The 56,406-nt window shown below is 59.0% G+C and carries 53 protein-coding genes and 1 pseudogene (1 of these 54 only partly in view); 28 read left to right on the forward strand and 26 right to left on the reverse strand.

The window, feature by feature from the left end:
* The first annotated feature begins 149 nt into the window (after window positions 1-149).
* The 7 genes from AC1RQB_RS14060 (at window position 150) to AC1RQB_RS14090 (ending at window position 8,409) form a co-directional block, all read left to right on the forward strand.
* Entirely contained in the window at window positions 150-1,640 is a 1,491-nt protein-coding gene (locus tag AC1RQB_RS14060) for an aldehyde dehydrogenase (protein WP_008068182.1), read from the forward strand.
* A 52-nt stretch (window positions 1,641-1,692) separates the two neighbouring features.
* Complete coding sequence (locus tag AC1RQB_RS14065) at window positions 1,693-2,991, forward strand: NAD(P)/FAD-dependent oxidoreductase (protein WP_063343318.1); 1,299 nt, start codon at window positions 1,693-1,695, stop codon at window positions 2,989-2,991.
* A 421-nt stretch (window positions 2,992-3,412) separates the two neighbouring features.
* On the forward strand, window positions 3,413-3,961 hold the full coding sequence (locus tag AC1RQB_RS14070; RefSeq protein ID WP_008011722.1) for a cupin domain-containing protein: 549 nt from the start codon (window positions 3,413-3,415) through the stop codon (window positions 3,959-3,961).
* Window positions 3,962-4,261: 300 nt separating this feature from the next.
* The gene (locus AC1RQB_RS14075) at window positions 4,262-4,729 is read left to right on the forward strand and encodes a GNAT family N-acetyltransferase (RefSeq protein ID WP_063343319.1); all 468 of its coding nucleotides are present in this window, start codon (window positions 4,262-4,264) and stop codon (window positions 4,727-4,729) included.
* Window positions 4,730-4,909: 180 nt separating this feature from the next.
* Window positions 4,910-5,905, forward strand: a complete 996-nt coding sequence (locus AC1RQB_RS14080; protein WP_063343320.1) for an isocyanide synthase family protein — start codon at window positions 4,910-4,912, stop codon at window positions 5,903-5,905.
* Window positions 5,905-6,621 carry an HAD family hydrolase gene (locus AC1RQB_RS14085; RefSeq protein ID WP_063343321.1) on the forward strand — a complete coding sequence of 239 codons (717 nt, stop codon included), beginning with the start codon at window positions 5,905-5,907 and terminating at the stop codon, window positions 6,619-6,621. Before AC1RQB_RS14080 ends, AC1RQB_RS14085 begins: the two co-directional genes overlap by 1 nt.
* A 27-nt stretch (window positions 6,622-6,648) precedes the next feature.
* Complete coding sequence (locus AC1RQB_RS14090) at window positions 6,649-8,409, forward strand: isocyanide synthase family protein (RefSeq protein ID WP_063343322.1); 1,761 nt, start codon at window positions 6,649-6,651, stop codon at window positions 8,407-8,409.
* Window positions 8,410-9,038: 629 nt separating this feature from the next.
* On the opposite strand, the gene AC1RQB_RS14095 is transcribed toward AC1RQB_RS14090, so the two are convergent.
* The 3 genes and pseudogenes from AC1RQB_RS14095 to AC1RQB_RS14105 form a co-directional block, all read right to left on the reverse strand.
* Window positions 9,039-9,740 (reverse strand): hypothetical protein, encoded by a 702-nt coding sequence (locus tag AC1RQB_RS14095; RefSeq protein WP_063343323.1) that lies wholly within the window; start codon window positions 9,738-9,740, stop codon window positions 9,039-9,041.
* Window positions 9,741-9,817: 77 nt separating this feature from the next.
* Window positions 9,818-10,123 (reverse strand): annotated as a pseudogene (locus tag AC1RQB_RS14100) (suppressor of fused domain protein); the annotation flags it as partial.
* A 34-nt stretch (window positions 10,124-10,157) separates the two neighbouring features.
* The gene (locus AC1RQB_RS14105; protein ID WP_063343324.1) at window positions 10,158-11,630 is read right to left on the reverse strand and encodes a hypothetical protein; all 1,473 of its coding nucleotides are present in this window, start codon (window positions 11,628-11,630) and stop codon (window positions 10,158-10,160) included.
* Window positions 11,631-11,788: 158 nt separating this feature from the next.
* Between AC1RQB_RS14105 and AC1RQB_RS14110 the strand changes: the two genes are divergently transcribed.
* Entirely contained in the window at window positions 11,789-12,211 is a 423-nt protein-coding gene (locus tag AC1RQB_RS14110) for a hypothetical protein (RefSeq protein ID WP_063343325.1), read from the forward strand.
* A gap of 53 nt (window positions 12,212-12,264) precedes the next feature.
* Here the strand turns inward: AC1RQB_RS14110 and AC1RQB_RS14115 are convergent, their stop codons facing one another.
* Window positions 12,265-12,558, reverse strand: a complete 294-nt coding sequence (locus AC1RQB_RS14115) for a hypothetical protein (RefSeq protein WP_063343326.1) — start codon at window positions 12,556-12,558, stop codon at window positions 12,265-12,267.
* Window positions 12,559-13,154: 596 nt separating this feature from the next.
* Here AC1RQB_RS14115 and AC1RQB_RS14120 point away from each other — a divergent pair.
* The 3 genes from AC1RQB_RS14120 (at window position 13,155) to AC1RQB_RS14130 (ending at window position 15,427) form a co-directional block, all read left to right on the forward strand.
* Window positions 13,155-13,505, forward strand: a complete 351-nt coding sequence (locus AC1RQB_RS14120; protein ID WP_063343948.1) for a hypothetical protein — start codon at window positions 13,155-13,157, stop codon at window positions 13,503-13,505.
* Between the two features lie 15 nt (window positions 13,506-13,520).
* The gene (locus tag AC1RQB_RS14125) at window positions 13,521-13,943 is read left to right on the forward strand and encodes an HD domain-containing protein (RefSeq protein WP_063343328.1); all 423 of its coding nucleotides are present in this window, start codon (window positions 13,521-13,523) and stop codon (window positions 13,941-13,943) included.
* Between the two features lie 155 nt (window positions 13,944-14,098).
* The gene (locus AC1RQB_RS14130; protein WP_063343329.1) at window positions 14,099-15,427 is read left to right on the forward strand and encodes an alkaline phosphatase D family protein; all 1,329 of its coding nucleotides are present in this window, start codon (window positions 14,099-14,101) and stop codon (window positions 15,425-15,427) included.
* A gap of 402 nt (window positions 15,428-15,829) precedes the next feature.
* Here the strand turns inward: AC1RQB_RS14130 and AC1RQB_RS14135 are convergent, their stop codons facing one another.
* Window positions 15,830-16,663 (reverse strand): NAD(P)H-dependent oxidoreductase, encoded by an 834-nt coding sequence (locus AC1RQB_RS14135; RefSeq protein WP_063343330.1) that lies wholly within the window; start codon window positions 16,661-16,663, stop codon window positions 15,830-15,832.
* A gap of 85 nt (window positions 16,664-16,748) precedes the next feature.
* On the opposite strand from AC1RQB_RS14135, the gene AC1RQB_RS14140 reads away from it, so the two are divergent.
* The 5 genes from AC1RQB_RS14140 (at window position 16,749) to AC1RQB_RS14160 (ending at window position 19,754) form a co-directional block, all read left to right on the forward strand.
* Window positions 16,749-17,642 carry a LysR family transcriptional regulator gene (locus tag AC1RQB_RS14140; RefSeq protein WP_063343949.1) on the forward strand — a complete coding sequence of 298 codons (894 nt, stop codon included), beginning with the start codon at window positions 16,749-16,751 and terminating at the stop codon, window positions 17,640-17,642.
* Window positions 17,643-17,834: 192 nt separating this feature from the next.
* Window positions 17,835-18,623, forward strand: coding sequence for a DeoR/GlpR family DNA-binding transcription regulator (locus AC1RQB_RS14145; RefSeq protein WP_063343331.1), 789 nt, complete (start codon window positions 17,835-17,837; stop codon window positions 18,621-18,623).
* A gap of 61 nt (window positions 18,624-18,684) precedes the next feature.
* Entirely contained in the window at window positions 18,685-18,921 is a 237-nt protein-coding gene (locus AC1RQB_RS14150) for a hypothetical protein (RefSeq protein WP_063343332.1), read from the forward strand.
* A 128-nt stretch (window positions 18,922-19,049) separates the two neighbouring features.
* A complete protein-coding gene (locus AC1RQB_RS14155) occupies window positions 19,050-19,286 on the forward strand; it encodes a hypothetical protein (RefSeq protein ID WP_081235314.1) in 237 nt (78 codons plus the stop codon).
* Window positions 19,287-19,355: 69 nt separating this feature from the next.
* Window positions 19,356-19,754 carry a YfeK family protein gene (locus AC1RQB_RS14160; RefSeq protein WP_063343334.1) on the forward strand — a complete coding sequence of 133 codons (399 nt, stop codon included), beginning with the start codon at window positions 19,356-19,358 and terminating at the stop codon, window positions 19,752-19,754.
* A 14-nt stretch (window positions 19,755-19,768) separates the two neighbouring features.
* Here AC1RQB_RS14160 and chrA read toward each other — a convergent pair whose 3' ends face one another.
* On the reverse strand, window positions 19,769-21,127 hold the full coding sequence (gene chrA / locus AC1RQB_RS14165; protein WP_063343335.1) for a chromate efflux transporter: 1,359 nt from the start codon (window positions 21,125-21,127) through the stop codon (window positions 19,769-19,771).
* Window positions 21,128-21,163: 36 nt separating this feature from the next.
* Complete coding sequence (locus AC1RQB_RS14170) at window positions 21,164-22,015, reverse strand: CAP domain-containing protein (RefSeq protein WP_008068205.1); 852 nt, start codon at window positions 22,013-22,015, stop codon at window positions 21,164-21,166.
* A 189-nt stretch (window positions 22,016-22,204) separates the two neighbouring features.
* Here AC1RQB_RS14170 and AC1RQB_RS14175 point away from each other — a divergent pair, with 189 nt between their 5' ends.
* Window positions 22,205-22,825 carry a cell wall hydrolase gene (locus AC1RQB_RS14175; protein ID WP_063343336.1) on the forward strand — a complete coding sequence of 207 codons (621 nt, stop codon included), beginning with the start codon at window positions 22,205-22,207 and terminating at the stop codon, window positions 22,823-22,825.
* Between the two features lie 321 nt (window positions 22,826-23,146).
* Window positions 23,147-25,048: a potassium transporter Kup gene (locus AC1RQB_RS14180; protein ID WP_063343337.1), complete on the forward strand. Its 1,902-nt coding sequence runs from the start codon at window positions 23,147-23,149 to the stop codon at window positions 25,046-25,048.
* A 175-nt stretch (window positions 25,049-25,223) separates the two neighbouring features.
* Here AC1RQB_RS14180 and AC1RQB_RS14185 read toward each other — a convergent pair whose 3' ends face one another.
* Together AC1RQB_RS14185 and AC1RQB_RS14190 are read right to left on the reverse strand one after the other, a co-directional pair.
* Entirely contained in the window at window positions 25,224-25,808 is a 585-nt protein-coding gene (locus AC1RQB_RS14185) for an isochorismatase family protein (RefSeq protein ID WP_008068209.1), read from the reverse strand.
* A 51-nt stretch (window positions 25,809-25,859) separates the two neighbouring features.
* Window positions 25,860-26,930 carry an alkene reductase gene (locus AC1RQB_RS14190; protein ID WP_063343338.1) on the reverse strand — a complete coding sequence of 357 codons (1,071 nt, stop codon included), beginning with the start codon at window positions 26,928-26,930 and terminating at the stop codon, window positions 25,860-25,862.
* A gap of 102 nt (window positions 26,931-27,032) precedes the next feature.
* On the opposite strand from AC1RQB_RS14190, the gene AC1RQB_RS14195 reads away from it, so the two are divergent.
* A complete protein-coding gene (locus AC1RQB_RS14195) occupies window positions 27,033-27,914 on the forward strand; it encodes a LysR family transcriptional regulator (RefSeq protein ID WP_063343950.1) in 882 nt (293 codons plus the stop codon).
* Window positions 27,915-28,163: 249 nt separating this feature from the next.
* Window positions 28,164-29,879 carry an amidase gene (locus tag AC1RQB_RS14200; protein WP_063343339.1) on the forward strand — a complete coding sequence of 572 codons (1,716 nt, stop codon included), beginning with the start codon at window positions 28,164-28,166 and terminating at the stop codon, window positions 29,877-29,879.
* Window positions 29,880-30,194: 315 nt separating this feature from the next.
* Here AC1RQB_RS14200 and AC1RQB_RS14205 read toward each other — a convergent pair whose 3' ends face one another.
* From AC1RQB_RS14205 to AC1RQB_RS14215, 3 genes are all read right to left on the reverse strand, one after another.
* Window positions 30,195-30,935, reverse strand: coding sequence for a Mut7-C RNAse domain-containing protein (locus tag AC1RQB_RS14205; RefSeq protein WP_063343340.1), 741 nt, complete (start codon window positions 30,933-30,935; stop codon window positions 30,195-30,197).
* A gap of 31 nt (window positions 30,936-30,966) precedes the next feature.
* A complete protein-coding gene (locus AC1RQB_RS14210; RefSeq protein WP_008068215.1) occupies window positions 30,967-31,446 on the reverse strand; it encodes a VOC family protein in 480 nt (159 codons plus the stop codon).
* Between the two features lie 108 nt (window positions 31,447-31,554).
* Complete coding sequence (locus AC1RQB_RS14215; RefSeq protein ID WP_081235315.1) at window positions 31,555-31,851, reverse strand: hypothetical protein; 297 nt, start codon at window positions 31,849-31,851, stop codon at window positions 31,555-31,557.
* Between the two features lie 133 nt (window positions 31,852-31,984).
* On the opposite strand from AC1RQB_RS14215, the gene AC1RQB_RS14220 reads away from it, so the two are divergent.
* Window positions 31,985-32,377, forward strand: coding sequence for a GFA family protein (locus tag AC1RQB_RS14220; RefSeq protein ID WP_063343341.1), 393 nt, complete (start codon window positions 31,985-31,987; stop codon window positions 32,375-32,377).
* 156 nt (window positions 32,378-32,533) lie between these two features.
* Here the strand turns inward: AC1RQB_RS14220 and AC1RQB_RS14225 are convergent, their stop codons facing one another.
* From AC1RQB_RS14225 to AC1RQB_RS14235, 3 genes are all read right to left on the reverse strand, one after another.
* Window positions 32,534-33,460, reverse strand: a complete 927-nt coding sequence (locus tag AC1RQB_RS14225) for a sugar ABC transporter substrate-binding protein (protein ID WP_063343342.1) — start codon at window positions 33,458-33,460, stop codon at window positions 32,534-32,536.
* A 162-nt stretch (window positions 33,461-33,622) separates the two neighbouring features.
* Window positions 33,623-34,411, reverse strand: coding sequence for a TIM barrel protein (locus AC1RQB_RS14230; protein ID WP_007904524.1), 789 nt, complete (start codon window positions 34,409-34,411; stop codon window positions 33,623-33,625).
* Window positions 34,408-35,430, reverse strand: a complete 1,023-nt coding sequence (locus AC1RQB_RS14235; RefSeq protein ID WP_063343343.1) for a Gfo/Idh/MocA family oxidoreductase — start codon at window positions 35,428-35,430, stop codon at window positions 34,408-34,410. Before AC1RQB_RS14235 ends, AC1RQB_RS14230 begins: the two co-directional genes overlap by 4 nt.
* A gap of 200 nt (window positions 35,431-35,630) precedes the next feature.
* On the opposite strand from AC1RQB_RS14235, the gene AC1RQB_RS14240 reads away from it, so the two are divergent.
* Entirely contained in the window at window positions 35,631-37,652 is a 2,022-nt protein-coding gene (locus AC1RQB_RS14240; protein ID WP_063343951.1) for a sigma-54 interaction domain-containing protein, read from the forward strand.
* A gap of 209 nt (window positions 37,653-37,861) precedes the next feature.
* Here AC1RQB_RS14240 and AC1RQB_RS14245 read toward each other — a convergent pair whose 3' ends face one another.
* A complete protein-coding gene (locus AC1RQB_RS14245; protein ID WP_063343344.1) occupies window positions 37,862-38,911 on the reverse strand; it encodes a LacI family DNA-binding transcriptional regulator in 1,050 nt (349 codons plus the stop codon).
* 180 nt (window positions 38,912-39,091) lie between these two features.
* Here AC1RQB_RS14245 and AC1RQB_RS14250 point away from each other — a divergent pair, with 180 nt between their 5' ends.
* From AC1RQB_RS14250 to AC1RQB_RS14265, 4 genes are all read left to right on the forward strand, one after another.
* Entirely contained in the window at window positions 39,092-40,204 is a 1,113-nt protein-coding gene (locus AC1RQB_RS14250; RefSeq protein ID WP_063343345.1) for a fatty acid desaturase family protein, read from the forward strand.
* Window positions 40,205-40,353: 149 nt separating this feature from the next.
* A complete protein-coding gene (locus tag AC1RQB_RS14255) occupies window positions 40,354-40,674 on the forward strand; it encodes a MocE family 2Fe-2S type ferredoxin (RefSeq protein WP_007904516.1) in 321 nt (106 codons plus the stop codon).
* 18 nt (window positions 40,675-40,692) lie between these two features.
* Window positions 40,693-41,934, forward strand: coding sequence for an NAD(P)/FAD-dependent oxidoreductase (locus tag AC1RQB_RS14260; RefSeq protein ID WP_063343346.1), 1,242 nt, complete (start codon window positions 40,693-40,695; stop codon window positions 41,932-41,934).
* Between the two features lies 1 nt (window position 41,935).
* Complete coding sequence (locus AC1RQB_RS14265) at window positions 41,936-42,784, forward strand: sugar phosphate isomerase/epimerase family protein (protein WP_063343347.1); 849 nt, start codon at window positions 41,936-41,938, stop codon at window positions 42,782-42,784.
* Window positions 42,785-42,905: 121 nt separating this feature from the next.
* Here the strand turns inward: AC1RQB_RS14265 and AC1RQB_RS14270 are convergent, their stop codons facing one another.
* From AC1RQB_RS14270 to AC1RQB_RS14315, 10 genes are all read right to left on the reverse strand, one after another.
* Window positions 42,906-43,814 (reverse strand): MurR/RpiR family transcriptional regulator, encoded by a 909-nt coding sequence (locus tag AC1RQB_RS14270; protein ID WP_063343348.1) that lies wholly within the window; start codon window positions 43,812-43,814, stop codon window positions 42,906-42,908.
* A 126-nt stretch (window positions 43,815-43,940) separates the two neighbouring features.
* Complete coding sequence (locus tag AC1RQB_RS14275; RefSeq protein WP_007904480.1) at window positions 43,941-44,705, reverse strand: ABC transporter ATP-binding protein; 765 nt, start codon at window positions 44,703-44,705, stop codon at window positions 43,941-43,943.
* A gap of 18 nt (window positions 44,706-44,723) precedes the next feature.
* Window positions 44,724-45,836 (reverse strand): succinylglutamate desuccinylase/aspartoacylase family protein, encoded by a 1,113-nt coding sequence (locus AC1RQB_RS14280; RefSeq protein WP_063343349.1) that lies wholly within the window; start codon window positions 45,834-45,836, stop codon window positions 44,724-44,726.
* Window positions 45,837-45,845: 9 nt separating this feature from the next.
* On the reverse strand, window positions 45,846-46,544 hold the full coding sequence (locus tag AC1RQB_RS14285) for an ABC transporter permease (protein ID WP_007904476.1): 699 nt from the start codon (window positions 46,542-46,544) through the stop codon (window positions 45,846-45,848).
* Between the two features lie 12 nt (window positions 46,545-46,556).
* Complete coding sequence (locus AC1RQB_RS14290) at window positions 46,557-47,246, reverse strand: ABC transporter permease (RefSeq protein WP_032830789.1); 690 nt, start codon at window positions 47,244-47,246, stop codon at window positions 46,557-46,559.
* Between the two features lie 104 nt (window positions 47,247-47,350).
* Window positions 47,351-48,127, reverse strand: coding sequence for an ABC transporter substrate-binding protein (locus tag AC1RQB_RS14295; RefSeq protein ID WP_063343350.1), 777 nt, complete (start codon window positions 48,125-48,127; stop codon window positions 47,351-47,353).
* Between the two features lie 381 nt (window positions 48,128-48,508).
* The gene (locus AC1RQB_RS14300; protein WP_008011081.1) at window positions 48,509-49,339 is read right to left on the reverse strand and encodes an alpha/beta fold hydrolase; all 831 of its coding nucleotides are present in this window, start codon (window positions 49,337-49,339) and stop codon (window positions 48,509-48,511) included.
* 248 nt (window positions 49,340-49,587) lie between these two features.
* The gene (locus AC1RQB_RS14305; protein WP_063343351.1) at window positions 49,588-50,556 is read right to left on the reverse strand and encodes an MBL fold metallo-hydrolase; all 969 of its coding nucleotides are present in this window, start codon (window positions 50,554-50,556) and stop codon (window positions 49,588-49,590) included.
* Between the two features lie 50 nt (window positions 50,557-50,606).
* Window positions 50,607-51,809, reverse strand: a complete 1,203-nt coding sequence (locus tag AC1RQB_RS14310) for an NAD(P)/FAD-dependent oxidoreductase (RefSeq protein WP_063343952.1) — start codon at window positions 51,807-51,809, stop codon at window positions 50,607-50,609.
* A 243-nt stretch (window positions 51,810-52,052) separates the two neighbouring features.
* On the reverse strand, window positions 52,053-52,445 hold the full coding sequence (locus tag AC1RQB_RS14315) for a response regulator transcription factor (protein ID WP_081235317.1): 393 nt from the start codon (window positions 52,443-52,445) through the stop codon (window positions 52,053-52,055).
* 295 nt (window positions 52,446-52,740) lie between these two features.
* Here AC1RQB_RS14315 and AC1RQB_RS14320 point away from each other — a divergent pair, with 295 nt between their 5' ends.
* Together AC1RQB_RS14320 and AC1RQB_RS14325 are read left to right on the forward strand one after the other, a co-directional pair.
* Window positions 52,741-53,676, forward strand: a complete 936-nt coding sequence (locus tag AC1RQB_RS14320) for a LysR family transcriptional regulator (RefSeq protein WP_063343353.1) — start codon at window positions 52,741-52,743, stop codon at window positions 53,674-53,676.
* A 227-nt stretch (window positions 53,677-53,903) separates the two neighbouring features.
* Window positions 53,904-56,406, forward strand: the 5' portion of a protein-coding gene (locus tag AC1RQB_RS14325; protein ID WP_207267341.1) for a trifunctional serine/threonine-protein kinase/ATP-binding protein/sensor histidine kinase. The gene runs 2,969 nt beyond the window's last position; only the first 2,503 of its 5,472 coding nucleotides appear in the window; its start codon is at window positions 53,904-53,906; its stop codon lies beyond the right edge, outside the window.

The raw sequence follows: 56,406 nt of genomic DNA on the forward strand, positions 1-56,406 counted from the left end.
CCCCCCCCCCCCCCCCCCCCCCCCCCCCCCCCCCCCCCCCCCCCCCCCCCCCCCCCCCCCCCGCTCCCACAGGGAATTGCGGTGTTTTGATCCTTTGCTGGTTGGCTTCAATCCAGCAACTACATATTCCTCTGCGTAGAGTCACAACCATGACAAACACTCGCAGCGACTGGGAACAACGCTTCCAGTCCCTCACACTAGAAGGCCGCGCATTCATCGACGGCCAATACTGCCCGGCGCTCAGCGGCGACACCTTCGAGTGCATCAGCCCGGTCGACGGCCGCTTCCTGGCGAACATCGCCAGCACCGACGAAGCCGACGCCAATGCGGCAGTGCAGGTTGCACGCCGCACATTCGAATCCGGCATCTGGGCCAAACTACCCCCGGCCGAGCGCAAGCGCGTCCTGATTCGTTTCGCTGATCTGATTCTGCAAAATCAGGAAGAACTGGCGCTGCTCGAAACCCTGGACATGGGCAAACCGATCAGCGACTCCATGAGCATCGACATCCCGGCGACCGCCAACGCGATCCGCTGGAGCGCAGAAGCCATCGACAAAATCTACGACGAAGTCGCCGCCACACCGCACGACCAACTCGGCCTCATCACCCGCGAACCAGCAGGCGTGGTCGCCGCCATCGTGCCGTGGAATTTCCCGTTGATCATGGCCAGCTGGAAGTTCGCCCCGGCCCTGGCGGCAGGCAATTCGTTCATCCTCAAGCCTTCGGAAAAGTCACCGCTGACGGCGATTCGCATCGCGCAGTTGGCCCTCGAGGCTGGCATCCCCAAAGGCGTGTTCAACGTCCTGCCAGGCTTCGGTCACACCGTCGGCAAGGCGCTGGCGTTGCACATGGATGTCGACGTGCTGGCCTTTACCGGCTCCACCGCGATTGCCAAGCAACTGCTGATCTACGCCGGGCAAAGCAACATGAAACGCGTCTGGCTGGAGGCGGGCGGCAAGAGCCCGAACGTGGTGTTTGCCGACGCGCCGGACTTGCGCGCCGCCGCTCGGGCAGCGGTCAGCGCGATTGCCTTCAACCAGGGCGAAGTCTGCACCGCCGGCTCACGTCTGCTGGTGGAACGCTCGATTCGCGAGCAATTCATTCCGCTGCTGGTGGAAGCGCTGCAAGCCTGGAAACCAGGCCACGCCCTCGATCCTGAAACCACTGTTGGCGCAGTCGTCGATCAGCGCCAACTGGACAACGTGCTGCGCTACATCCAGGTCGGCAAAGACCAGGGCGCGCAACTGATTGCCGGCGGCAATCGTACCCTCGCAGACACCGGTGGCCTGTACGTGGAACCGGCGATTTTTGACGGCGTGACCAACGCCATGACCATCGCCCGGGAAGAAATCTTCGGCCCGGTGCTGTCGCTGATCACCTTCGACACCGCTGAAGAAGCGCTGCAGATCGCCAACGACAGCATCTTCGGTCTGGCGGCCGGCGTATGGACCAGCAACCTCAGCAAGGCCCACACCTTCGCCCGTGGTTTGCGCGCCGGCAGCGTCTGGGTCAACCAGTACGACGGCGGCGACATGACCGCGCCGTTCGGTGGGTTCAAGCAGTCGGGTAACGGTCGGGACAAATCGCTGCACGCGTTCGACAAATACACCGAACTCAAAGCGACCTGGATCAAGCTCTAACACTTTTACAGCGACGGTCGCAGGCGAGAGTTTGCGGCCATCGGAGAAATGTATGAAACAAGACTCTGTTAAACAAAAGCATGTAAACAGCTACTACGCCGCCACCCGCAACTTCACCGGTGACTTCCCGGTGCTGGAACAAGCGGTGGACTGCGACGTCTGCGTGATCGGCGCCGGCTACACCGGTTTGTCCTCGGCGCTGTTCCTCAGCGAAGCGGGTTACAGCGTGACCGTACTGGAAGCCGCCAAAGTCGGCTTCGGCGCCAGCGGTCGCAACGGCGGCCAACTGGTCAATTCGTATAGCCGCGACGTCGATGTCATTGAAGAGCGCTACGGCGACAAAACCGCCGAAGTGCTCGGCAGCATGATCTTTGAAGGCGCCGATATCATCCGTTCGCGCATCAAAGAGTACGACATCCAATGCGACTACCGCCCCGGCGGCATCTTCGCGGCGCTGAACAAAAAGCAACTCAACGGCCTGGCCGAGCAAAAGAGCAGTTGGGAGCGCTATGGCAACAAGAACCTGAGAATGCTCGACGCCGCTGACATCAAGCGCGAAGTGGGTTGCGACAACTACGTCGGCGGCCTGCTCGACATGCAGGGCGGCCACATTCACCCGCTGAACCTGGCCCTCGGCGAAGCCGCCGCGATCATCCGCCTGGGCGGCAAAATCTACGAACAATCCGCCGCCGTGGAAATCACCTACGGCGAGCCGATCACCGTGCGCACCGCCAAAGGCGTGGTGCGGGCCAAGTACCTGCTGATCGCCGGCAACGCCTACCTGCCTCAAGACCTCGACAACCGCGTCACGCGCAAAAGCATGCCCTGCGGTTCGCAAATCGTCGTCACTGAGCCGCTGTCCGAAAAAGTCGCCCGCAGCCTGATCGCCAACAACTACTGCGTCGAAGACTGCAACTACCTGCTCGACTACTACCGCCTCACCGCCGACAACCGCCTGCTGTACGGTGGCGGAGTGGTCTACGGCGCTCGCGAGCCCGACGACATCGAACAACTGATCCGACCGAAAATCCTCAAGACCTTCCCGCAACTCAAGGACGTGAAAATCGACTACCGCTGGACCGGCAACTTCCTGCTGACCATGTCCCGCATGCCGCAATTCGGCCGCATCGAGAAAAATGCCTACTACATGCAAGGCTACAGCGGTCACGGCGTTACCTGCTCGCACCTGGCCGGCAAACTCATCTCGGAAATGATCCGCGGCGACGCCGAACGCTTCGACGCCTTCGCCTCCCTGCCGCACATGCCCATGCTCGGCGGCCGCACCTTCCAGGCCCCGCTCACCGCCATGGGCGCCGCGTATTACGCGCTGCGCGACCGGTTTGGTATCTAAGCTGAACCTGCCGGCGTCCCCCCAAAAGGTGCCGCCGGCCAATACCACACCACAATCCCTGTGGGAGCGGGCAAGCCCAGCTCCCACAGGGAATTGGCGACCTACAAAACTTTTGCGAACAACACCGACCACTGTGGGAGCGGGCTTGCCCGCGATGAGGCCATATCAGCCACCATCGATGCCGCCTGACCCACCGCCATCGCGGGCAAGCCCGTTCCCACAGGTTTCGTGCATGGACGGACGGCTATCATTCTCCTATTCGATTTATCAGCCGTTTATCGAACCTGCTGAGCAACACCAACAAACGTGATTTAATACCCGCCTTTCACGGTTCCGGGACGGGAAACGGCGTGATCCGCGGCCACCAGTCGCCCGCCACCCACCCCCATTACCCCTTAAGTATTCTTCGCATAAGGCTGTCATGGACACGGGCTCACGACTCAAATTAGTACGCGAAAGCTACAAACTGTCCCAGCGCGAGCTGGCCCGGCGTAGCGGCGTCACCAATGCCACCATCTCCCTGATCGAACAGAATCGCGTCAGTCCCTCCGTCAGCTCCCTGAAAAAACTGCTCGAAGGCATCCCCATGTCTTTGGCGGACTTCTTCACCTTCGACCAACCGCCCCGCGAGCACCAATACGTGTTCCGCGCCAATGAACAGCCGGATCTCGGGCGTCATGGGTTGCGGTTGTTGCTGATCGGCGCTTCGGTGCCGAGTCGGCAGATGCGGCTTTTGCGCGAGCAATACGCGCCGGGGGCGAGTTCGGGTGAAGAACCCATCGTGCATGCTGAGGGGGAGGAGTGTGGGCTTGTAACCCGTGGCACGGTTGAGCTGACCGTGGATGGGCAGATTAGTGTGTTGAATGCTGGAGATGGGTATTACTTTCCGACGACGTTGCCGCATCGGTTTCGCAATATTGGGGCGGATGAGGCGGAAATCATCAGCGCCAACACCCCCGCGAACTTCTGATACCGATAGCGAACATCAAACCTGTAGCAGCTGCCGAAGGCTGCGTTCGGCTGCGAAGCAGTCGTAAAACCGGGTACTGTTCCTAATCATTCCGCCCCACGATTGACAACCCGGATCATCCAAAACACTATCGACCCATGACCTGCATCCCCCGCATGAACATGATGTGCTCCTCCATGACCGCCTCCGGCGGGCCATGAGGTCATGCGTTCACCGGATTTGACGTAATCACCCAAGGCCCCGCCAGAAATGGACGGGGCTTTTTAGTTCTCCGTCTACCGATTGCCAATGGAGAATGAAATGTTTGAGATTAGACGCGCCACGCACAGCGATGCCCAAACGGCGTTCGACATTCGCCTTCAAGCGATACGGCATCAATGCGTCGGTGCCTATACCACGGAGCAAATGCTGGCCTGGACGGCAGGAGCGGCCAAGGACGGGTATAGCGACCTGATGAATAAACACTTTTATCTGGGCTGTATTCAGGGTGAGCCGGTGGCGACAGGAATGCTTGATCTGGAGAAGAGTGAAATCGGCGCAATCTTTGTGCTCCCGAGTTTTATGCAACGTGGCATTGGTTTGAGAGTCTTGGACTATCTTGAATGCCTGGCGCGGAATTTGGGGCTGAGTGAAGTCAATCTGGATGCCACTTTAAACGCCGCTGACTTTTACCGGCGCTGCGGTTTCGTTGGTCACGAACCAGCTATTTACCATTCGCCCTCCGGGCTTCAGCTGGCTTGTGTGCCGATGGTGAAAGCGCTTTTGTAGGTTTGGCATTGGTTGATAGCTTCACCGACGGCAGACCCGGAGGGGCTCGTGCAGCCCGCAATATTCCTGATTGCCACGATTGACACTCGTAACGACTTGTAGGAATTTAGCCGCCCGCAGGTAAGGAATATCTGCTGACGGCCAAAAAATGGCCGTTATTCACCACACAAGGGATTGTCTATGCAGGGTTCAAACACCGTTGCTCAACAGGTGTGCGGTCAGCTGGTGCACGAGCGTCAGAACAACGCGCACATGAACATTGCCCAGCAAATTCTCGAATGCCTGTTTCGACGTCGTAGCCTTGCCCCGGGGCAGGATCACGAGCTTTCGTTGCAGGTGCTGGAACCCCATCTGACCAGGGTCATGCAAGCAGTCGAAAGCGGTCGCAAGGTCGAAATGGTCTTGCCAGCCTTTCCCGGCAAGTCGCCCAGCCGCAAGAAAACCCTCAGTCATCTGCCCGATCTTGCCGAACATCATGCCATCGACGAGTTACATCGCCTGTGCAATGAGATCCAGCAGATCTACGCACCAGGGGCGCTGATTCATATCTGCTCCGATGGCTATGTGTTCTCTGACCTGGTGCATGTTCCCGATGCCGACGTCAAAGCCTACACCGATGCTATCCAGGACTACGCCGAACAGCACTATCCCGGCACGTTCGCTCATTTCGATCTGCGGGATGCCTATCCTCCGCTTGATTGTCTGGACGCCATGCGTGAGGAGATGATGATCGAGCACGGCCAGTCCTTGGTCTTGTTGCAGCAGCGTTTCAAGGATGAGCCGCACATGATGTTGATGTACTGCGGCATCCATCGCTTCCTGTCCGAGGATTACTCGGGGCTCAAGGTATTCGCCGGCATGAGCCTTAATGCGGTGAAGAAAATCGCCAAACCGGCGTCGCAGCGGGTGATCCAGCGCAGTGAGGCCTGGAGTGCGCTGTTACAGGCGCGCTACCCGCATTGCCTGCGCCTGTCGATTCACCCGCAACTGGCGGTGTCGGCCAAGATCGGTATTCGACTGGTGCCAACCAGTGACCTGTGGCGCACGCCCTGGCATTCGGTGGCTATCAAGCGACGGGGTGTGGTCACCCTCGAAAAACGCAGCAATGTCGATGAGCGTTACCACCGCTTGGTGTTCCGCAAGGGGCGTCCTTGTCACTACGCCAGTGCTCAATGATGGCGTCTCGGTTGCGGGTCGAAGCCGTACTCTTCGATTTGGATGGGACCCTGGTCGACACCTTGCCTGACATCACCTGGTGCCTGAACCAGGTGTTGCTCGAACACGGTTGCCCGGCGCAGTCAGCGGAAACGGTGCGGGGTTATATCGGCGGTGGGGTCACAGCGATGATCGAGCAGGTCGCCACGCGGTTTGGCATTGCCGATGCGGCCGCGCTGCACCAGCGTTATGTGGCGCTGTATCAAAACAACCTTGTTCAGTTTTCCCGACCCTTCAGCGGTGTGCTTGCCTTGCTCGAAGGCTGTCGCCAATTGCAAGTGCCGCTGGCTATCGTGACCAACAAGACCGAGGAAATGGCCCTGCAAGTAGCCGATGCGCTGCTTCCACAGAATACCTTCGGGGCGATTTTGGGGCACCGCGCGGGCAGGGCGCTCAAACCTCAACCGGAGGTGGCATGGGAAGCTGCCCGGCGATTATCGATTGATCCGCAACGCTGTTTGTTCGTCGGTGACACCGAGATCGATTTGAAGACCGCCCGTGCTGCAGGCATGTACTCGGCGGCGGTCACTTGGGGCTATGGCCTGACACCTGACTTGCAGGCGCTGGCCCCGAACATCTGCTGCGAACAGCCGGCCGGATTGCTGCGCATTCTGCGGCAAGTCTGCGGTACGGCGCATGCATTCACCGAGCATGGCGACACCGTTAAATCCTATTGATACACACACTCTCAAGGAAATTGTTCTATGGAACATAGAGACGCCTGGATCGCTGCCGTCAGCGATTTGCTCGCGGGTTATCTGCTCAAAGGCACGGATGATTGTTTCGACACACAAGGCAGAGCGCATCTCGCGCTACGCCTGGGGCATTGCTTCGATCAGCGCCTGCCGGTACGTCTGGTATTGCCAGGCTTTCCCTGCAAGTCGCCAAACGCCACTGACCAGACATTCGGCGTGTTGCCGGACTACGGCGAGGTCATCGCCATCGAGCGCCTCGACCAACTCGGCCAAGCCATCGCCGCGCTGCACGCACCGGGTTGTGTGGTCTCGATCCTCAGTGACGGAACGACCTTCAACGACATCGTCGGGGTGGCCGACGACGTTCGCGAGACCTACAACCGGGCTTTGCGTGAACTGTGCACCACCCACACGATTCAGTGGGTCAGCATGGAAGACCTGTTCCCTCAGGCCCAAAGTGCCGAGTCGGTTCGCGCCAGCCTGATCAAGCAGGCCCGTCTGCCCTGGAAAAATGTTGGGGAGCTGATCGAGCAGAGCCGGCACGATGAATCCCTCAGCCAGGCGCATGACCACCTCTGCAGTCACCTCTACAACGACCTGCGTCTGTGCCGTGAAGACGGGCAGAGCGAGGACGAGTACCTGCAGCAAATCAACTTCAAAGCCTACCAAATGATGTTTCGCGGGCAGGCATTGAATGCGGCAGTGGATCGTTTCTTCGGCGATGACATTCGCTTGTCGGTCCACCAATACAGCAATGCCGGGCCCAAATTCACCTTCGGCCTGGCCGAAGGGCTGACCCGTGTCGACAGCCCCTGGCACGCCGTACCGGTGTGCAACCTCGATGGCAGCCAAACCCTTCGCGCCCGCGCCCAGGTCGACCTCGACCACCATGTGCTGGTCACCTGGCAAGGTCGCCCGTGGCTCTACCACCAAACAGAAAACCCGCAGGCCAAAGGCTTCGAATACGAACTGCAAAAACTGCCGCTGTTTGGCCTGGTGGTGCGAGACCCGTTGGGGCTGGGTTTCGAACGACTGTCCACGGGCCTGCTGGAAGCACTGGTGGAAACCTTCGGTTTCGTCTGCCTCAAGGGCTGCCGCTTCGACGACCAGGACAGTTTTGCTCGCAGCTGCGAACGCTTTGGCACGCTGTACGAATGGGCCTTCGGCGCCGTGCACGTGGTCAAACCTGCGGACAAACCCCAAGGCGTGGTGCACTCGCTGGAGAAAACGCCGTTGCACTGGGACCTGAACATGCTGCCCGACAGCGACGCGCAGGTTCAGCGCAACCCGAAATTCTGCGCCAGCAAATTCATGCTGTATTGCAAGACCGCGCCGCAGCCGGGCGAAGGTCAGACCACCATCGTCGACAGCCGAAACGTACTGCGCAAAGTCGGCCAGCAAGTCGCCCGACAATGGCAGGACGTGAACATCACCTACTACACCAAGATGACCTACTTCGGTGGCTCCCCGCGCATGTACAGCCTGGTGGATCATCATCCCCGCAGCGGCGAACTCATCCTGCGTTACCAAGAGGGCACCGACTCGACACTGCAGACCCTGAGCCAGGCTGTGCAGGACCATGATGAAGAGGCTCAACAGGTGTTGCTCGAACAGGTCAACTCGCTGGTTTATGACCCGGAGTGCCTGATTGCCCATCAATGGAACGAGGGTGATCTGGTGTTGATCGACAACTATCGGACGCTGCATGGGCGGTTTCCGATGTCGGCGGGTTCTTCGTCGCGGGAGTTGTGGCGGGTGCAGGTTTACTGATCGTTGTTGTTTGGGAGGCCCTGGAGACAGGGCCTTGCAAGACATCCCCATCACCAGACCGAGGATACGAGGAACCCGGCAGACCCGAAGATCTCCCACACACAGCCACCATAAAACGGAGTACGGGCGCGTTTGTGCGGCCGTTGCTGGTTATGGGGTGCAAGGTTACTACACGTATCGTCAGGGCTGCGAAACCCTATCGCCAACTGCGGTCAGCGACAGACCCACTCTAGGCAGCGATTTCGGTAGCCGCAACCGGCCTGTAGGACCACACGCGCTCACTGTGGCGAGGGGGCTTGCCCCCGTTCGGTGGCGCAGCCGCCGCAAAACCGGGCATTGCGGTGTGTCTGAGGAAACGGGCTAGCAGGGTTTGGGGCTGCTTCGCGGCCCAACGGGGGCAAGCCCCTTCGCCACAAAGGGCAGATTCCTACATGTTTTTCAGACTTCAAAATCCTCGCCGTGCCTTCATCGAACGTTCAGGCGCGGGATTTCCCGTGGGGAGGCTCGGCAGGATTCATTAAATTTTTTTGGGGGGGGTGGGGGCATAAGCGGGATTGCTCGCGATAGTGAGGGGTCGGGGCACTTTGAGGAGTCTGTCACTCGACTGCGTCTGAAGTCACACCGTCGCGTTACTCCGCAAGGTAAGCAGCCTGTGTGTCATGAAGTGGCTGCGCGATGTTGAGTGCATGTTTGACTGCCCGCCGTTCCTCGCCTGTGAGGCTCTTTCTACCAAAATCATAGGAGTCACCACCCGGATTCATGTGCAGCGAAAAGAGCCCAATGATCTCGTCGTCAGCCACTTTGAGGATCAATTCCATGTAAGTCTCGCTTGAGGTGCTCGCCGTTAAATAGGTGAGGCCTTCAACCACTGCGCTGCCGCACCAATGCAACTCATCCCAGGCCAGGAAGTTCCCGTTCGCGGTTCCAATCTCTTGTAGATACCAAGACGTCGAATCTTCTTGGAGTGCTTGCAGTGCTGGCAGAAATCTCTCGCAGGAGAGGATGTCGAGTGGGTACTTGAGCTTGCCGTGGTGAATGTTATGCAGGCGTTCTGCTGACTGCTCTGGTGCTTGAGCCGCGCCGACAACTTTCGCCTTCAGCAGGTGGCTTTGGGCAATTTCTGAAGGTTGTTCACTCCAGCCATTCAAGTCGGAAGCTGGCGGGCACCAGATAAGCAGAAGGATCTCACCAACGTCTAAACGGTCATGGCTATCAAAGAACGCGAAGGTTCTTTTGCCAACGCTCGGCACGATGTCTTTGAGGTGGAGTATCGGCGCGCTGTAGTCGATGCCCTGATCCAGAGACCAGAACATCGGGCAGTAGGTTTTCATCTGTGAACGCTCCTGGGAGGACAGCGCACTGTACGGTGTCTTTCCTGATTGCTCACATGAAAGCGGCCGCTCGGTTTTCACACGCTAGCACGATTCAGATTGCTCATATGTCCGATGCCGGCGGCCTTCAAACGGCTGACCAGATCGTCGCGTGCTGCTCGCCCACCCGATCGGACATATTCAAGCTCCGATGCGGTGATCAATACCATCGAAACCAACCTGACTGGAGATAACGGCATGTCATCCAGTCGGGTCGGGAAATCCGGTTCCAGGGCTCCCAGCAGGACGCCGGTACAATCGTCCTCGGTCACGAAGCTTTTGGGGAGTTGATCGCTCATGTGGTGCGACAGGCTGAACCCGGGAATTTCGAGAGTTGTGCTTCCACTTCAAGGATTTTTTTGCTGATGGCCAGGCAACTCAAGATTCCACCACCTCAATCGTCCATTCGCCCTGCACGTTCCGTGTGACGTATTGGATCGGCACAAACATTCCATACGCTTCGAGGTAGACGTAAATGTCGGTGCTGTATTGGTAGGCATCTCTTGTGCAACTGAGTACCTTGGCAGTTCCGGTCAAACTCGGGTGATACGTGCTGGCGGGTTTCTGCGACTGCACCTCACAGCTGTATCTGTCGTCGACCGGCACCAAGGCTCTGGGACCTTTCCCGCCGTTGGTATAAAGAAGCTGCATATCCTGCGTCGTGTATCGCAGGAGTGCGCCGACCGGCATGTTCGCCCAATCGCCCTCGAAGCTGAGTTTCGTCAGCGCCTTATTCTCGATCGTTATCTCACCTGCATGATTGTTGAATTCACTTTCAGCAAGGTCAATCAGACCCCGGAAAGTGACTTTGGCCCACTGACTTCCTCTGCCTTTAAAACGCTCCGTCAGTTGTTTACTCGTCTCGTCAGAAAGGTATTTCGAGTCACGCCCGTTAAGCCGTACGCCTTCATCTGAATACTGCCTTGGCTCGGACTTATCCGTGAACACCCGACGTAAGTGCCGAATGCTTTTCTCCGGTTTGGGCATGTTCAATGCCTCGATGGCTCTCAACACGGGGACGGCAACGGCGGGGACCGGCAATTCGAAGGGAGACTGCTCGCGTCCTTCAAAAGGTTTGTATTGATCCAGCGATTGCGGCTTGCCACAGGCCACCTGAAAAAGCTGACGCTCATCGGCGCCGAGGCTTTGCAGGCCGACGGTTTTAAGATCTGGCTGCATGTTTCCAGCGAGCACATGACTGTGAGCATCAAGGTAGAAATGGCTTAATGCGGTCAGTTGTTTCAGGGCGCAGTTGGCCGTCCACCGCTGGCGTACCTGCCCATACAAGACGTTTTTGCCGGGCATCAACATCTCGCCGGGTAGTACCCGAGCCGTCCAGAAAGTCACCTCATCACCTTTTACTTTCAGGCTGGCGCGGTCGATCATCTGCCAATCCTGAAGCTCGGGTGCCGAGAACACGCGCCATTGAGGAGGTGTTGTCTGGGCACACACTTGCTTCAACTGCGCACTTTGCAGGTACTGGCTCTTTTGTTCCGCAGGCAATTGCCAGGATTCCTCCGAATACCCCCGCGGTTTAACGGCGAATAGAGACATCCCTGCTTTGCTGCGGTAAGCCATTTGCGCATCGGGTTGGCCGCAGTTGGCATCGAAGCGTGCCAGATAGTGGAGTTCCGGGCTGGGGGACGAAGTTACTAAATAGGTGATCCTGTCTCCCTCTCGCACAATCGAACTCGGCTCGGGGGTCTCCAACATCACACTGTTGAAAACCGCAAGGCCTGGCTGGGCCTCGGGTGTTGTGATTTGAGCGGGTTTTGTTGCTTGGCATCCAGAGAGGATCACGGCAACGGTAAGCAGTGAAAAAAAGCTGGAAGGGCGGGACGTGGCATCCATGCGGGTGTACTTCATTGAAAGAGTGGTGGCATATTAACATGAGCTGGTTGCCAAGTAGGACGGCGCTTATAGCGACGATATTGTGTTCGTGCAGCGCGCCCCGGACAAAACAGGCATCTGAGTTTCAGGGCTGCTACTCAAACTACGGAGAGGAAAAGATGACTGGACAGATTTTAAAGTCGAAGTGGGTCAATTTTCTGGTGGCCGATGCCGAGGTGAAATACGACAACGTTGACGATTTATATTCCATAGCCGGAGCTGGCAATGTGAATGCGTTGGGCTGGGTGCTGGGGGCCTTCAAGAAAGCATACGGAGGGCTGTGGGTCGGCGGGAAAATGGTGCTGACTCAAACCGCAGTTCGCTTGAGCGCAAATGCCATGAACCGCCTCGTTCAGGATGGGACGCTGGATATTGAACTCCCACTGGAGTTGGTCAGAAAGGTCAGCGTTGAGGGTTGGTTCGGGATGAAGATCGTCCGTCTTGATATCGACACTGGCAGCGTTAAATTTCGATGTTACGGCGCGAAGGAAGTCGCCGCGCTGATAGAGAAGACAATCCTCTCGACAACTCGACAGGCCTGAACAAAACAAAAAACCCGCAACTCAGTGCGGGTTTTTTTACGACTCAACTCTGATCACTGCCCCTTAGGCGCATCAAACCCACGCTGCTCAATCACCCGAAATACATCGCTCACATCCTGGACCATGATCCGGGCGATGTTGGTAACGGTGTTGATGTCGTGCTCGGCGTAGTCCGGCAGGCTGGTGCAGGCCATGAGGTTGAGGTATTTGAGGACGGCGTTGAGGCGTTCGCTGAGGCAGTTGTGGAGTTCACGCAGTGGGGCGTCGGCGTCGATGAGGAGGACGGGGTGGTCGGTGGCGAAATGGGACATGGGTGTGTAGTGGCGGAGCGGATTGTTCATTGTCATTAGGAAAGATTCTTTATGAAGGGAATGAACTGCCACCTTTTTGCTGCGAAACAAAATGGGTGGCAACTATGCGCGGGTTCGCAGACCAGGGAAGAATCAAACCCGGCAGACCCGAAGGTCTCCCACGCACAGTCGCCATAAAATGAGGCGCAGGCGTAGCACGCCTGGGTGTCTTATGACGGTGCAGGATGATTCTATTCCGTAGGGCTGCGAAACCCTATCGCTGAATGTGGTCAGCGACAGACCCACTCTAGGCAGCGACTTCGGTAGCCGCAACCGGGCTGTAGGACGCTCAAATGGTCATCTTGGCGAGGTGGCTCTTCCTCGTTCTATGTCGTAACGCAGTAAAACCGGGCATTGCGGTGTGTCTGAGGAAATGGGCTAGCAGGGTTTGGGGCAGCTTCGCAGCCCAGCGGGAGCAAGCTCCCCCCCACAATAGGTTATTTCCTACGAGATTTTCGGACTTCAAAATCCTGGCCGTGCGCTCATCGAACGAGCAGGCGCAGGATTTTCGGTGGTGAGTACGCTTGCTTCCGTTCAGCGCCGCCACCGTCGTAGACTGAACTCCAACGGGATTTCAAGGATCGAGCATGCCCATGATCGAAATCGGCAGCCGCAACAACGCCCCCACGCCACAGCACAAAACCCAGGACATTTATCTCTTTCACATCGACCTTTCCCGCCCGGATATGCCTTTTTGTTTCGAGCAGTCCATCGGTGGCGGTCATTGCGAGCAGGGTGGGGCGGCGTGGTTGGCGGTGTCGGCGCTTGAAGCCTGGCCGGGTGAGTGGCGTCTGCATTTGCAGAAGTCTGGTTGTGGCTGGGTCGCTGAAGTGGTGGATGGTCATCCGGTCGTCGATCAGGCGACGCTGGTGTCGATGATTCTCGAACGCCACGCTGAGGGTGCCAAGCGCAACATTCATGTCGCCGGCCGTTACGGCGTTTAACCCGAGGAGAATCCCATGAGTCAGACACTGGAACGCGCCATTGCCATCGCCGCGGCGGCGCATGAGGGGCAGGTGGACAAGGGCGGCGCGCCTTATATCTTGCATCCGCTGAAGGTCATGCTGCGGGTGAACACGCTGGAAGAGCGCATCGTCGCGGTGCTACATGACGTGGTCGAGGACTGCGGCATCAGCTTCGACGATCTGCGCAAGGAAGGCTTCAGCGAAACGGTGCTGATGGCTATTGCGTCGGTGACCAAGGTGCCGGGCGAATCCTACGAGGCGTTTATCGAGCGCGCGGCGCAGAGCCCGATCGGGCGGGTGGTGAAACTGGCGGATCTGGAAGAGAACAGCGACTTGTCGCGGATTGCCCAGCCGTCCTGGGAGGATCTGGAGCGCGTTGAGAAGTATCGGCGGGCGATCGGGGTGTTGCGGTCGTAGCGATTGTTGGCGAGATTTGCGGAGGGTGTTCCAGCCAGAAACGACAAAGCCCCCAAATCATCAGGGCTTTGTTCTTACGCGGCGGGTTTGATGTCTTAGTGGCGCGATGCTGATTTATCGACTGAACTGCTGCTCAGGTTTCAGGAGGACATCAGATGGCGCGGCTCATTCTCGGTCATACCACCGATACGTCGATTAAAGTCTGGGTACGCGCCAGCGAGCGTTGGCCGGTGGCCTTTGTTGATGTAGTGGATTGCGACAACAACGCGACAGGCCCCACCAAGGTGCTCGATGCCCAGCCAATGGAGTTTTACACGGGCGTTCTGGAGTGGAAAAAGCTCAATCCCGATACGCCTTATACCGTGAAGGTGGCCTTCGGTAAGACCCGCGGTGCGGCAGCCGATGAGCGAGTTCGTGATGCCTATACCGAGGGGCGTTTTCGCACCTTTCCCGCGGTAGAACTGACCGGATCATTCTCTTTCGTGCTCGGCTCCTGCAATTTGCATTCGCTCGGGATACTGGAGAGGCCCGACCGCGCCTGGGTCGAGATTTCTCGGGTGGCCAAAAACAACGACGCACGCTTCATGATTCATTGCGGCGACCAGATTTACTCGGACATCCCGCGCCAGCCCTCCATCGATGTGCAGTTCTTTCGTGACAAGTATCTGGATGCCTGGGAGGACTGTGTGCCCGCGCGCCGGACGCTGACAGAGTTATCGCATTACATGATTCTTGACGACCATGAACTGATCAACAACTTCGACACGGCCACCGGTTCGTCCACGCAAGCGCTGGCAAACGCCGCCATCAAGGCGTATTGGGAGTTTCAGCATTCGCACAATCCTTCGAGTCGTCATGCCGAGCATCATTACCACTACGAGTTCAACTACGGCGCGGTGAAGTTCTTTGTCATGGACACCCGTTATTACCGCAGCACGGCGCAAAAGTGTTTGCTTGATGATGTCCAGGAAGACGACCTGTTGCGCTGGCTGTCGCGTTACCGTGATGACCTGAAGTTCGTTGTCACCAGCGTGCCATTCGTGGGGGTGGTTAAAAACTCTGAAGGTGACAAATGGTCGGATCCTGCTTTCGAAGAACAGCGAAGCCGCATCCTTGAGCATGTCCTCGAAAAAAACGTGTCACGCCTGACCTTCCTGACGGGCGACATGCACACCTCTTATCACGCCACGCTTGCGGTTTCGCGCGGTGAGAAAAGCACGGTGATCAATGAGTTGATGTCCAGTCCGATAAACCAGTACACCCCAAACATAAGGCCCGAGCAGATCTACAACATGAACCACTCGCACACCCTGCCTAATGGAATTTCCACGCTGTCGTGTATCGATCCGGATTCCTTTTACGGTAATCACTCGAATGTCATGGTGATCGATGTCGATATGACGTCAGCCAGGCAGACGGTGGGCTATAAGATTTTTCGCACAACAAAAACGGGTGCGGGGCCGAGTGGGAAATTCCATCCCTAAAGGGAAAGGAGAGTTCCATTGTGGTGAGGGGATTCCATAGGTGCGCAGCGTTAGTATCTTTCCATTTACCTGTCATTCCCTTAGAAAAGAATCGGTCTAAAAAGCCCGACCCAGACCTCGAACGATTTGCTATTCTGAAGCTGTAGGTGAAGACGCAGACTGATGCGCAAAGGGATAGCGAGGAAGCGTGGGGCGCGCTCCCAAGGGTACACGGTTAGAAAGATCTCCGCGCTGAGATCCAGCCCTTATGCCGTGTGAGGCAGAACAGCCTAAAGTTAAAAATCCTGTTCTGTGAGAGGCCCGATAAACCTTGTAAGCCAGAGACCAGCGCTGGCCACCTACATCGATTTCCAAAGCCCGCCTTGTGCGGGCTTTTTCGTATTTGCGGGTAGCCAGTTTGTTCTACACGGCGCGCGCTTTTGCGGATGCGGCTCGCACGTCTTGTTCATCACGCTCTGCCTGTCTGACGTGAGCTGCAAACCCAGTCTGATCCGACGCAATCTCCGCACGCAACGTGAGTTGCGGGATGTCATACGCGCCTGCATTCTGCGGCCAGAAAGGAATCGGTGCGGTCCTCCCGAGGTCATCAAGCCGTTGACCGAGCGCGTCGCAGGTCGTCGAAAATTTCGCTTCGTCCATTCGGCTGGTGCGATAGATCACGAACGGTGGCAGCACGTCGAAACCAGGGTAAAACAGCACGCCATGCTGAATCGGGAATAACACATCATCGATGGGCCCATTGATGCCCCGAGGGCTGTAATGAGACTCCCATCCACCCGCGGTGACGATCAGCATCGCCCGTTTGCCCGTCAGCGTACCTTCTCCATAGCGGTTACCCCAGCGCGCATCGGAATGTTCTCCTACGCCATAGGCAAAACCATAGGCATAGACGCGTTCCACCCAGCCTTTGAGGATCGCCGGCATCGAAAACCACCACAGCGGAAACTGCAGAATGACGGTATCGGCCCAGAGCAGTTTTTCCTGTTCGAGGACGATGTCTTGGCTTTGCCGGCCTTCTTCGAAGGCAAGTTTGGAGTCCAGCGAAGGATTGAACCGCGATTCGGCTGGGCGGCCGGGACTGTCATCGGCATCCAGCGAGGCTTTCCAGTCCATCGCGTATAGATCAGAGACTTGCACCTGGTGGCCGTTAGCTTCCAGGCGTTTGACGGCAAAGTCTTTGAGCGAGCCGTTCAATGATTTTGGTTCGGGATGGGCATAAACGAGCAGAACTTTCATGGCTGAGTCTCCGGTGTCAGGAGGCTGCAGAGTCGGGCTTTGCCCGGTATATTGGAAATGAATAACCAATATGCCAGGTATTACCATGAATAATCTGCGACGCCTGGACATCAATCTGCTGCTGACCCTTGATGTCTTGCTCTCGGAACACAACGTGACCCGTGCGGCGCAACGCCTGAGTTTGTCTCAACCGTCGGTGAGTGTTCATCTTGCCAAATTGAGGGACATTTTCGGTGATCCACTGTTATTGCCAGGACCACGGGGCATGCGGCCCACGGCCAGGGCCGATGAGTTGCGCGAGCCGTTGCGCCAGGCCCTGGAAGCCCTGGAGCGCGCCGTGTCACCCGCCAGCCCTTTCAACCCGGTTGAGGCACGGCAGACGTGGAATGTCATGGCGTCCGACTACGGTGAGACGACTATCGTTTTGCCTGCGTTAGCCGGGCTGCGTTCGGCAGCACCGGGCACGCGTTTGGCGGTGTTTGACCTGGTTCCGTCGCAGATCGCCAGGCAAGCGGAGCAGGGGGCAATCGATCTGGCTTTCCACACCAGCGAGGACGCTCCCCTCGGCTTGCGGCGTCGAGCGTTGTTTACCGAGCGGTATGTTTTGGTAGGGCGTGCTGGCCATCCGCAGTTGAAAAAGCGGCCGACACTGGCGCAATTCTGTGAACTCGACCACGTGATTGTGTCACGGGATGGTGGGGCGTTTCAGGGTGTTACCGACCAGGCGCTTTCGGCGGTGGGCATGACACGCCGGGTGGTGCTTTCAGTCCCGCATTTCCTGTTTGTGCGGTCGGTGGTGGAGAGTACTGACATGGTGGCGATGCTGCCGTCACGGCTGGTTCGCGATGCGGGGGCGTTGGAGGTGGTCGAGCCACCGCTTGATGTCCCGGGTTACGAGATGTCGATGCTCTGGCCCGAGCGTGTTCATCGCGACCCTGCGCATCAATGGTTGAGGGAGTTCATTGTGAGTGCGTTGTGAGGGGCATCAGTTGACCACAATCCTGTGGGAGCGGGCTTGCCCGCGAAGGCGGCGTGTCAGGCGACATTAATGCTGTAAGTGCCGCCGCCATCGCGGGCAAGCCCGCTCCCACAGGTTCTGCGCTGCCATGCCGGTTGTGTTCACTCCAGTGTTTGACTAATCTCGCACAAACACGCAAAAACAGGCATAACCATGCAAGCCGAGCATTCCATCACCGAACTCCCGCAGCTGCGCCGTCAGAAAATCCTTTTGATCCTTGAACGCGACGGTAAGGTCATGGCCTCCGAGCTGAGCCAGCATTTTGCTGTGTCCGAAGACACCATCCGCCGGGATCTGTCGGAGCTGGCCAGCGCCGGGCTGGTGCAGCGGGTGCATGGCGGGGCGCTGCCGCGGCCCAAGGATACGGGCAAGGATTACTTCACTCGGGTTGGCGAAACCGATGAGGTGAAAACCCGCCTGGCGCAACTCGCCGCACGCCGCGTCAAAGATGGCCAGATCGTGATTTTCGATTCCGGCAGCACCACGCTGCAGATCGCGCGCTCGCTGCCCGCTGACATCTCCATCACGGCCATTACCGCGTCGCCGATGATCGCGATCACCCTGGCTGAATACAAAGGCATCACGGTGATTGTTGCCGGTGGTCAGCTCAATCCCGCGACGATGTCTTCCGGCGGCCATGAAACCCTGCGGTTGATCGAAGGCATCAAGGCCGATCTGCTGTTCACCGGGGTCTGCGCCATTCATCCGGAAGTCGGCATCAGCTCGCTGCATTTCGATGAGGTGCCGGTGAAGCAGGCAATGCTCGCCAGCGCTTCCCACGTGATTGCGGTTACCACCGCGGACAAACTGGGGGCGGTGGAGCCCTTCGTGGTTGCGCCTTGCAACCGCGTGCATACCCTGATCACCGAACGTCACGTGGCCTCGGGCAATGTCGAGGATTATCAAAAACTGGGGATCGAGGTGGTGCAGATAGACGTTTGAGCGTCATCGCGCTCAGTGCTGCATGGGTTACGCTGATAGCAACGACGGGAGGAATGCAGCCATGACTGAGCGCCATATGATCCACTCGGAAACGCTATCGAACGGATGCAGCATTGAGGTTAAAGCCGAGATATTGAGAGACGGCTCGCTGAAGATGTTCATGGGTGTCTATTGGCCGGACGGTTCGGCCATCGTTGAGGACAACCACCCATCGCCGCATCTGCTGGACATGGAAGCGGCGATGGACTGGGCCATCGAAAAAGCCAAAACCATCGGTAACAGCCAAAGAACGCTGTAAGGCCTGGCGATAACTGAATCATTGAGCATCTGGAAGGTCGTATCTGCGGTTTGCACGCTCTTCGATTGAATTCGTGGATAGCGTCAACTCAGCCCCGCAGCTCTGACCTTTGCTTTTAGGATGTTCAAATGAAGCGCACCGCGATAATGACCCTGGCCATTGCAGCTACTCTCTTGTTGGGAGGCTGCTTTCCTCACTGGGAAGATGATGACAGGTACGATCGGGATCACCGCCGTGAATACCGTCGCGACCATGACCGAGGTTATGACCAGCGTGATGATCGACGGTATGACCGGGATTACGACCGGCGTGATGATCGCCGTCGTTATCGTGACCGGGACAGCGACGACCGCGACGACGATTGATACTTGCTCGCCAGCCTTCAGAGCGGGCACCACCGCTCTGATCTGCCGTCAGTCATGCGAGGTGTCACCATGGGAGTTCTGCCTGGACGTTTCACTCGGCATCTCAGCCACTGGTTGATCGCGGCGGGTATCGGCCTGACCGCAGTGGTGCTCAATGCACAGGCGCAAACCCCACCTCAAGCCACTCAGGAAATAAACAGCTTGCTGGACTTTGTCGAGCACAGTGAGTGCCGGTTTGTGCGCAACGGGAGCGAATACCCGGGCGCTCAGGCCCGGGCGCATCTGGAAAAGAAGCTTGAGTACCTCGAAGAGAAGGACAAGATCAATAGCGCAGAAAACTTCATCGCCCTGGCGGCCACCCAAAGCAGTGTGAGTGGTCGCGCCTATGAAGTGCGCTGTCCGGCGGGTGTACAACCGGCAGATACGTGGTTGAAGACCGAACTGCAGAGGCAGCGACAACTTAATTGATCGCATTTGCTGCGCTAGCGCAGCAAATGCACCACCAACCCGATCAGGCCGCACCCCGTCAACACCTCGATCACACCCCGCTTGAAGCGGAACAAGGCGATGGCCGCCGCAATGGCGATCAGCGTCGAAGGCCAGTCGAGTTGGCCGCTGAAGCCGTTGGGCCAGAGCACGTGGTAGCCGAAAAAACACGCCAGATTAAGGATCACGCCGACCACCGCCGCGGTAATCGCGGTCAGCGGCGCGGTGAGCCGGAGTTCGTTGTGCGTCGACTCCACCAGCGGACCGCCGGCGAGGATGAACAGGAACGATGGCAGAAAGGTGAACCAGGTCACCAGCGTGGCGGCGAGGGCGCCGGCCAGGAACACATGGTCAGGGCCGAACACCTGCTGAACATAGGCGCCGACGAAACCGACGAAGGCCACCACCATGATCAGCGGCCCGGGGGTGGTTTCGCCGAGTGCCAGACCGTCGATCATCTGCGTGGGTGTCAGCCAGCCATAATGGCCGACCGCGCCCTGATACACATAAGGCAACACGGCGTACGCGCCGCCGAATGTCAGCAATGCCGCTTTGGTAAAGAACCAGGCCATCTGGGTCAGGGTGCCTTCCCAGCCGAACAGCGTGGTGAGAATGCCCATCGGCAATACCCACAACGCCGCACCCACCAGCAACAGACGCAGCAATTTAAAACGGTTGAAACGGGCGTGTTCGGGAGGCGGGGTATCGTCATCGATCAAGGCGGGGCCGAAGGATTTTTTCGCAGCACCGTGGCCCCCGGTCTGGAACCGTTCAGGTGCCAGACGTCCACCGACATAACCGATGATCGCGGCGCCCAGCACAATCAACGGGAAGGGCACATTGAACACGAAGATGGCCGTGAATGAAGCCGCGGCGATGCCCCACAGCCAATTGTTCTTCAATGCCCGCGAGCCGATCCGGTGGGCCGCCTGCACCACAATGGCGGTCACGGCAGGCTTGATCCCATAAAAAAGCCCGGCCACCACCGGCACTTCGCCAAAGGCGATGTACAGCCATGACAACGCGATCAGGATGAACAGCGAAGGCAGCACAAACAGCGCGCCGGCAATCAGGCCACCCCACGTCCGGTGCATCAGCCAGCCGATGTAGGTCGCCAATTGCTGAGCCTCAGGCCCAGGCAACAACATGCAGTAGTTGAGGGCATGCAGAAAGCGCCGTTCCGAGATCCAGCGTCGGCGCTCCACCAACTCCTGGTGCATGATCGAGATCTGTCCGGCCGGCCCGCCGAAACTGATAAAGCCGAGTTTCAGCCAGAACAGGAACGCTTCCCGCAGGCTGATGGCCTCAGGCTTCGACAGGTTTTGATCGACGGTCGAAGAGGGGGCTTTATTCAAATGATGAGTCCTTTTTTCAACGGTCGATTCAAGCCTTCACGGCGTCCCGAACATCGCCGTCCAGTAAATGCCTGCGTCACTCTTCGGGTCCACCGCGTAAGCCGCACCCAGCTCACGAAATTGCGGGTTCATCAGGTTGGCGCAATGGCCTGGGCTGGCTAGCCAGCCATCGACCACTTTGCGCACGGTGTCTTGCCCGGCGGCGATGTTCTCGCCGACCTGTTGACCGGCGTAACCGGCCAGTTCAGCCCGATCACCCGGTGTGCGGCCGTCGCGGTCCTTGTGATCGAAATAGTTATTGTTGGCCATGGCCCGGCTGTGGGTCTCGGCCGCGGAGCCCAGTGTGGCGTTCCAGGCCAGCGGCGTCGTGGCGGTAAAGGCTTGGGTGCCGCACTGGCGCGTCTGGGCGCGGGCGCTGTTCATCGCTTCAAGCAGTTTCTGTCCCTCCGCCTGCCAGTCACCCAATCGCCCGGTCAACAGCGGACGCGCCAGCACAATGCGCCATTCACGGCCATTGCGGCTGACGCCGATGTCGACGAATTGCGGGTCCAGCACCACTTGGCAGAAGCTCTCCTGAATCGCCTTCATGGCGGACGGCGCATCACGCGGGCCGGAGAGGCTGATCGCCTGGACATTGACCATCGGATACGCCGCGCGGGCCAGTGCCTGTTGCAAGTCACCGATGCTGTTGGCGGACAGGACCAGACGCGGATCGCTCGCCAGCGGCGGCAGTTCCGCAGACGCCTGGCCGCCGCAGCGCTGCACCTGGCTGCGGTAAACGTTGATCGACTCGACCAGCTGCGTTTCATCGACCGCCGAGGCGGCGACGCTGAACATCAGCCCGAATGACAACACGGCGAGATGCAAAACGGATGACAGGCTGCGCATGAAAATCTCCCTTGGACGGACTGCACTCATGATGCGCGATTTCCCCCCTGCGCACGCAATGCCTTTTTGCGCCGACATGCATTTATTGTCAGACGGCTGGAATAACGTGCGGCGACTACAATCACAGCAGGTCAGCGCTACAACATCGCCGTTTCATTGCTCAAGCCAGTGTCATCGGAAGGATCGATCATGCGATTTAAATGGGTACTCACCTGCTTCGCAATCATCCTTTTAGGCGGCCAGGTGTTGGCGACTGAGCAGGAGCAAAAACAGGAAGTGGCTGAAGACAAGGCGCAGGTCCTGGAAGAGAAAGCCGCCGAGAAGGACAGCGAACTTCCGGTGCCCAAGTCCGAGGTCATCACCCCGTCCGAAGTGCAGGCGGTCGATCCGGCAGGCGCAGCCCCTCTGGACGATGCAATCACCTGCCTTGCACGCAGCATCTATTGGGAATCCAAAGGTGTGGCCGGTGCGGATATGGAAGCCGTCGCCAGCGTGGTCATGAACCGGCTCGGCCATGAGGGTTTTCCCGATACGGTGTGCGCCGTGGTCAAGCAAGGCTCTGAAACGGGCTCCTGCCAGTTTTCATGGTGGTGTGACGGACGTGCAGATCAGGTAAAGGAAGACGACGAATATGCCCTCGCCAAGGAAATCGCGCGCAAGGCACTCAACAAGCAACTCACGGACCGAACCCATGGTGCCTTGTATTTCCACGATAGAACGGTGAAGCCCGCCTGGGCGAAGAAATACGCCAAGACGGCTGAGACCCGGAAGTTCCTGTTCTATAAACCTCGTGGCGGGACGGCAAAATAGGAGTGAATCGCTTGATGATCATTGGCGGAGGGTGCTGCCCGTACAATTTTACGAATTCTTTACGGTCGATATTCTCCTTCGCGACGATACTTGCCGCGTTTTTTTGATCATGAATATGCCTGTAATTTTTCCTGATTCCAGTCAGTTAAGTGCGAAACCTGTGGGAGCGGGCTTGCTCGCGAAGACGGTGGCCCATTCAACATTAATGTCGCCTGACACACCGCTTTCGCGAGCAAGTCGAATCGTCGCACCGCCGCTCCCACATGGATTTCGCTAAACTGACTGACATTGCAATCCTTCCTCCTTATCGAGAAGCTACCCGTGAGCGAAACAGCGATCCCGGCCCATGAAGAATCCCATTCCAAAACCTCGGGAGTGGGCTTGCTCATCGCCGCGGTGGGCGTGGTTTATGGGGATATCGGCACCAGCCCTCTTTACACCCTGAAGGAAGTGTTCGCCGGTCATTACGGAGTCCAGGCCAATCACGACGGTGTACTGGGCGTTCTGTCGTTGATCTTCTGGTCACTGATCTGGGTCGTCTCGATCAAGTACGTGCTGTTTATCCTTCGTGCCGACAACCAGGGCGAAGGGGGCATCATGGCCTTGACGGCACTGGCACGTCGGGCCGCTGCGCCGTATCCCAAAATGAGCAGGGTCCTGGTATTGCTTGGCCTGTTTGGCGCGGCACTTTTTTACGGCGACAGCATGATCACCCCGGCCATCTCGGTGCTCTCTGCGGTTGAAGGGCTACAGCTTGCGTTCGATGGCATTGAGCATTGGGTGGTTCCGCTGTCCGTGGTCGTCCTGGTAGCGCTGTTCCTGATACAGAAACACGGCACGGCTCGTATCGGCATCCTGTTCGGCCCGGTCATGGTGCTGTGGTTTGTGGTGTTGGGTGCGCTCGGCATTTACGGCATCTTGCAACGGCCGGAAGTTCTGCAAGCGCTGAATCCTGCGTGGGCGGTGCAATTTTTCGTGGTTCATCCGGGCATTGGCGTCGCCATCCTGGGCGCCGTCGTGTTGGCATTGACCGGTGCTGAAGCCCTGTATGCCGATATGGGCCATTTTGGTCGCAAACCCATTGCCCGAGCCTGGTTCATCCTGGTGCTCCCCGGCCTGGTACTCAACTATTTTGGCCAAGGCGCGCTGATCCTCGGGAACCCTGAAGCGGTACGTAATCCGTTCTATCTATTGGCACCTGACTGGGCGTTGCTGCCGATGGTCGCGCTCTCGACACTGGCCACCATCATCGCCTCCCAGGCGGTGATTTCCGGCGCGTTCTCACTGACTCGCCAGGCCATTCAGCTGGGTTACGTGCCGCGGATGTTTATCCAGCACACCTCCAGTCAGGAGCAGGGGCAGATTTACATCGGCATGGTGAACTGGGCGCTGATGGTCGGCGTCGTGTTGCTGGTCATCGGTTTTGAATCGTCCAGTGCACTGGCGGCGGCTTATGGTGTGGCGGTGACGGGCACCATGCTGATTACCACCATTCTGTCCTCGGCTGTTGTATTGCTGCTTTGGAAAACACCTCGTTGGCTGGCTATCCCGATACTCTTGGGTTTTCTCATAGTGGACAGCCTGTACTTCGCCGCCAATGCGCCGAAGATCTTCCAGGGCGGTGCGTTCCCGGTGATTGCCGGTATTGCCCTGTTCATATTGATGACCACCTGGAAACGGGGCCGAAAGATCATTGTCGAGCGGCTGGACGAAACCTCGCTGCCGCTGCCGTTGTTCATCAGCAGCATTGGCTCGCAACCACCCCATCGTGTGCAGGGTACCGCGGTATTTCTGACGGCCAGGGCGGATGCGGTCCCTCATGCCCTCTTGCACAACCTGTTGCATAACCAGGTGCTGCACGAGCAGGTGGTGTTGCTTACCGTGGTATCTGAAGACAGCCCACGTGTGGCGGCGGACCGGCGATTCGAGGTCGAGGCTTATGGTGAAGGGTTCTTTCGAGTGAGTCTGCACTTTGGTTTTATCGAGGAGCCCGACGTGCCTCTGGCGTTGAGCCTGTGCCATTTGAAAGAGCTGGATTTCAGCCCGATGCGCACCACTTACTTCCTCAGCCGGGAGACGGTTATCCCGACCAAACGTATCGGCATGGCTCGTTGGCGCGAAAGCCTGTTCGCGTTCTTGCTGAAGAACGCCAACAGCAACCTCAAATACTTCAAGTTGCCGCTCAATCGCGTGATCGAGCTGGGCACGCAGGTTGAGATGTAGAGGCAATGGGACCGCAAATGCGGCTAATGCCATTCAATTAAGCTTAAATGCAATCCCTGTGGGAGCGGGCTTGCTCGCGAAGAGGCAGTGTCAGCCGACATTGATGTTGCCTGACACACCGCTTTCGCGGGCAAGCCCGCTCCCACAGGTTTTGCGTTTAATGGCCTGGATGTTTCTAGCCTTGAAGCGCTTCCATCAGCACTTGCACCAACTGCCCACCTTGCGGCGTAGCCCAGCTTCCGGCGAGTTCTGCAATCAGCTGGTTGGTGGTCGTCAGCGTCACGCCGCCTTTATCCATCCGCCGCAGGGCGATGTCATCGGCCATGACACTCGGTGAGCCGCCGCCATCGGCCACCACCTGAACTTCATACCCCTCGCGCACCAGACTCAGCGCCGGATAGACCGTGCAGACGTCGTTGGTGACGCCGGCAATGATGAGTTTTTTTCGGCCCGTGGCTTTGACTGCGGCGGCGAAGTGTTCATCGTCCATCGCGTTGACGATACCCAGTCGTTTGACGCGGGAAGCGAATTCGGCGGGCAGGATCTGCTCCAGTTCACTGAGCAGCGGCCCCTGAGCGTATTCCTCCATGCTGGAGGTCAGGACCACCGGAAGCTTCAGAATGCTGGCTGCTTTGGCGAGCATCAGCGCATTGCGTTTCAGCTCTTCGAACGGAATGGATTTCACCCACCCCATCGTCCCCACCTGGTGATCGATCAACAGCAGGGCGGCATTGTCGGCACTGAATTTTTCGTACGTCATGATGATTCTCCTGGCAGTAAGGTTGGGGCATGCATCGGAATGGATGTTTCCTCAGGCGCTCTGTGCCGGGCTCATGGCCGGGTAATCGATATACCCTTGCGCGCCTGGTGCGTAGAACGTGTTTTTGTCCGGCACATTAAGCTCGGCGCCTGTGCGAAAACGCTCGGGCAGGTCGGGGTTGGCGAGGAATGCGCTGCCAAACACCACCGCGTCGGCCCGGCCCTCAGCGATCAGGGCCTCGGCGGCGTTTTGATCGAGTCCGCCACCGATCAGGTAGCTGCCGTCGAACAGTGGGCGCAACAAGGCGTGGTAGTCGACGCTGGCGCCGAACAGGGCAACGTGCAGATAAGCGAGATTCAGCCCGCGCAATTGCTCGACCAGCCAGGTGTAGGTTTCTTGCGGGTTGGCATCGACGATGTCGTTGAAGTTCATCTCAGGGGAGAGCTTGATGCCGACGCGATCACTGCCAATTTCCGTCGCCATGGCGTTCAACACCTCCAGTACAAAACGAGCACGGTTTTCAACCGATCCACCGTACTCATCCGTGCGCTGATTGCTGCCCGTCGAGAGAAACTGTTCAGGCAGATACCCCGAAGCGGCATGCAGTTCGACACCGTCGAAACCGGCCTCGATGGCCAGGCGTGCGGCCTGACGGTAGCCCTCGATGACCGCGGCAATCTCGACCACGGTCAGCGCCTGTGGGGTGACGAAATCCTCAAGGCCCGTGGCTGTCCAGGTCTGGCCGGCGGGTTTGATCGCGGAGGGGGCCTGTGGCAGGGCGCCGTCAGGCAACAGCGAAGGGTGCGATATGCGTCCGCAGTGCATCAGCTGCATGAAGATCCGTCCGCCGCGAGCATGTACGGCCTCGGTGACGTGCTTCCAGGCGGCCACTTGTTCAGCGGTTTCGATACCGGGAGTACGCACGTAACCCTTGCCAAGGGCCACAGGGAACACCCCTTCAGAGATGATCAACCCGGCACCGGCGCGCTGCGCGTAGTAGGTGGGGACCAGCTCGGTAGGCACCCCGTAATCATCGGAACGCGAACGGGTCATCGGAGCCATGACCATGCGGTTGGTCAGTGTATGGCGACCGATCTGGACCTGAGAAAAAAGCGAATGCATTGCGGTACTCCTCGGTAAACGATGTGGCTATCATTGATCAATCCGAATCCGGGATAAACCGGGTAAAACTGAATTGACTGATCCACTGATGGAGCAATGACATTGGAGTTTCTCAATGACATGGCGTTGTTCGTCGAGGTCGTGAAGGCGCGCAGTTTCCGCCGGGCGGCGGAGGCGATGGGGATGCCGAACTCGACGCTGTCGCGCCGGATAAGTGGCCTCGAGAAGGAAATCGGGCTAAGGCTTTTGCATCGCACCACGCGCAAGATCGAGCTGACCGAGGCGGGGCAGTTGTACTTCGATCGCTGCAAACGCATCGTCGACGAAGCCCGGCTTGCGCACGAGCAGCTCGGCGAAATGCTTGCCCGACCCAGCGGTGTGCTGCGGGCCTCGCTCCCGGTGGATTTCGCCAATATCTACCTTGCGCCGCTGATCGCGGAGTTTGCCCGGTTGTATCCCGGTATCAGCTTCGAGTTCGATCTGACCCCACGTCAGGTCGATCTGGTGAGTGAACCGGTTGATGTGGTCATTCGTATGGGCGAGCCCGCGAGTTCGAACCTGATCGCCCGTAAGCTCGCCAGTTTGCGCCGCGGCCTGTATGCCTCACCCCGTTATCTCGAACTGCACGGTGATCCGATTCAACCCACGGACCTGACCCGCCACGAATGCCTGCGTATGCGCGGCACGCGCGCCGACCGCTGGATACTCTCCGGCAGTGAAGGGGAGGTGGAGGTTGAGGTTGGCGGTCGATTCGAACTCAACAGCGTGGGAATGATTCGACGTCTGGCGACGCTGGACCTGGGTATCGCGTTATTGGGGGAAGGTATCGTTGCGCAAGACCTCGCCGATGGCACACTGCGCAGAGTCTTGCCGCAGTGGCAGGCTTCACCCGTCTCGGTTTACGCCCTCACCGAAACGCGGCTGTTGCCGGCGAAAACCCAGCGGTTTATCGAGTTTCTGCGTGAGCGGCTTCAGGATGCGTAGCGTTCCGGGCAGTTCATGGAGTGGGCTCTTTCTCTAATCTCATGCAAAATCACGGGTACAACGTACTCACCGCGTATTGATCGCAGATCCTGCATCAAGCGCCCTGAAATAAAGATGTTAAGCACGTATTGTGGATTATCGACCGCGCTAATGCAGTGCAACGAGAACCAATATGAAAACCCCATTTTGAGATGAATGATGTCCTTGAGCCCAAGATCCAGTCACCCATCACCCGCCGGCGGTAACAGCATGATCGAGGTCACCGAGGTTTCCATTGCCCAACTGCGTGCTGCGCTCGAATCGGGCCAGACGACGGCGGTTGAACTGGTCCAGGCCTATCTCGCCAGGATCGATGCCTACGACGGCCCCGACACGCCCACCGCCCTCAACGCAGTGGTGGTTCGCAACCCTGATGCGCTCAAGGAAGCGCAGGCGTCCGATGCCCGTCGGGCCAGGGGCGAATCGCTGGGGCCGCTCGATGGCATTCCCTATACGGCCAAGGACAGTTATCTGGTGAAGGGGCTTACCGCCGCCTCTGGAAGTCCCGCGTTCGCGAACCTGATTGCTTATCGCGATGCGTTCACCATCGAACGGCTTCGTGCCGCTGGCGCAATTTGCCTGGGCAAGACCAATATGCCGCCCATGGCCAACGGCGGCATGCAGCGTGGGGTGTATGGCCGGGCCGAGAGCCCGTACAACGCTGACTATCTCACCGCCCCCTTCGCCTCGGGCTCATCGAACGGCGCCGGTACTGCAACCGCCGCCAGTTTCGCGGCATTCGGCCTCGCCGAAGAAACCTGGTCGAGCGGACGTGGCCCGGCGTCGAACAATGGTTTGTGTGCCTATACGCCTTCGCGCGGAGTGATCTCGGTGCGCGGGAACTGGCCGTTGACGCCGACCATGGACGTTGTCGTGCCGTTTGCCAGAACCATGGCCGACCTGCTCGAAGTGCTCGACGTGGTGGTGGCGGATGATCCCGACACACGAGGCGATCTGTGGCGGATGCAACCTTGGGTGCCCATCCCGAGTGTCGCCTCGGTGCGTCCCGCTTCCTATGGGTCGCTTGCCGCGAATACCGATGCCCTCGCCGGAAAGCGCCTGGGTGTTCCTCGTATGTACATCAACGCGGATCCGGAAGCGGGCACGAGCGATGCGCCGGGTATCGGTGGCCCGACGGGGCAGCGAATCAACACCCGTCCTTCCGTGATCGGGCTCTGGGAAGAGGCTCGCAAAGCACTCGAAGCCTTTGGTGCCGAAGTGATCGAGGTCGATTTCCCGCTGGTCTCCAATTGCGAGGGTGATCGTCCTGGTGCACCGACGGTGTTCAACCGCGGCCTGGTTTCCAAAGAGTTCCTTCACCATGAGTTGTGGGATCTGACGGCTTGGGCGTTCGACGATTTTCTGCAGGCCAACGGCGATCCAAAACTCAATCGCCTGGTCGATGTGAACGGGCCGCTGATTTTCCCGCACGACCCGGGAACGCTGCCCAACCGTGAGGGCGACCTTGCCGCTGGCATGGACGAGTATGTGCGGATGGCCGAACGCGGCATCACCCCCTGGGACAAGATCGCCACGGTGCCGGACGGGCTACGCGGCCTTGAGCAGACGCGCCGAATCGATCTTGAAGACTGGATGGATCGGTTGGGGCTCGACGCGGTGATCTTCCCGACGGTGGCCGACGTTGGGCCGGCGAATGCCGATGTCGATCCGAAGTCTGCGGACATCGCATGGAGTAACGGTGTCTGGGTCGCCAACGGCAATCTCGCCATCCGCCACCTGGGGGTTCCCACGGTCACGGTGCCGATGGGAATCATGCCGGACATCGGCATGCCCGTCGGACTGACCTTCGCCGGTCGGGCCTATGACGATTCGACGCTGCTGCGCTTGGCTTCGGCGTTTGAGTCGACGGGGACGAAGCGATTGATCCCGCCGCGAACCCCACCGTTGTCGGGTGGTCAGAAATAGGAAGGGCGGGATTGGCGCACGGCACACGCGCCAATCCCGCCCGGTAACGGTAAGCCAGAGCAGTCTGGCTGTACTCAAACCGTCGCTCGCAAAAATAGTGTGCAGCGCAGCCGATGTGTATTCCCGGCAAAGGTGCAGTGTCTTGTCTTTCTAACGCAGTCCTGTCCAGGTTGAAGGGTGGATTTCATGAACAACATCATCTACATCGTCGGGGTAGTTGTGATCGTCGTGGTTATCCTGTCGTTCCTCGGGTTTGCATAGCCTCCAAGACCCTGCAAAAGCCAGTTTCCCTGGCAGCCGTCCCGATGCGCTCGGCTATCGGCCCAGCAGAGGTGCCAGCAGTGCACACATGCTGCGCCAGTGCGAACCCTCCCAGTAAACCCGTTGGCAGGCTTCGCAGCGCAGGAAGTGCGAATAGAGGGCGCCAACGCGGGGCGGCACCTGCAACCGGGCCACTTCCGGGCTGATCTCGTGCAGCGGCAGATTGCAGTGCAGGCACAGGCTGAATGGCCGCGCAGTACGCGCCAGGTCGAGGCGCTCGTACAATTCGCGCAGCTGCAGCGACGGTTTCAGGGCATGCACGTAACAGCCGTGGCTGATGATCCGCCGTTTGAGCAGTTCGCGGTCGCGGGTTAGCACAATGCGTCCTTGCTGCGCTGCGATCTCGGCGATCTCGCCGTCCTCGAGGCCATTGTCGTAGAGGGTGTCGAAGCCGCTCATGCGCAGCAGGTTGGCCAGCCCGCCAAGGTGCGCATCAGCGATAAAGCGCAGCACCCGTAAAGGTTGCGCACGAACCTTGAGCAGCGGGCTGATGTCCAGCGCTTCGAACTTGGGATACACCGCCAGCCGGTCATTGTCGAAAATCACCCGCTCCAAGCCCACCGACTCGCCATTGAGCAGCACCAGCTCGACCTCGGTGTGCGGTATTCCGAGCGCTTCGATCATGTGCTTGACCGTCGCCCCGCGTGCGCACTCGCAGGTGAAGGACTGCCGCCGCCGGTCGGCCGGCAGGAAATCGTTGAGCTCCTCGTAGAAGCGGAAGGTTGCACGGGTCATGTGAAACAGTATGGCAGGGCTGCAGCGCTGGTTAACCTTTCAACGCCGCTTCAATCGCAGCGATGTCGATCTTGCCCATCCCCATCATGGCGTCGAATGCACGCTTGGCCGCCGCTCGATCAGGATTGGCTATCGCGGCGGTCAGCACGCGTGGAGTGATCTGCCACGACAGTCCCCACTTGTCCTTGCACCAGCCGCATACATTTTCCTGGCCGCCATTTCCGACGATCGCTTTCCACAAACGGTCGGTTTCGGCCTGGTCGTCGGTCGCAACCTGGAACGAGAAAGCCTCGTTGTGCTTGATCTCCGGCCCGCCGTTCAGCCCCAGACAAGGGATACCCATCACCGTGAACTCCACCGTCAAGACATCGCCCTGTTTGCCCGCCGGATAGTCGCCAGGCGCGCGAAGGACAGTTCCCACGGCGCTGTCCGGGAATGTCTGGGCGTAGAACGTCGCAGCGTCCAGCGCGGTGCCGTCGTACCAGAGACAGATCGTGTTCTTGCTGATCATCTTGGTTCTCCAGAATTGGCGTGTTATTCAGTGCCCTCGGTCATGACCGACGGGTGTTTGTTCAGACGATTGACCGCGAACAGAATGGACCGTTTCGATGACGCTCTATTAATTTTTGCACTCCGACAACACTACCTGGCAGGTATTGGGCGTACCCCCGGATCGGCCAGCATAACGAATGCAATTATCCATGGATTTTTTGCGAGCCATGCTCAAGGTATCGCCCCAAGCCAGGCCGCCCTCGCCGGCAGTGGGTATCGCTTTTGCGTAGCAGTTTGAGCCTGTATTTGAGGCTGAATAGCGAGCCGTGGAAGCTTTGCCTGCACATCCCGCCATCAGCGCCAGGTTGATCGCGAGCAGGGAGGGCAGGATCCATGACGAACACTGGTGCGCTTTTCCGGTCATCCCGTATCCCCTGAAGCTAGAGGCGTGTTTGTGCTGGTGCTCTACTCAGATTAGTCGACCCATGGCCGTGGCTTCGCTACTATTTTCACAGTTTGCAAAGTCACAACCGTCGCTTGATCAGAGGAGACGCAGCATGGACCGATTCACCGGCGGTTGCCTGTGCGGCAACGTCCGAATCGAGGCGTCGGGACACCCATACCGGGTCGGCCTTTGCCACTGTCTCGATTGCCGCAAACATCATGGGGCTCTGTTTCACGCCTGCGCGATATTCCCTCAGGACGCGGTGACGATCGAGGGCGAAACACGCGACTATGCCGGACGGTTTTTCTGTCCTCGCTGCGGCTCCTCCGTTTTCGCCCGCACCGGCGACGAAATCGAAGTGAGCCTGGGATCCCTGGATACCCCTGACCAACTGACACCTACCTACGAAAGCTGGATCGTGCGTCGCGAATCCTGGTTGCCGCCGTTTCCGCTAACGCGACGATACGAGCGCGATCGTGACGCCACGGGGCGCTTTGAGGAGTAGGTCGCATGTACGGTGCGAAGACGCCCGGCCACGACCGCGGTATAGGTTAATGGCAGATTGCTGCCCGTCACCAAGGGCAGCAATCAAACTGCTTGAACGTCTGTGTTGCGACATGACTCAATGAACAAGCTCGACTAACCACGCAGCCGTTTGACGCTATTTATAATGCTGCTCAAACACCGCTACCTGATCCGGCGTGATCAGTTGAAAGGGCACCCAGACATCCGTCTCGACCGGCTCCCCTTTGATCATTTTGATGGCCGCTTGCAGCGCGCTGGTCGCTTGCGCTTTGGGGTCTTGAAAGACCGAGGCTACGAGCATTCCACGCTTGATGGCCGCCAGACCGTCAGGCAGGCCGTCGATGCCGACAATTGCAATCTCGCCCTTGGCTTTGCCGGCTTGCTGCAGTGCCATGGCGGCGCCGATGGCCATCTCGTCGTTGTTGGCCACGATGGCATCGAAGTCGGCGCCGGCCAGCAGCCAGTTGCTGGTCAGGTCCATCCCTTTGTTGCGCTGCCACTCGGCACTTTGTTGTTCGACGATCTTGATCCCGGGATAGTCCTTGAGCACTTGATTGACGCCTTCGGTGCGGTCTTGCGTGGAGTTTTGCGCCAGGTCGCCCTTGATGATCGCAATGTTGCCTTTGCCCGCCATCTTTTCAGCCAGGTAGCGCATTTGCAGTTGCCCGGCCTCAACGTCGTTGGACGCCACCGTGACCACGCCTTTGGGCAGGACGCGTTCGTCCGGATGGCGGTTGACGTAGACCAGCGGTATTTTCGCTTCGACGGCGGCGCGAGTCATGTTGGCGGTGGCGGCGGTGTCCACGGGCAGGACGATGACGGCATCCACTTTCTGGCCGAGAAAGCCCTGAACCTGATTGAGCTGGCGAACCACATCGCCCTGGGCATCCTCGAACTGGATCTGGACGTTTTCCTTCCTGGCGGCATCTTCCAGGCCGCTGCGCACATAGGTCATGAAATTGTCGTCAACCCTGGCAATGCTGACGCCGATGCGATAGCTGGCGGCGGCCCATTGGCTGAAGAGGAATAACAGCGTGGCAAAAAGAAGTGTGCAGCGACGCATGATGGTTTTTCCTTTTTTGTTATGAGTTGAAATTCATCAAGATCAAAAAAATGCGTAATGCGATCTGTAGCAGCTGTCGAGCCTGCGTTCGGCCCTGTAGGAGCTGTCGAGCCTGCGAGGCTGCTCCTACAAGGGCGGATCGCAGCCTCGCTGACCGGCATTTCAATCCAGCGTGAAGGCTAGCCGAAAGCGTTCAAGTGCCGCTTCGCTGTCGCCGCTGGCCCAGCCCTCAAGCCCGACGACACCGGTGTATCCCATGCGGAACAAGGCTTTGGCAATGGCCGGATAATGGATTTCACCGGTGCCCGGTTCCATGCGGCCGGGGACATCGGCGACCTGGATTTCCCCGATGGCGCTGCCTGCGCGCTGGATCAGTTCGATCAGGTTTCCTTCGCCGATCTGGGCATGGTAAAGGTCCAGGTTCATCTTCAGATGAGGGCTGCCCACGGCCTCGATCAGCGCCAGGGTATCGTCGGCGCGAGCGAAGGGAGTGCCAGGGTGGTCCACCTCGGTATTGAGGTTTTCCAGCAAGAATACCCGGCCCGCGTCTTCGCCCAGGCGAGCGATTTTTTCCAGGGTCTTGCAGGCGCTCAACCACATGCGTCCGGTGGTGTGGGCCACGGGTTTGACCGGCAAGCCTTTGTCACCCAAACCGGTGCCATGCAGGTTGAGGCTCGGGCAATTCAGTTGTGCGGCGACGGCCAGCGATTCTCGTGCGCTGTCGAGCAGGTGCTGGATGTCTTCGGGGTCGGTCAGGTTGCCCGAGATGTAGCCGGTCATCGAGGTGAAGTCAGCGCCCGTGGCGACAAGGGCCGCAATGTCTTTCTTCGTCCAGTCCCAGAGTTCGGCGCTGAAACCCAGCGCGTGAATGCGTTTGACGCGCTCTGTGAACGGCAAGTCGAGGAAGACCATCTCTGCACTGATCGCCAGTTTGAACGGTGTGAAACTCATGAATGGGCTCCTTGCACGCGCACAGGTTTGCCCTGCTGGAAGGACTCGATACACGCGCGGGCAATGGCCAGTGCAGCACGGGCATCTTCGCCGCTGGCAAGCGGTTTTTCACCGGTGCGCAGGCAGTCGACAAAGTGGTTGAGCTCGGCCACATAGGCATCACGCAGCAGGTCGGTGTCCAGGCGCTGGGTATCGGCCTGGATGCCATTGGCCAGATAACGAACCAGGTCAGACTCATTGACGCTGCCCATGGTCAGCATGCCAGCGCTGCCGAACACTTCCCCTCGAACATCGTAGCCATACACGGCCTGGAAATTGGCCTCGGCCGTCGCGATGGCGCCGTTGTCGAAACGGATCGTGACCACGGCGGTGTCGAGGAAGCCCTTGGCCTTGTAGTCCGGTGCAATCAGGGCATCGGCCATGACGAAAACTTCAACCGCTTCGGCGCCGGGATTGAGGTAGCGCAGAGTATCGAAGTCATGGATCAGGGTTTCGAGGAAAATCACCCACTGCGGCGAGGCCGCCGGGTTGTTCAGCGCCGGGTCGCGGGTCAGTGAGCGCAGCAGTTGCGGCGTACCGATGCGGCCGGCGACCACGTCCTGGTGGGCGGCCCGGAAGCTTTTGGCAAAGCGGCGGTTGAAGCCGACCTGCAGCGGTACGCGCGCATCGGCGGCTGCGGCGATGGCGCGGTCGGCCTCGTCGAGGGTGATGGCCATGGGTTTTTCACAAAACACGCCTTTGCCGGCGCGGGCCGCACTGATCACCAGTTCGGCATGGCTGCGGGCGGGGGCGGCAATCAAGACAGCGTCGATTTCCGGGTCATCGAGCAGTTGCTGTGGATCGGTATAGACCCGTTGCACACCCAACTCTGCGGCCAGGCGCGCGGCTTGACCGGGGGTAGGGTCGGCGATGGCGGCCAGACAGGCGCCGGGAATGTGTCTGGCGGCAGTCAGGCCGTGAAAGCTGCCCATGCGGCCAGCACCGATGAGACCCAGGCGGATGATCTTGGACGTACTCATGAAATGACTCCCTTTTATTGTTGTTCAATGACTCTCAGCAGGAATGTCCTCGCTGGCGTTAATCAAGAGAGCAAGGGCTGTGCCAATATCTAAATGCTTGATATTTAAGGAGTTAATTAATATTTACTGAAAGATGTGTTCATTCGCATGACATGTCTACACTGACATGTCTAAAACGTGAACATAGAAGCGGATCGATGATGGTGAACCCACAGCTAACAGCCTTCAGCGCGCAAGACCTCGATTACATCACCGCGCTCGGGCCTGCATCGTTGAACGAAGGACCGATCGCCGAGCTGGACCAGGCTTGGCTGGCTTGCCTGAAAGGGTGCATCGATCGACCTGCGGGGGTCAGGCAGGTTATCTGGGATTCCTGGCTGCGCAGCGTCAGTGCCGGCCTCGATCCTGAGGATGGCGAATACCGGTTTGTCGCCCCGACCGTGCTGGCCGCAACGCTGGCGGCCAATCGCGCCTTGATCGCCGCAGCGGCGGAGGTCATGAAGGGATTGCTGGCTTACAACCCCAGGGGCCATATCAATCTGACCGATGCCGCAGGCACGACCCTGTATTTCTGCGGCCTGGACCTCACGCCTGTGGGCAGCCGGCTGCTGGAGTCGGTGCAGGGCACCAACTGCACCGGGCTGGCGCTTGCCGAAGATCGCTTGGTGTATGTGCTGGCCGAGGAAAACTTCGGGATCGGCCTGCGTCGGCGGCGCATGCATTGTGCTGCCGCGCCGATCAGGGATGCGCAGGGCAGGACGCTGGCCATGCTGACCTTGACCGCCGAGCCGGGCTGGTTTCATTTCCATACACTGGGCACCGTCCAGGCAGCGGCGGAAGCGGTCTCGCGGCAGATGGCGCTTCAAGCTCTGCTGGAAGAACAACAAACCGTCCTCGAAGTGCTCAACGAGGGTCTTGTGGTGCTGGATGAGCGCGGCTGCATCAAGGCGCTCAACCGCTATGCCCGCCAATTGTTCCGCGTGGGCCGGGATCTGCTGGGCAGCCCGTTCCAGCGTCTGGGCCAGAGCGAGCTGACCGATGAGATTCTGCTGCGTGGCGGGAAAGGGCAGCAGTATGAAGGGATAAGGGACCTGGATTGCACGTTTGAATTGCATGATCGCAGCCACTTGGCGTGTCTAGTGTCGGTGTGCCCACTGGAACAGGGCGGGCGCATTGTTTCGTTGCGTGAGAACCGGCGCATCCGCGAAATTACCCGGCGGATCATCGGCACTCAAGCCAGCTACACCTTCGAGACCATTCAAGGCAGTTCGCGAGCCATACAGGATGCGTTGCACCTCGGGAAGATCGCCAGTCGCAGTGATTCGACCACGCTGATCCTGGGTGAAAGTGGCACCGGCAAGGAGCTGTTCGCCCAGGCGATCCATAACGCCAGCGAGCGTTGCAACGGTCCGTTTGTGGCCGTCAATTGCGGGGCCATTCCGCGAGATCTGGTGCAGAGCGAACTGTTTGGTCATGTCGAGGGTGCCTTCACCGGATCGGCCCGTGGAGGCTCTGCCGGGAAGTTCGAACTGGCCGATGGCGGAACGATCTTCCTCGACGAAATCGGTGACATGTCTTTCGATGCCCAGGTCAGCCTGCTGCGCGTCTTGCAAGAAGGCGAGGTGACTCGCGTGGGCGCGAAAAAATCGCAGCAGGTGGATGTACGCATCATCGCCGCCACCCACCGTAACCTGAGCCAGGCGGTTGCCGATGGCGCCTTCCGTGAGGATCTTTACTACCGGCTCAATGTGCTGAACCTGACGGTTCCGCCGCTGCGGATGCGTCGGGAAGATGTTCCATTGCTGGCGCGGCATTTTCTCAATCGTTGTGCCCGGTCGCTGCGCAAATCGGTGCAGGGCATCTCGCCAGAGGCGTTGGATATTCTTTCGGCCTATAGCTGGCCGGGTAATGTTCGTGAGTTGGAAAACACCATTGAACGTGCGACCAATCTGGCGGTGACCGAACTGATCCAGCCAGCTGATCTACCGCTTGAAATCAAGCAAAGGCTACGTCAGCCGGTGCCGGGAAGTGTGCCCGAACCCCTGGCTGCCCTGGACCTTGGCACCCATGAAATGAATGCGATCATCGCCGCCCTCAAGGATACCCGCGGCAACATCCGCCTGGCCGCGAGGCAGCTGAATGTTTCTCGCGGCGGGTTGTACAACAAGATGAATCGGTTCGGGCTGAGTGCCGATGCTTTCCGTTCGGAACCCGACTTCTGATGAGTAGGCTGAATGAAGAGCGACCTTGTGGCGAGGGAGCTTGCTCCCGCTGGGTCGCGCAGCGGCCCCAATAGGGCTGCCGCAGTTTTTCAGAAAGAACTCAGTGATCGGTTTTGGGGCTGCTACGCAGTCCAGCGGGAGCAAGCTCCCTCGCCACAGGTTTGGTGTGTCTGCGAAAGTGTGTGGATATTCTCGGACCCCTCACAGGTTCAGCCTCGAGCGTTCTCTGAGGTGATGATCTGCAACGGAATATGGATTCGATGCCGTATCGGGTCGAAGTCCGGCGTGGTCTGCAGCTCGACCAGCAAGTCGACCAGCGCTGCCGCCAGTAATCGCGGCTGAGAGTCGATCACCAAACTGATCAATCCCTGATTCAGGGCTTGTCGCGACAGCTCGGTCGACTCTTGCAGAATGCAGCACAGCGACGGCTGCTTCGGTAGCTGCGACAGGGCATTGATGACCCCGTCGCCGCCACCGCCGACCACGCACAACCCCCGCAAGTCGTCATGCCGTGCCAGCAGGTCCAGCGTCGCCTCTTCGGTGATGTCGCAATTGTCCAGATTGATCACCGCTTCCAGCAGCCGCAACCCTGGGGCGCGTTCTGCCAGGTAGCTGCGCAACCCCTCGACCCGCGCCTGATGGCCAAGAAAACGGTGGCCGCCGAGCAACACCCCGACGCTGCCTTTGCGGGCGCCACACGTGTGCGCCATCAGCCAACCCATGGTACGTCCGACCTCGTGATTATCCTGGCCGACGTAAGGCTCATCCGCCGCCTCATGAATGTCCGACAGCATCGCGATCACCGGCACGCCGGCCTCTCTGATCTGCGCGATGGCGGCATTGATCAGCGGATGCGCGAAGCTGACCACCGCCAGACCATCGCACTGCACCGCCAGTTGTTCGATCTGGGCAATGATCGCGCTGGGCGTGCGATCGAAAACGTACTCGAATTGAATGCTCAGGTTGGCGCCAGCCTGACGCTGCGCCGCCTCGGTGATGGCGGCGGCCACGTTGCCATAAAACGCCTGGGCGGTACCGAGCAAGAGGATGCCGAAACGATAGGTGGGACGACGTTCGCGGATCCGCTGGCCGATCAGCCTGGCAGCGAAATAACCGACCGCTTCGGCGGCCTGGAATACCTGCTCGGCGGTGTCCGGGTTGACCGGAGCCCTGGCGTTGAGCACCCGGTCCACGGTAGCGACACTCAAGCCAGCGTGTTCGGCAACGGTGGCGATGGTTGGGCGTTTAGTGTTGTTCATGGCGGGCCCCGCAAGCGCTTTGATAGAAAACTATCAAGCTTCAATGGGCCTGGATGATAGCTTGATAGGGAATGTATTCAAGGGCTTGAGGGTGATTTCTGCGCTCTCTATATTTTCCCCAGCGATGTGATCCCGCGTCGAAAAGTGCCTAAAACAATCAAGCTTGCGGAGAACAATAAAATGCCTGAACAAAACGCAGCCTTTGAAAACCCCGGTAAACCCAAGCCTCGGGATTATCGATTGACCGGCCCCGAAGCCGCCCGAGCGGCGCAAAAAGGCCTGGTATCGGCAAGCTGGTATCAATCCCCCATTTCTCGTAAACGCATGAAGGAATTGATGCAGCGCCGCGATGGCCCGGCCTTGCTGGATACCGCGATCTGGCTGTCGGCGATGGTCGTGACCGGGTTCGGTGGCTACTGGTTCTGGGGCTCCTGGGCCTGCGTTCCGTTCTTCTTCGTCTACGGGCTGCTCTATGGCACGGCGTCCAATGCCCGTTGGCACGAAGCGGGTCACGGTACGGCGTTCAAGACCCGCTGGATGAATGATGCGATCTATCAGTTGTCGAGCTTCATGTTCATGTTCGAACCCCAAGTCTGGCGCTGGAGCCATGCACGGCACCACACCGACACCGTGATCGTCGGCCGCGATCCAGAGATTGTCGAACCACGTCCGCCAAGCCTGATCAATATGGTGCTGAGCCTGTTCAGAATGCCTTACGCGTTGAACACGATGTGGTCAGTCTGCAAGCACGCGGTAGGGCGGATGGGTGAAGAAGAGCAGACGTTCATCCCCGAGTCCGAGTGGCCCAAGGTTGTGAGGGACGCACGCGTCTGGCTAGCGATTTATGCGCTCACCGTGGGTACTGCGGTTTATCTGCAGAGCTGGTTGCCGCTGATGTTTATCGGCCTGCCGACCCTCTATGGCGGTTGGCTGTCCTACCTGTTCGGCCTGTCGCAGCATGTCGGCCTGGCTGAGGACGTACTCGATCACCGCAGCAACTGCCGCACGATTTATATGGGCCCGGTGCTGCGCTTCATGTACCTCAACATGAACTATCACCTTGAGCATCACATGTATCCGATGGTGCCGTTTCACGCGCTGGCACAACTTCACGAGGAGATCCGCCGTGACTGCCCGCCGCCTTACACCAGCCTGTTCGAGGCCTTCAAGGAAATCATCCCGACCATCTGGAAGCAGCGCAAAGACCCGACTTATTTCGTCAGTCGCCCTTTGCCACAAAGCACCAAACCCGCCGCAACCGTCCGGGCACAACCTGAAGCAATGCCGGGCTGACATCCAATAGGCACAACCCCTGTGGGAGCGGGCTTGCTCGCGAAGACGGCGTCACAGTCAACATCGATGTCGCCTGATACACCGCTTTCGCGAGCAAGCCCGCTCCCACATGACACCTTCCTGTGTGTACCACTACAAGAGAAAACGCCATGACCGATCAATGGATCGATGTATGTGCCGTGGACGATATCGACGATGAAGATGTCATTCGTTTCGACCATGGCCAGCACACCTATGCCGTCTACCGCTCCGCTAACAGCGAGTTTTTCGCCACCGCGGGCCTTTGCACCCACGAGTCCATCCACTTGGCTGATGGTTTGGTGATGGACCATGTTGTCGAGTGCCCCAAGCACAACGGGCGTTTCGACTACCGCTCCGGCAAAGCCCTTGGCGCACCGGTGTGCGTCAATCTCAAGACCTATGAAGTCCGGGTCGAGGCGGGGCGTGTGCTGCTCGCCATCACGGTTTAACTGCACGGAGTCTGTGCCATGAATCCTGCCAATGCTCCACTGGTCATCGTTGGCGCCGGGCATGCGGGTGGCCGTGCGGCCCTGACCCTGCGCGGCGAAGGTTATAGCGGTCGCCTGATTCTGATAGGCGACGAGTCCCACGCGCCCTATGAACGTCCGCCGCTGTCCAAGGGGCTGTTGCAGGGCACGGTCGAGCTGGCGGGTTACAGCCTGTGCGATACCGCTCAGCTCGCCGAACTGGGCATCGAACACCTGGCCGGCAACCCGGTGAAATGCCTGGATCCGCAGCAGCATCGCCTGCAACTGGCCGACGGCAGCTGGCTGCATTACGCCCGGCTGTTATTGGCGACGGGAGGGCGCTCGCGCAGACTCGCCTCGGTGCCCGAGCACCTGCTCAATGTGCTTTATCTGCGTACCCATGACGAGGCGCTGGCACTGCGCGCTTCGTTGCAACCTGACACCCGGGTGGTGATCATCGGTGGCGGCTTCATCGGGCTCGAAGTCGCCGCCACCGCCCGGGCCTTGGGTTGCACCGTGACCTTGCTCGAGGCCGGTCCGCGCTTGGCGGGGCGGGTATTGCCGGAGCAACTGTCCAGTGTCCTGCTGGAACTGCATCGCAGTCGGGGCGTGGATGTCCGGCTGAATGTGGCGATTGAGGCGGTGCAGGGCACTACTCATGTTGAGTCCGTGCAACTGGTCGACGGCGAGTTGCTGCCCTGTGACTTGGTGGTGGTGGGCATCGGCATGCAACCCAACACTGAGCTGGCCGCGGCCGCAGGACTTGAGGTCGGCCAGGGCATTCGCGTCGATGCCCAACTGCGCACCAGCGCGCCGGACATCTTTGCGGCGGGCGATGTCTGTGAATTTCGTCTCCACCCGCAAGGCGTTTTCCAGCGTCAGGAAACCTGGCGCAACGCCGAGACCCAAGGTCGTCACGCCGCCCTGAATCTGTTGGGCGGCGAGCTGCCCTTCGAGGTCATTCCCGGTTTTTGGTCCGATCAATACGACTGGGGACTGCAGACCGTGGGCGTGATCGCAAACACACAACCCACGGCGAGCCGGACAACCCCGGGTGGCGGATTCCTGTTGTTCTACCTCGATGCCGAGCAATGTTTGCAAGGCGCTTGCGGCTGGGGGCAGGGGAACAGCATCGCCAAGGACATCAAGCTGTGCGAACGGCTGATCGCTCACCGTAACCTCCTTTCGGTAGACGCTCTGGCCGACGCCGATGTACCGCTCAAACAACTGCTGAGGAACTGACATGCGTGAATTCCTGGTCTTTCAGTCCCAGTGGGCCATGCAAGATCACCGCGGCCAATGCGACCTTCCCCTGGAAGCGCAAGTGGAGAAAATCGCCGCCGCCGGCTTCGATGGGATCACCGACCATTTCTGGGTCGCGCCACATGCCGCACGCCTGCATGCCGCCGCCAAGGCGCAAGGCCTGCAAATCGAAGGGCAGGTGTTCCCCCGCACCGTGGATGATCTGGCGGCAGCGATCGACGTCGCGGCCCGCTACGGCTGCCACCACCTCACGCTGCAAGCAGACGTGCGGCCGCGCACGTTAAAGCAAGCTATCGAACTGATCGAAGGCTGGCAGCGTCTGGCCGAGCAGGTGGACTTTCCCGTTCTGCTGGAAACCCACCGTTATCGCCTCACCAATGACCTGTTGTTCACCCTCGACATTCTCGAGGAAATGCCGAATCTCAAACTGTTGGCCGACCTGTCCCACTATGTCGTAGGCCGCGAACTGCCAGAGCCGGCCACTGCCGAGGACGACGAACAGATCCACACCATCCTGCGCCACAGTTGGGGTTTTCATGGTCGTGTCGCCAACGGCGAACAGGTCCAGGTGCCCCTGAGCTTCGCCCAGCATCGACCCTGGCTGGAACGTTTCCTGGGCTGGTGGCGCTATGGAATAGAGGATTGGCTGGCCCGACCGAACACGCCCGACAGCCTGTCCTTCACCTGTGAACTCGGCCCGCCACCCTATGCCATCACCGGTGCCGATGGACACGACATCACCGATCGCTGGGCCGAGGCGCTGATGCTTAAGGAGGTGATACGTGAGGTTTGGGATGATTGTCGGGCGGGGTCAAATGATGGGGGGTGATTTAATGCAGATTTGCCGTCAAGCTATCTACGGAACCCGAGGCAATTCAGCATGTGGGTAGCGAAGAAAACATCTCCAGACCACTCCCACACGGGTCTATCAGGTAAAAACCAGAACGGAATCATTTTTTCGGTGGTTTACCGCTGGCAGGGATGTGCAGGTACGACATCACGCTTTCAGTCAGTTCGGTTGCCAGTTTGACCGCTTCTTTATTGCGCGCCATCACGCCGGCGACCAAGCCTTCGATCAAGGCTAGCACCGCGATGTTGGAGCTGGTCAGCACCGGGTGATCGCAGGGCGCAAACAGCGTGTGCTCGGCAATGCCGGTGAGCGGCGAAGCGGGGGAGTCGGTAATGGCCAGCACCGATGCGCCACGTTCATTGGCGAAGCGTGCCAGTTGCAGGGTGTCGAGGGAGTAGCGCGGCAGGGAGATCGCCAGCAGCACGTCCTGGTCGGTGATTGCGGCCAGACGGTAAGCGGCGTTTTCGTTGCCACCTTCCATGCTGATGGCCGTGGCGTCCGCACAAAAGGGCATCAGGGTCGAGGCGGCGAGGCCGGCGAAGTAAACACTGTTGCCGAACCCCAGAATGTAGATTTTGCGTGCCGTGGTCAGGCGAGTGACGAAGGCTTCAAAGGTGTCGGCGTGGTTGTTGCTCGTCGCCGTGGTCAGGTTGCTGCTGGCGCTCTGGAGTTGCTCATGCAGGCCAAACGCGCCGCCCGGGCGATGGGCAAGTTCGTTGCGCAGTTTGTCGACCGGCGACACCATCTGCTGCAACGTTGCGACCAGCTCGGCCTTCATGCCGCTGTAGCCACCGAGGTCCAGCGCTTTGGCCAGGCGGTTGACGGCGGCGGGTGAGGTCAATGTTTCGTGAGCCATCTCCTCGATGGTCAGCGTTGCGGCCTTGAGCGGGTGACGCAGGATAAAGTCCGCGACCTTGCGCAGTGACGGCGGCAGTTCGGAAACGATTTCCGTCAGTTTGCGCATGACCGGCGCGGCATAGACAGTGGTGTCTTTCGATGGGGTTGGCATATCCAGCTCAACATTTCCTGAAGGTGAAAGAAGGGCTGTGCCTGATGCCCTGACAAGGTTGGCTGGAGTGTATCCCAAGCCTGCCTTGTCAGGGCAGCGCCGAGCCGTGGAGGGTGGGCGGCGGTCTTACTTCAAACTCCCGGACAGAAACTGCTGGAGGCGTTCGGACTGCGGGTTGACCAGCACCTCACTCGGGTCGCCACGCTCTTCGACAACGCCCTTGTGCAGGAACACCAGTTGGTTCGACACCTCGCGGGCAAAGCCCATTTCGTGAGTCACCACCACCATGGTGCGGCCTTCCTGCGCCAGATCCTGCATGACTTTAAGCACCTCGCCGACCAGTTCGGGGTCGAGCGCCGACGTCGGCTCATCAAACAGCATCACTTGCGGCTCCATCGCCAGTGCGCGGGCAATGGCCACGCGCTGCTGCTCGCCACCGGACATATGCGCCGGCCAGGCATTCATGCGGTGGGCTACCCCGACTTTATCAAGGTAGTGCTCGGCCTTTTCCCGTGCCTCTTTCTTGCCCAGGCCCTGCACATGCACCGGGGCTTCCATGACGTTTTCCAGAGCGCTCATGTGTGACCAGAGGTTGAAGTGTTGAAACACCATCGATAGCTGTGAGCGCATGCGTTGCAACTGCTTGGGTTCGGCCGCCTTCAGCCCGCCAAGCTTGTTGGCTACCAGCTTGAGCGGTTCGCCATTGAGTACGATATTGCCCGCATTGGGTTGCTCCAGCAGGTTGATGCAGCGCAGGAACGTACTTTTGCCAGAGCCGCTGGAACCGATGATGCTGATCACGTCACCGGCCTGTGCTTGCAGGGACACGCCCTTGAGCACCTGGTGCGCGCCGTAGCTTTTATGCAGGTCTTGAACTTCGAGTTTGTACATGGTTTTAACTCTCTGGCATCAGTCGCTGAGCAAGCGACCCTGGCGAATGGGGGTAGAACCGGCAACTTTGGCCAGCCACAATCCAGGCTGGGCATAGCGCAGCCGTTCGCGGGCATAGAGAATGCCGTCGGTGCTGGCGCTCACCACGCTATGGCGGTCGGTCAGCGGGTCGATGACCTCGAAGAGCGGATCGCCGACCCTGACCTGCGCGCCCAGCGGTTGCAGAAAACTCACCACACCCGGATGGGGCGCACAGGCGTACTGCGCGCCGGCGAATGGCATGGCCTGGCAATGACTCGGCGGTGCCGCTGGCCAGTCACCGCTGATCAGCCCTTGTTCGGCCAGATAACCGAGAATGGCTTGTGCACTGTCGACGCATTGCCCGCGCTCGGTGTCTGCCATGCCACGCAATTCGATGGTGGTGGCCATGCACGCCAGGGGAATATTGGCTTCAGGAAACCGCTCGGCCAGGCGTAACCACGCAATTGCGCAGGCTTCGTCGAAGGCACTGCCGCCCGCATCTTCGGCCAACAACGTGACCCCGGCGCCGAGGCGAGCGGCCAGTGACTGCAAGCGTGGCCAGTGTTGCGGCATCGCATACAACAACATGATCGATTCGAAATCGCAGTGCAGGTCCAGCACCACATCGGCGTCACAGGCATGCTGCAGCAACAAGCGACGCAGGCCGTCGAGTTCCGAGGTCGGTGCTGGCATGGCGGCGAGGGCATCGCCCATGGCGCGGCGGATGAGTGCGACGTTGGCGTCGGCATCGTCTCCCAATTGGCCTTCCAACAGGGGTGCGACGGCATCGACCAACTCCGGGAACTCGCGATTGAAGTTCTTGCCGCTGGAGAACTCAAAGCGCCCCTGATGGGTGGCCTGGAACATCTGGGCGATACCGATCGGATTGGCCATTGGCACCAACTCGATCACCCCGCTCAGGCGGCCTTGTGTTTCCAGTTCCAGAAGACGGCGCTTGAGCTCGACGGCGACGCGCATCCCCGGCAACTCGTCGGCATGCAATGACGCCTGGATGTACGCTTTGCGTGCTCCACTGCCAAAACGAAACAGCGTCAGCGTGCGTTCGGTGCCCGATGCACTCCACGGCAAGCGGTATTGAATGTGCTCCATAACAGCTCCTTAGTACTTGCGCGGTGCCAGATACGCCAGCCAATGGCGCTCGGCCAACTTGAACAGGCGCACCAGAATGAAGGTCAGGGCGAGGTAGATGAGGCCAGCGGTGATAAACGCCTCGAACGGTAGATAGAACCGTGAGCTGACAGTCCGCGCGGCTCCGGTGATGTCGACGAGGGTGACGATGGAGGCCAGGCTGGTGGTTTGCAGCATCATCAGCACTTCGTTGCTGTACTGCGGCAATGCCCGGCGCAAGGCCGACGGCATGAGAATGCGGCGATACAGGGTCAGGCGTGACATGCCCATGGCCTTGGCGGCTTCGATCTCGCCATGGGGGGTGGATTTCAAACTGCCGGCCAGCAACTCGGCGCTATAGGCACTGGTGTTGATCGCGAAGGCCAGGCAGGCGCAAAAGGTGGCGCTGGAGAGGTAAGGCCAGAGCACGCTTTGGCGTACTGCTTCGAACTGCGCAAGGCCGTAATAGATCAGGAACAGTTGCACCAGCATCGGCGTGCCGCGAATCACGTAGGTATAGAGCCAGGCCGGGAAGTTGATCAGCGGTGATCGCGACACCCGCATCAGCGCCAGTGGAATCGCCAGTACCAAACCCAGGGCCAGGGAAATGAACAGGACTTTGAGGGTCAACAAGGCGCCATTGAAGTACAGCGGCAGGTTTTCCCAGATCAGGTTGTAGTCGAGAATCATGGGCGGTTCCCCTCACAATTCGGCGGCTTTGATGCCGACCGAGTAGTGTTTTTCCAGATAGCGCAGCACCAGCAAGGACAGGCTGGTGAGCATCAGATACAGCGCGGCAACCGCGAGGAAAAACGTGAATGGCTCGTGTGTGGCATCCGCTGCGTTCTTGGCTTTGAACATCATGTCCTGCAAGCCGATCACCGAGATCAGCGCGGTGGATTTGGTCAGTACCAACCAATTGTTGGTGAACCCGGGAATGGCGAAACGAATCATCTGCGGTACCAGAATTCGCCAGAACACCTGCGCACCGCCCATGCCATAGGCCACGCCGGCCTCGGCCTGACCTTTGGGGATCGCCATGAAGGCGCCGCGAAAGGTTTCCGAGAGGTAGGCGCCAAAAATGAAGCCCATGGTGCAGACGCCGGCGATAAAGGGGTTGATGTCGATATAGCGGGTGTAACCGAGCGCCAGGGCAATGCGGTTCACCAGATCCTGGCCACCGTAGAAAATCAGCAGGATCAGCACCAGGTCTGGAATACCGCGAATCAGGGTGGTGTAACTTTCCCCGAGCACGGCCAGCCATTTGAGTGGTGACAATCGGAATGCCGCGCCGATCAGCCCCAGGGCAATTGCCAGGGACATGGACGTCAAGGCCAGGTTTATGGTCAGCCAGGCGCCATCGAGAATGCTCGATCCGTAGCCGTGGAGCATCATGAAGTTCCTCAAGCAAGCGCCGCGAGGCGCGCAAGACAAACCCCGACAGACGCCTGCAATGGGCCGTCGCCGGGTCTTGGGTCAGGGGGCAGAGGTAAGGCTTACTCGCCGTAGATATCGAACGCGAAGTACTTGGCCATTACTTGCTGGTACTTGCCATTGGCGCGAATGGCGTCAATCGCGGCACTCAGGCGCGCAACGTTGGCACTGTCGCCTTTGCGCACGGCGATCCCGGCACCCCGGCCAAAATACTTCGGATCGTTGATGTCGGGCCCTGTCAGTGCGAAGCCCTGGCCAGCCGGTGTCTTGATGAAGCTCTCATCGGTGTTGACGATGTCGGCGAGGGTGGCGTCCAGACGACCCGAGGCAAGATCGAGGAAGGCTTCATTTTGTGAGGAGTAGCGCACCACGACGACGCCGGCTTTTTCCAGTTGCTCGGTGGCAAAGCGATCGTAAGTCGAGGAGCGCTGCACGCCGATTTTCTTACCCTTGAGGTCCACCAAAGGGTCATTGATCAGGTTGCCGGCCTTCATCGCGAACTTGCCCGGTGTGTGGTAGTACTTTTTGCTGAAGTCCACGGACTTCATCCGGTCTTCCGTGATCGACATCGACGACAGCACGGCATCGATCTTGCGCACTTTGAGCGACGGGATCATGCCGTCGAACTCCTGAATGACCCACTCGCATTTGACCTTCATTTCTTCGCACAAGGCGTTGCCGATGTCGTAATCGAATCCGCTGACGTTGCCCTCTGGTGTCTTGAAAGAGAAGGGAGGGTAGGCGGCTTCGATACCGATACGCAGGCTGTCTTCGTCGGCATGTGCCAGGAAGCTGAAAGCGCATAGCGCCAGAGCACCTAGAAGTTCTGTCTTGTTCATATTGTTGACTCCTTGGAGGGCATTTGGGGGGACGGGTGCCCGCCATCCGGGTTGGCGCGGCGGATCAGTCCTGTGATCGGCGAGACTATAAATGACACAATAAAAATCAATATGCAATGCTTGTGAAAATTATCATGTCAGTTCGTGGCATGGCAAAGCGCAACAGTGCCCGGTTGGCGCGGGCACTGGTGACCGGTTGTGTGGGGGATCACAAAGATTGTTCCGGGGGGAGGCGAATGACCGTTTTTTGCTGTGGATTCAACCGGTCGATGCAACAGATTGGCTAAATCTTTCAGCGGGTGTTTCGTCGTTCAGGGTTTTCCAGCGCCAACCATTTCAGACGCCGCGACGGCGATCAGATCGCCGTCACGAGGTTAGTGCTCAACCGCGAATGAACGCCAGCAAATCGGCGTTGATCTGATCCGCGTTGGTCGTCGGCATACCGTGGGGAAAGCCCGGGTACGTCTTGAGGGTGGAATGCTTCAATAGTTTGGCCGAAAGCGGCGCAGAGTCGGCAATCGGCACAATCTGATCATCCTCTCCATGCATGACCAGTGTGGGCACCTGAATCGCCTTCAGGTCTTCGGTGAAGTCGGTCTCGGAAAACGCTTTGATGCAGTCGTAATGAGCTTTTGCACCGCCCATCATGCCTTGACGCCACCAGTTGTCGATTACGCCTTGTGAAACCTTCGCCCCGGGTCGATTGAAACCGTAGAACGGTCCCGATGGTACGTCCAGGTAAAACTGCGCGCGGCTGGCGGCCAGTGCCGAACGGAACCCGTCGAACACTTCCAGAGGTAAACCGCCGGGGTTCTTCTCTGACTTAACCATGATGGGGGGAACCGCGCTGATCAGTACGGCCTTGGCAACGCGTCCCGGTTTGGCTCGAGCGGCGTAGCGCGCTACTTCACCACCACCGGTCGAATGGCCGACATGGATCGCACCTTTAAGGTCGAGCGCATCGGTCAGTTCGATGACATCGGCGGTGTAGGTGTCCATTTCGTTGCCCACCCAGGTTTGGGTCGAGCGGCCGTGACCGCGGCGGTCGTGCGCGATCACCCGATAGCCTTTGAGCAAGAAAAACATCATCTGGTTGTCCCAGTCGTCCGCGCTCAATGGCCAGCCGTGGTGAAAGACGATGGGCGTCGCGTCTTTCGGACCCCAATCCTTGAAGAAAATCTCGGTGCCGTCTTTGGTCGTAATAGAGTTCATAGCGCGCATCTCCTTGTGATCTGGTTTGTGTCGGGTTGTAGAGGGCTTGTCAGCGGCCTGCGTCAACCCGGAAAAACTGGAAAGTGGAACCAACAAACTGGCGGCCACTACTGCTGAACTTGTCAATATGGCGCGACGCTGGAGATCTATCTCCCGATTGGAGTCGTTCATTGAAGGTCTCTCGATCATGTGTTGTTGCTCAGGGAGATTCGCGCCTCCGTGAACGCAGGCGCAAACCCGACAAGCGATCAGTAGTCCCAGAAACCTGCAACCCAGCGAAAGGCGTCACCGTCCACTGCCACTCGGCCAACGGAGGGGAAGGGCAGATGAGTCGCCACGAACAGCTCACCGCTAGCCGCCGCCTCTTGCAACAGGCGGACACGAACGCGAACCGACTCCTCAGGATCATGTTCAAAGCCGTTATGCCAGTCGGGGTGTTCGAAGGCGACCGGGAACAGGGCGTCGCCCGCGAAGGTCAACCGCTCACCGCCGGATGTCACGTAGACCACGCTGTGCCCTGGGGTGTGGCCGCCGGTGAGCTTGACGACCACGCCTGGTGCCACTTCATATTCATCCACGAACGTGCGCACCTTGCTGCGGTATTCGCTAATGAACTGATTGGCCGTTGCCCGCAGCACGTCCGGCACCGGCGACGGCATGGCGGTGAGGGAGAAATCGGGCGACTCCCAGAACGCGACCTCGGTGGCTGAAACGTGGATACGCAGATCCGGACGCAGTTGGCTCTTCACCTCATCGACCAGCAGCCCGCCGATATGGTCCATGTGCATATGGGTAATCACCACGTCGGTCACGGACGAAAGATCGATACCGGCGGCCTTCAGTCGTTTGGGGAACTGCCCGGCCCGCGGAAAGCCGGGGAACTGCCCGCCCAGTCCAGCGTCGACGAGGATGAGCTTGTCGCCGCTGCGCACCACCAGTACGTTCAGCGCCCAATCGAACGCGTCCGGCCCCAGGAACATGTCCTTGAACCAGGCCGCGCGGGCGGCCGGGTCGGCATTGGTGGACATCGTCTCGGTCGGCAGAGGCAGCACTCCATCACTGACCACCAGCACGTCAATCTCGCCGATCCGCAGCGCATAGCGCGAAGGAACCAGCTCCTCGGACACCGTGTTGTGCAAGCTCATGTTTGACTCCTGCTGAGCGTTCCTTTTCTGTGTTCCATCCTTTTGGGAGGGGTGGTTCAACTGCATTGTCATGGTCCTTCTCCTATTGCTTGGGTCACGTCGGGTTCAGGTGGAGGGGGGCTTCAAGCCACAGGAATCATCGGGTCGGCTGCTGCCAGGGCGGCGGCCCGATCAGCTGCCGGCGGGTAGATCCACTGGGTGTTGATCTGCGTCTTGAGCTCCTTGGCCGTTTCCTTGACCAACTTGAGCTGACGATCCCAGCCTTCAGTAAACACCGCGCCCCAGGCGCCCAGATCGAGGCAGGTCACGTACTTGGGCTGACGGTAGGGGGTGGGCGCGACACCGAGCAGGTCCGCAGCGACGTTATTGCCGGCGTGACGGCCTAGAGAAATCGCGTGCTGGCAAGACATTGCGGCGAAGTTGCCGAGGTCGTCGGTGGCGGCGTAGGCGACGTCTCCAGCGGCGTAGACATGCTCCTGGCCGAGCACCTTCAGGTTCTCATCGACGTGCAGGCGCCCCTGGACATCGCGCACGCTGGAAATCTGTTCGGTCAGCGGACTGGCGCGGAAGCCGACGGTCCAGATCACTGTTTGGCTCTCGATGCGGCGACCATCGGCGAGGGTAACGCCGTTGGCGTCCACTGCTGTCACACTGGCGTTGACCACCCATTCAATGCCCAGGTATTCGGACGCTTCGATGATTGATGGACGAATTCCCTCACCCATGGTTGCGCCGATCTGAGGCGCACGGTCGATGATGATCACGCGGATGTCCTGATCGTTACCGAGCAAGGATCGCAGGCGCGCCGGCATCTCGGTGCCGGTCTCGATACCGGTGAAACCGCCACCGGCGACCACCACCGTGTTGCGGGCAACGCTGGAGGGACGGTTCTTGAGGGATTTGAGGTGGTTCTCCAGACGCACCGCGGCTTCGATCTGATCAACGTCGAAGGCGTGGGCGTCAAGGCCTGGCACCGTCGGACGGGATAACTGGCTGCCTGCGGCAAGCACCAGGCGATCATAGGTCAATGTGCTCCACCGGCCAGCCTCATCGCGATAGCCAACAGTCCTTCCAAGGTCATCAATGTGCTCGGCGGTGCCTTTGATGAAACGCACACCTACCGAGTCGAACAACCCATCCAGGGGAGCGAACATTTTGTGCACGTCGCTTTCGTAGAAGCGGGGACGGATGCGCAATTGCGCCTGGGGTGCCAGCAGCGTGATTTCCACGTCGCTACGACTGTGCTTATCCAGTAGGCGGGCGGCGCTCAATGCACTCCACACACCACCGAACCCCGCACCAATAACCAGAATATGCTGTTTCATTAGTTGTTCCTCAAAAAGGTTTTCAATGTTCTTGAAGTTGTTCTTCAAGTTTGGTGGAGCGATACATAGGCACCGAAGTTCCAGGCATCTATGTTGAATGCAGCAGGTCGCCCGCTGTGGATTTATGTTATGGCTGGATTATTTTTGGCGCACTTCTACATCGGTTCAGAAAAACTATACGTCAGGGGTATGGGTATATACGAAGGTTTGTATTGGATGCTAAAGAGAATTTTCAGAACGCTCTCAGTTCTGCTGGAGGAGGGCTGTTTCGATATAGTTCAGAAGCTTATTGGCGTCACAAGGTTTAGGCAGACAGGCAATCAGCGCAGGCGTATTGGTGCCAAGGGGGGGGAGGGCTTCAGGGTAAGCCGTGATGTATATAGTGGGAATGTGAAAGCCCATCGCGACGAGCTGCTTGTGAAGCTCCAAACCGCTCATTCCCGGCATCTGGATATCGGAAATGAGGCAATGTGTTTGGGCGGGGCCGTTCGTGTTGAGAAACTCCAGAGCGCTGCAATAAGTTTGAACTTTGTAACCGCTGGATCGCAGCAAGCTTTCAAGCGCTGTCCGGACCGAGTCATCATCATCGACGATGGCGATAATCATTGAGTTGCGTATTGGTGTGTCTTGCTTCATTTGGGACCCTCGTGACAGCTTTGGCCGTTATTACAACATACGCCGACTTGTAAAGTGTTGAAGTATACCAATGTATAATCTGCTAAGACCAAAGTGTGAGGGAACTTGGAAGTTCGATGAGATCACCCAAGTTGGTCTTGTACTACTGGGTCGCGATTGCGGGCATACCCACGTACAAGGCTGCGCAACCAAGGGATACATCGGTTGAACCTAGATACAAGTGACGGCTTGCTGTTGGGCTGCATAAGCTTGAACTCCCTTACTCATGCGGCCTTGTGCCCAGGCGGTGAACGTGATGAACAGAAATGATCTGCGGCGTGCCGACATCAATCTGTTGATTGTCTTCGAAACAGTGATGTGCGAGCGCAACGTTACCCGGGCCGCAGAGAAACTTTTCCTGTGCCAGGCCACTATCAGCAGCGCCCTCGGGCGACTGCGTTCGATGTTCAATGATCCGCTGTTCATCCGCACTGGCAGGGTGATGGAGCCGACTGCGCGCGCAGAAGAAATTCATGCGCGGCTGACGCCAGCATTGGATGGCATCGCTGTCGCCTTGAGTTGTGCCCAGGCGTTCGACCCACTCACCAGTGACGAGACCTTTCATATCGGACTCTCTGACGATGTCGAGTACGCGCTGCTTCCACGCTTGATCAAGCACCTGCGGGACGAGGCGCCAAACATCACGCTGGTGGTGCGCAGAGTGGACCATCGGCAACTACCCCAATTGCTGACCTCGGGAGAGATTTCCGTGGGTATCAGCTTCGCCCAGGAACTGCCGGCCAGTGCCCATTGCAAAAGCCTGCGAGCGATGCAGCCAATGCTATTGCGCGCCGATTCGGACCCTGGCGCCCTGGAGCTGGATGACTTTTGCAGACGGCCTCATGTGGTTGTCTCGTCGATGGGAAATGTCATCGACGATGCCGACCATGCCCTGAGTCTGGTCGGTCGGCAGCGCAGGGTAGTCCTGGCTGTTCCGCAGTTCAGTGCCTTGCCCGCTTTGCTCGCCGGCAGCGATATGATTGCGATCGTACCGGACTACGTCGCCCGGGCCATGGCGCGAATGGAAGGGATGCGCGCCGACTTTGCGCCGTTGGCGCTACCGGCGCCGGACTTGTCCATGGCCTGGCGCGGCGCAGCCCACAACGACCCTCGGGAACGCTGGTTGCGTTCGTGCTTCTGTCGCTATCTCGGTCAACATCAAGAGCAGCCCATGCCTCTGGCCGTAGCGTGACTTGAGGCTACGTTGTTCCGTGAAGCGTCCCCCCGTTAGCTTTATCACTGGCATTGATCTTTGTGCCGACGGTGGGCTGGGTCAAATCCAGGTTCTAATGGTGCTGGAAGCTGTTGTAGGCTATTGCGGCGGCATCGGCATGTGGCGGCGCGACACTGGATACAGCGTGACGGCAATGTGCGGCAGTCAAGAACCTACTTATTGTTCCCGCTCCGACGGATAACAGCATGCAGATACTATGGAACGATGGCGAGCGTACCTTCTGTCGAGAGTTACGCTCGGGTGTGGAAGGCAACCGCAATGTTCTGGTTGCACGACCTGCTGCTGAACAACCGCTTCCGGCTTGTCTTGGCCGTTTCGTCCACGAGTTTGGCCTGAAGGACGAACTGGATGGCTCTTGGGCTGTGCGTCCGCTTGAGATGGTGCGAGAAAGTGGGCAGATGTATCTGCTGCTGGAGGATACGGGTGGCACGCCGCTTGTGCAGCTGCTGGTTGCCCCCATGGAAACGCTAACTTTTCTGCGTCTTGCCATTAGCATCGCGCAGGCATTGGGAAAGCTCCACCAGCGCGGACTCGTCCATAAAGATATCAAGCCCTCTCATATTTTGGTGAACTGCTCCGACGGTCAGGCCCGGCTTACAGGGTTCGGCCTCGCTTCGTGGCTACCGCGTGAGCGACAGGCGCCTGAGACCATCGCCGGCACGCTCGCCTATATGGCACCTGAGCAGACCGGCAGGATGAATCGCTCGATCGATTTGCGCAGCGACCTCTATTCCTTCGGCGTCACGCTTTACCAGATGCTCACGGGCTCGCTGCCGTTTACGGCATCTGACCCGATAGAGTGGGTGCACTGCCATATCGCCAAACAACCGCAGCCACCGAGCGTGCGAGTCGAAACCGTCCCCGATGTGCTTTCCCGGATTGTCATGAAGCTGCTCGCCAAGACTGCTGAGGAGCGCTACCAGACGGCTGCGAGTGTTGAACACGATCTGCGGCAATGCCTGGCAGACTGGGAGTCCTTGCGCCACATCAATGCCTTTGCGTTGGGTGAGCAAGGGACATCCGATCGGCTGATGATTCCCGAGAAACTCTACGGGCGCGAGCATGAGGTGAGTACCTTGATCGCCGCGTTCGATCGGATCATCGCCAGCAGCGCGCCGGAACTGATGTTGGTCACCGGCTATTCCGGTATTGGCAAATCCTCTGTGGTCAATGAGCTGCACAAAGCGCTGGTCCCACCGCGAGGACTCTTCGCAGCTGGCAAGTTCGATCAATACCGGCGCGATATTCCCTATTCGACGCTGGTGCAGGCCTTTCAAAGCCTGGTGCGCACGCTGCTAGGCAAGAACGACACTGAGCTGGCGCAATGGCGTGACGCATTACAGAACGCACTGGATGCCAACGCGGGGCTCATGACCGAACTCATTCCCGAACTGAAGCTCATCATTGGTGAGCCGCCACCGGTGCAGACACTTGAGCCTCAACAGGCGCAACGCCGTTTCCTCCTGGTGTTCCGGCGCTTTATCGGTGTATTTGCCCGGGCGGAGCATCCGCTTGCCCTGTTCCTGGACGATCTGCAGTGGATCGACGCGGCAACGCTCGACCTGCTGGAGGATCTGTTGACCAGCTCGGATGTGCGGCATCTGATGCTGGTGGGTGCCTACCGCAGCAATGAGGTGAATGTCACGCACTCACTAACGGGCAAACTTCAGGCCATTCGGAACGCGGGGGGCAGGGTAGATGAAATCACGCTGGCGCCGCTCGCGAAGGGACACATTGAGCAGTTGATTGCGGATGCGCTTCACGACGAGCTTGCGCACATCGAGCCCCTGGCGCAGTTGGTGCTGGACAAAACCGCCGGCAACCCGTTCTTCGTGATCCAGTTTCTGCAAACGCTCGCTGACGAACAGCTGCTGACTTTCGATCATCAAGCAAGGCAGTGGTGCTGGAGTCCGGAGCGCATCCATGCCAAGGGCTACACAGACAACATCGTGGACCTGATGGTCGGCAAGCTGACCCGCTTGCCGGCTGAAACGCAACTGGCATTACAGCAGCTTGCCTGTCTGGGGAACGTTGCCGGGACCACGACGCTTTCGACCGTTCTGGGCATCCCCCAGGCACAGATCCGCACGGTATTGTGGGAAGCCGTACGCCAGGAGTTGGTTCAGCGGCTGGAAGGCGCTTATGGCTTTGTTCATGACCGTATTCATGAAGCGGCCTATTCACTGATCCCCAAGGGGGCTCGCGCCGAGGCTCATCTGCGAATAGGCCGGCTGCTCGCAGCGCAGACGCCCTTGCAAGGGCGGGAAGAGGCGATCTTTGACATCGTCGGCCAGCTCAACAGCGGCGCAGTGCTGCTCACCGATCAGGCCGAGCGGGAGCAATTGGCAGAGCTCAACCTGATAGCCGGCCAGCGCGCCAAGGCGTCAACGGCCTATGCTTCGGCGCTCAACTATCTCACCACGGGCGCGCGGCTGTTGGACGACAGCTGTTGGACGCGTCTCCATGGGTTGATGTTCGCGCTGGAGTTGAACCGGGCCGAATGCGAGTTGCTGACCGGGCAGTTATCGGTCGCGGACAAGCGCCTGGCGGCGCTGTCTGATCGTGCCACGACTACGATCGAACGAGCCAATGTCGTGTGCCTGCAAATGGATGTCTACCTGCTCATGGATCGCAGCGATGGCGCGGTCGCTGTCTGTCTCGACTATCTGCGGCATGTGGGCATCGAGT

Source organism: Pseudomonas sp. GW822-FHT02E03 (assembly GCF_058802325.1).

What these genes read in the sequence shown, in the direction of transcription:
- AC1RQB_RS14060 (WP_008068182.1), top strand. Translation starts at nt 150, where the DNA reads ATGACAAACACTCGCAGCGACTGGGAACAACGCTTCCAGTCCCTCACA.
- AC1RQB_RS14065 (WP_063343318.1), top strand. Translation starts at nt 1,693, where the DNA reads ATGAAACAAGACTCTGTTAAACAAAAGCATGTAAACAGCTACTACGCC.
- AC1RQB_RS14070 (WP_008011722.1), top strand. Translation starts at nt 3,413, where the DNA reads ATGGACACGGGCTCACGACTCAAATTAGTACGCGAAAGCTACAAACTG.
- AC1RQB_RS14075 (WP_063343319.1), top strand. Translation starts at nt 4,262, where the DNA reads ATGTTTGAGATTAGACGCGCCACGCACAGCGATGCCCAAACGGCGTTC.
- AC1RQB_RS14080 (WP_063343320.1), top strand. Translation starts at nt 4,910, where the DNA reads ATGCAGGGTTCAAACACCGTTGCTCAACAGGTGTGCGGTCAGCTGGTG.
- AC1RQB_RS14085 (WP_063343321.1), top strand. Translation starts at nt 5,905, where the DNA reads ATGGCGTCTCGGTTGCGGGTCGAAGCCGTACTCTTCGATTTGGATGGG.
- AC1RQB_RS14090 (WP_063343322.1), top strand. Translation starts at nt 6,649, where the DNA reads ATGGAACATAGAGACGCCTGGATCGCTGCCGTCAGCGATTTGCTCGCG.
- AC1RQB_RS14095 (WP_063343323.1), bottom strand. Translation starts at nt 9,740, where the DNA reads ATGAAAACCTACTGCCCGATGTTCTGGTCTCTGGATCAGGGCATCGAC.
- AC1RQB_RS14105 (WP_063343324.1), bottom strand. Translation starts at nt 11,630, where the DNA reads ATGGATGCCACGTCCCGCCCTTCCAGCTTTTTTTCACTGCTTACCGTT.
- AC1RQB_RS14110 (WP_063343325.1), top strand. Translation starts at nt 11,789, where the DNA reads ATGACTGGACAGATTTTAAAGTCGAAGTGGGTCAATTTTCTGGTGGCC.
- AC1RQB_RS14115 (WP_063343326.1), bottom strand. Translation starts at nt 12,558, where the DNA reads ATGACAATGAACAATCCGCTCCGCCACTACACACCCATGTCCCATTTC.
- AC1RQB_RS14120 (WP_063343948.1), top strand. Translation starts at nt 13,155, where the DNA reads ATGATCGAAATCGGCAGCCGCAACAACGCCCCCACGCCACAGCACAAA.
- AC1RQB_RS14125 (WP_063343328.1), top strand. Translation starts at nt 13,521, where the DNA reads ATGAGTCAGACACTGGAACGCGCCATTGCCATCGCCGCGGCGGCGCAT.
- AC1RQB_RS14130 (WP_063343329.1), top strand. Translation starts at nt 14,099, where the DNA reads ATGGCGCGGCTCATTCTCGGTCATACCACCGATACGTCGATTAAAGTC.
- AC1RQB_RS14135 (WP_063343330.1), bottom strand. Translation starts at nt 16,663, where the DNA reads ATGAAAGTTCTGCTCGTTTATGCCCATCCCGAACCAAAATCATTGAAC.
- AC1RQB_RS14140 (WP_063343949.1), top strand. Translation starts at nt 16,749, where the DNA reads ATGAATAATCTGCGACGCCTGGACATCAATCTGCTGCTGACCCTTGAT.
- AC1RQB_RS14145 (WP_063343331.1), top strand. Translation starts at nt 17,835, where the DNA reads ATGCAAGCCGAGCATTCCATCACCGAACTCCCGCAGCTGCGCCGTCAG.
- AC1RQB_RS14150 (WP_063343332.1), top strand. Translation starts at nt 18,685, where the DNA reads ATGACTGAGCGCCATATGATCCACTCGGAAACGCTATCGAACGGATGC.
- AC1RQB_RS14155 (WP_081235314.1), top strand. Translation starts at nt 19,050, where the DNA reads ATGAAGCGCACCGCGATAATGACCCTGGCCATTGCAGCTACTCTCTTG.
- AC1RQB_RS14160 (WP_063343334.1), top strand. Translation starts at nt 19,356, where the DNA reads ATGGGAGTTCTGCCTGGACGTTTCACTCGGCATCTCAGCCACTGGTTG.
- AC1RQB_RS14170 (WP_008068205.1), bottom strand. Translation starts at nt 22,015, where the DNA reads ATGCGCAGCCTGTCATCCGTTTTGCATCTCGCCGTGTTGTCATTCGGG.
- AC1RQB_RS14175 (WP_063343336.1), top strand. Translation starts at nt 22,205, where the DNA reads ATGCGATTTAAATGGGTACTCACCTGCTTCGCAATCATCCTTTTAGGC.
- AC1RQB_RS14185 (WP_008068209.1), bottom strand. Translation starts at nt 25,808, where the DNA reads ATGACGTACGAAAAATTCAGTGCCGACAATGCCGCCCTGCTGTTGATC.
- AC1RQB_RS14190 (WP_063343338.1), bottom strand. Translation starts at nt 26,930, where the DNA reads ATGCATTCGCTTTTTTCTCAGGTCCAGATCGGTCGCCATACACTGACC.
- AC1RQB_RS14200 (WP_063343339.1), top strand. Translation starts at nt 28,164, where the DNA reads ATGATCGAGGTCACCGAGGTTTCCATTGCCCAACTGCGTGCTGCGCTC.
- AC1RQB_RS14205 (WP_063343340.1), bottom strand. Translation starts at nt 30,935, where the DNA reads ATGACCCGTGCAACCTTCCGCTTCTACGAGGAGCTCAACGATTTCCTG.
- AC1RQB_RS14210 (WP_008068215.1), bottom strand. Translation starts at nt 31,446, where the DNA reads ATGATCAGCAAGAACACGATCTGTCTCTGGTACGACGGCACCGCGCTG.
- AC1RQB_RS14215 (WP_081235315.1), bottom strand. Translation starts at nt 31,851, where the DNA reads ATGACCGGAAAAGCGCACCAGTGTTCGTCATGGATCCTGCCCTCCCTG.
- AC1RQB_RS14220 (WP_063343341.1), top strand. Translation starts at nt 31,985, where the DNA reads ATGGACCGATTCACCGGCGGTTGCCTGTGCGGCAACGTCCGAATCGAG.
- AC1RQB_RS14225 (WP_063343342.1), bottom strand. Translation starts at nt 33,460, where the DNA reads ATGCGTCGCTGCACACTTCTTTTTGCCACGCTGTTATTCCTCTTCAGC.
- AC1RQB_RS14230 (WP_007904524.1), bottom strand. Translation starts at nt 34,411, where the DNA reads ATGAGTTTCACACCGTTCAAACTGGCGATCAGTGCAGAGATGGTCTTC.
- AC1RQB_RS14235 (WP_063343343.1), bottom strand. Translation starts at nt 35,430, where the DNA reads ATGAGTACGTCCAAGATCATCCGCCTGGGTCTCATCGGTGCTGGCCGC.
- AC1RQB_RS14240 (WP_063343951.1), top strand. Translation starts at nt 35,631, where the DNA reads ATGGTGAACCCACAGCTAACAGCCTTCAGCGCGCAAGACCTCGATTAC.
- AC1RQB_RS14245 (WP_063343344.1), bottom strand. Translation starts at nt 38,911, where the DNA reads ATGAACAACACTAAACGCCCAACCATCGCCACCGTTGCCGAACACGCT.
- AC1RQB_RS14250 (WP_063343345.1), top strand. Translation starts at nt 39,092, where the DNA reads ATGCCTGAACAAAACGCAGCCTTTGAAAACCCCGGTAAACCCAAGCCT.
- AC1RQB_RS14255 (WP_007904516.1), top strand. Translation starts at nt 40,354, where the DNA reads ATGACCGATCAATGGATCGATGTATGTGCCGTGGACGATATCGACGAT.
- AC1RQB_RS14260 (WP_063343346.1), top strand. Translation starts at nt 40,693, where the DNA reads ATGAATCCTGCCAATGCTCCACTGGTCATCGTTGGCGCCGGGCATGCG.
- AC1RQB_RS14265 (WP_063343347.1), top strand. Translation starts at nt 41,936, where the DNA reads ATGCGTGAATTCCTGGTCTTTCAGTCCCAGTGGGCCATGCAAGATCAC.
- AC1RQB_RS14270 (WP_063343348.1), bottom strand. Translation starts at nt 43,814, where the DNA reads ATGCCAACCCCATCGAAAGACACCACTGTCTATGCCGCGCCGGTCATG.
- AC1RQB_RS14275 (WP_007904480.1), bottom strand. Translation starts at nt 44,705, where the DNA reads ATGTACAAACTCGAAGTTCAAGACCTGCATAAAAGCTACGGCGCGCAC.
- AC1RQB_RS14280 (WP_063343349.1), bottom strand. Translation starts at nt 45,836, where the DNA reads ATGGAGCACATTCAATACCGCTTGCCGTGGAGTGCATCGGGCACCGAA.
- AC1RQB_RS14285 (WP_007904476.1), bottom strand. Translation starts at nt 46,544, where the DNA reads ATGATTCTCGACTACAACCTGATCTGGGAAAACCTGCCGCTGTACTTC.
- AC1RQB_RS14290 (WP_032830789.1), bottom strand. Translation starts at nt 47,246, where the DNA reads ATGCTCCACGGCTACGGATCGAGCATTCTCGATGGCGCCTGGCTGACC.
- AC1RQB_RS14295 (WP_063343350.1), bottom strand. Translation starts at nt 48,127, where the DNA reads ATGAACAAGACAGAACTTCTAGGTGCTCTGGCGCTATGCGCTTTCAGC.
- AC1RQB_RS14300 (WP_008011081.1), bottom strand. Translation starts at nt 49,339, where the DNA reads ATGAACTCTATTACGACCAAAGACGGCACCGAGATTTTCTTCAAGGAT.
- AC1RQB_RS14305 (WP_063343351.1), bottom strand. Translation starts at nt 50,556, where the DNA reads ATGACAATGCAGTTGAACCACCCCTCCCAAAAGGATGGAACACAGAAA.
- AC1RQB_RS14310 (WP_063343952.1), bottom strand. Translation starts at nt 51,809, where the DNA reads ATGAAACAGCATATTCTGGTTATTGGTGCGGGGTTCGGTGGTGTGTGG.
- AC1RQB_RS14315 (WP_081235317.1), bottom strand. Translation starts at nt 52,445, where the DNA reads ATGAAGCAAGACACACCAATACGCAACTCAATGATTATCGCCATCGTC.
- AC1RQB_RS14320 (WP_063343353.1), top strand. Translation starts at nt 52,741, where the DNA reads ATGAACAGAAATGATCTGCGGCGTGCCGACATCAATCTGTTGATTGTC.